The following is a 48,679-nucleotide window of genomic DNA, read 5'->3' on the forward strand; positions in this document are numbered from 1 at the left end:
TGTTGGTTAGTAATTGTCGCCCTTAATCGAGTGCAATATTAGTGGGAAATAGAGTTATTTTCTTCTTAAATGGTAGATGTGACCCAGAGCTAGCGTACGCTTCTCGCCAACAAGATGAGGGTAAGAAGTATAGCGCTATGCGTAAGGCAAGAGGCAAGAGGCAAGAGGCAAAAGTTGACTAAAAAAGCTTTTTAGCTTTTATCAATGTCCTAACTTTAATGGGTAGTGCTATATCCGCTGGAGTTTACGATAAGGTTCGTTGACGATGCTTGTTGGTAAATTTAGTCAACCAGAAGAGGGGGGTGTTAAACCCCTACAACCTCACCTCATCATAGGTTGTGTTTTTTTGTCAAAGGGTAAGTTTTGGTAAAAAGTAAGCTCAAACTACAGATGTTAGAAAAATCAGCTATAAACATAGTTGATGAATGAAACTATTCAACGTCAGTTTCAAATATCGCTAGTCGTAGCCGGTCTGCTGACTCTTCTATTTCCGCCAAAGACTCAAGGCTAACAACTACTTTCCGTTCAATTCCTAAAATTTCCGCTGCTCGATCAACAGCTGCTTTTTCTTTTTCGTGGTACACTCCATCAGCACGGCTCATTTTTATGGCTTGATATAACATAGAATGGCCGACATTTATAGAAAAATCATAATGAATAGCGCTCAATAACTGTTCGATGTCGGCATTTTTCCCATCGAAGTTTATGACATTTTCTTCTAGGAGGTCAGATGGTGTTCCCATCTGCTGCTGTTCTTCCATAAACCAATCTATTTCTTCCTGTGCTAACTCACCATCAGCACTAGCGATCGCCACTACTGCTCTGAGATAGTTTCTGGCCACATCAACATTGATAGGTGCAGTGACGTTGTATTTCCTCTTGGCATATCCCGTCATTTCAAAACTTGTTTCAGTGGTCATTGTTTTTGTTTCTAGAATAAACTTCGCCGCTAATTCTAGCACACCTTCCCCACTTCACAATCTATTACTTAATTATTACGTCTTTTGATTGAGGGCAAACCTATCTAATTTGGCTTGAAAAATTACGCTTTCTATGTATCGATAAGCTAAGAGCGATGTTCCCAAGCAACCGTTTGGCGATCGCGCTGACTCTATAGCACTACTAAAACTAAAATAAATTTCACATAAATTCACCAATAACCTGATAAAATAACGCTTTGATTTAGGACTACTAACAAATTATTTTTAGATTATCTTTAGGATTTACGCATTGACAACTTGACGGAAATATGAAATCATAGCTGCTTAGATGTGATTGCCCTACCGGCAGTGCTCAAAAGCCAATCTTGACCTAGACTCCAGCCCGAATTGCTGCCTTAGAGGGTTAATGAATAAGAACATCACAACACCAAATACTATTTGCTGTTTTATTGCCGGACCTCTCCACTCCCCTTCTTTGTTACGTGCAATCAAACGTCTAGGAATTTCTGTCTATGGGCAACAACCAATAGCTCCCCTACCAAAAACAATCACTGTTCTTAAAGATGCCAAAGCGATATCTTTGATGCAAGATAAAGATACCGCAGTCATGATAAACTGGGAAGCAAGTCTCTCTTTTATTCTTCAGAATCTACCAAAACAACGTTTAAATCAAGTTAATACATTTAAAAATAAAGCAATCTTCCGTCGGCTATTCAAAGACTTGTATCCGGACTTATTTTATCTGGAACTGACAAGGGATGCTCTGGGGGATTTTAAGTTTCCACGAGAAATTGATAAGGTAGTACTTAAGCCCAGCATAGGAACTGCCTCTATAGGCGTTCGCATTGTGCATGGACAAGAGGAATGGGATCAGGCAGTAGATTGGGTTCTTGAAGATATTGATAGAGCTACAAAACAAATGAATTCTACTGTGTTAAGCGATTCCTATTTCCTTGTAGAGGAATTTGTAGAGGGCGAAGAGTTTGCCTGCGATGGTTTCTGGGACAAAAATGGTAAAACCATAATCACTGGTATTTATCAGCATCCTTTCCTCTCAAACTCCGATGTAAGTGACACATTATACTATACATCGAAACAAGTAGTAGCTAAAACAATAGAGCCCACCATGGCAGTGATGAACTATATTGGAGCTAAGCTTGATCTACGCCGTTTTCCGTTTCATTTTGAGTTTAGACTATCTAGTAATGGAACTCTCTTCCCTATTGAATTAAATCCCTTGCGCTTTGGAGAAGTTGCGCTACCTGACACTGTAGAGTATGCTTTTGGTTTCAATCCCTATGAGCTTTTTTTTACCGATGAATCTCCTGATTGGAATTCCCTACTAGCCAATGTAGATACTTCTAAGATTTATGCCTTTATTATTGGTAGTTTGCCACCCCATTATACTCCAAAAAAATATCTTATTGATCAGGAATCATTCCGCAAGATTTTTGGAAATAGACTACTCAACTATTTACCAAGCGATCCGACAATTAGTCCCTTTTTTGGGGTGGCGCATATTGTTGCGGATAAAGTCGAAGATGTGCTTGACTATTTACATCTTGATTTTGAACGGTTTCTGCATCCATGTTTTGAACCTAGTCCAATTAAATTAGCGTTATAGTTCAAGTCAAGATTGACAGGTTTTGTCTAAATACCAAAATTGAGTATTGACTATGCCATTTACAGTGGCGCTTACAAGATTTAAAACACGAGCAAACAAATGACTATTACACCAGAAGATAATTTTCAAGTTCGTCCTATGACCAAAGATGATATTAAAATTGCCTTAAGCTGGGCAGTATCTGAGGGGTGGAATCCAGGTATTGATGATGCTGATAATTATTATATTGCTGATCCTGGGGGATTTTTAATTGGAGAATTAAATGGAAAACCGATTAGTTCTATTTCTGTAGTGCGATATGAACCTCAATTTAATTTTATTGGTCTTTATATTGTTAAACCGGAAGAACGAAAAAAGGGATTTGGTTTAAAAACATGGCAAGAAGCATTGAATTTAATTTCTGGGCAGCCTGCTGCTCTTTATGCTGTCTTAGAACAAGTTAATAATTATCAAAAATTTGGTTTCAAACCTGCTCATTATAATTTCCGTTATCAAGGAATAATTGTCGGCACAATTTCGCCAGATGTCAGGGATTTAAAGTCTATTGATTTTGAGCAACTTTGTCGTTATGGTCGGCGATATTTTCCTAGTCATCGTTCTCATTTTCTTTCGAGATGGATTAACCAACCTCATGGGCAAGGTTACGCTATCCTTAACGATGGTGAGTTGGCAGGCTATGGAGTAATTAGAAAAGCTACAGATGGCTTTAAAATCGGTCCTATATTTGCAGAAAATGAAGACATAGCAGAAAAGTTATTCTTAGCCTTAGCTACTTATGCTGAAGGAAGTCCTATATATGTAGACGTACCTAATCTTAATAAATCGGCTATTATCTTATTTGAAAATTATCAAATGAACCCTATGTTTGAATGTATAGCCATGTACACAGCTGAACCACCTAATATTGATTGGCACAAGGTTTTTGCTGTTACTAGTGTGGAATTAGGTTGAATTTTTTTGAAAAGTATTGCAAACAAATTAAAATTTTCTGGACTCAATTTTTGGTTACTGTAAAGTTTTATAAAAAAATATGTTTTTGTCACAAAATCCAAGCAAAATACTATCCATATAGTACAGGGTAATCGCATTTTAATCGAGCTCTGAAATTGTTGTAACCTGGGTTAATTTTTGAGTGCATAATTGAGACTCGATGGTAAAGAATTGAGTCTGTATGTTCTACTGCCGTGCTGATGATTTTTTCCTAATTGGCTGCAGTCAGAGCATCCCCTCCTTAAACTGGCTTTGGCTCACTTTGGGATTACTGTGGTGGGCAAAGGGGCTGACTCAGGGGCACTGGCTGCCAGGATTTTGATCACAAAATCATTGTCCATTCCAGCCTGATAGCGCTTCATCTTCAGACAAGGCGCGGGAGGGTTCGCGATCCACGTAAATTAATACTCAAGCGACGCAATAAACCCAGATTTTGAGCGGAATACCAGTACCGATGCGACTAGCATCTTCGTATTTTGTGACATCGAGCACCCAATGCAAACTGTTTTCAATACTCCAATGGCAGCGAATCACCTGGTTGTGCCGTTGCGCTTCTGCTCCTTTGAGTACTGATGTAGAATCGAACCTCTGTGGTCGTTTTATTCCATAATTGGCGTTGAGTGCGAACCATCACCACAGTCGTTAAGCCCAGCCACTGGCCTTGCCGATGCAAAGGGAGAAGTTGACTGACCGATACCGCCCAGACTTGGCGAGTTTCGAACCGGTGATGCCCAAAAAGCGAGGGTCTGGTGATAGCTGTAGTTAATTCCCTGCCAGTTCATTGCTTGAGCTTGCGCGGGACCAATCTTCCACCTGCGCCGCTTTGCTTCCCCTGGTTGCCTTTGAGAGCTAAGACATAGTCGTATTGAGCAACTGATTCAACTTGCAGGCTGTCAATTGTTATATTTACCTCCCTATTCTCCAGACCTTAACAAGATTGAGCGATGCTGGTCTTGGATCATATGTCGTATTCGTAAACAACAAAACCCGTATGATTGTCTACGGTAGCTAAGGAGTATGTCTTGCACAAGGCGTCCTAACCGTTGTGGCGGTTGCTATAACTGCTTGCACTTTTGAGAGACAACCTTGACAGCAGAAACACTTTTGAACTTTATAAGCCGCTCTTTGTCAAGTGCAATTTATACCAAACTCAATGGGATTACCCTGGTCTAAACTCTAGGTTGTAATACTCAGGAAGTTTTATTATAATTTCAGTGTTCTTATGGGATATTAAATATGAGAAGATTCAAAACAATTACTTGAAAACCGATGGTTGTGCCGAAGACAGGCTATGCAGAGACATTCCCGGATAATGTCTGTCGTTCAAGCCACTTCGTCTGAAAATTTTTCCAAAAAAATTATTGATGCATCCGATTTTCCTTGTAAAGGGAAGTTGGTACATACCTTACTGCATATTCTAAGGTATCTTGTTGTATTAGCTGGATTTTTATGACAATCACATCTTCAGTTCATAATTCCGAGAACTTTGTCTTTCGCTTTTTACGCCTAAGCTTAATTAGTACTCTAGCTAATATGACTGTTCCGCTAGCGGGTCTTATTGATGCTATCTTTCTAGGACATATTGACAACATCAAAATGTTAGCAGGGGTGACTTTGGCTACGATTATATTTGATTATCTCTACAGGATTTTACAATCTTTGAGAGATAGTACGAGCGCTATAACAGCCCACGCTTTAGGCAGTTCAAGGCAGCAAGAAGAAATACTTTTAGCTATTTTGCAGGGTGGGTTTGTTGCTCTAGTTGTTGGTCTAGTTATTTTGCTACTACAGTATCCCCTACAGATTCTCGGATTTGCTATCCTCAATGGCACGCCAGATATTGAAACTCAAGGCATGATTTATTTTCAGGCTCGGATCTGGGGTGCTCCTGCTGTCTTATTAATCTATGTATTGACGGGTTGGTATCTTGGGCAGAAGCAACAAAGAACAGTTCTGATCATGTCTTTAGTCGGTGTTGCAAGCAACGCCATGCTTGACTATGGGATGATTGTAAGGTTAGGGTGGGGTGCCTTTGGAGCAGGTATAGCAACCGCACTAAGCCAATATATTGCTCTCAGTGTTGCCCTTGTCGGAGTCTGTCTTCAAATTAAATGGTCAAAACTACAGCAAGTCTCAAGTCTAGTTTTGCGATGGAAAGCATTGAAAAAAATTCTCGCATTAAGTGGTAATATTACGGTTCGATTTTTAGTCTTAATTTCGGCTTATGCTATTTTTACAAATTTTAGTGCAACCCAAGGCAATCTAACTCTAAGTAGTAATGGTTTACTGTTGCAATGGATTTTAGTTGGTGCTTTTGCTATCCATGGAATCCGACTGACAAGTCAAACTTTCATAGGGAGTTTTGCCAGTAAAGGAGCAGATGAGTTGGTTTTAAAGAGCTTATATTTATCAATGCTAACAAGTATACCAATCGTTTTTGGGTTTGCAGTATTACCACTCTTCTTCCCAGTTAAGATGTTTAGGTTACTGACTAATCATACAGAACTCTACCCGATTATGCAGGAAACCCTAATCTGGCTGTTTCCTTTTCTTCTCGCCCTTGCCAGCGCATCAATGTTAGAAGGATACTTTATTGGTTTAAAACGGGGTGTAACATTGCGAAATGCAGCTTTAGCTGCATTTATAGTCATGTATCTACCAATATCTATTACGGCAAGATATCTTGAGAATGTTAATCTGCTTTGGGCTTCATTGGTTGTTTACATGGCAGGAACAGCAATCTACCTAGCTAGGTGCGTTCTGGCAGAGCGAGTATTTGAACAAACCGTTGACACTCCCCCGGATGAATCACGGAGTATTCTAACCAAGGTTTAGCCTGCCGTCAGGCATAATTGCTACAACGTAGATTGAAGTTGAAGAAAAAAGGTTCTGCCAACTAAACGGGCAAGGGGTCTCCCGTTAAATCAAAGATTATAACGGGAGACCTTGCTCTCAAGGTGCGGAACTGAATTCCGCACACAGCCCCACCCTACGGCAGGGCCGTTTCATTCTCCACCCAAAAATTTGGGGTTAGGGATCTAAAAGCCTTTCATACTAGGCGATCGGATCATTTTTTTCTAAGATTAGACATTTTCAGAGGAAAAAAGAGATAAAACTGTCTCCAGTTCTGAGTTTAGGCGATCGCAAAAATTTAGAATCTGGAGTTTAGACTAACTGACTCCAAGGACTTGACCCCTAGTTCGTCAGGATGAGAAGATAAAAACTTTATAGAACTTTCCTCAAGTCCTGATGAAACTGAAACGATTACGAGAGTTTAGCCAAAAGGTCTATAATCAGATGGGAACTGCAAAGGATGCTGTTTTTGAATTGATGGATGCTGCGATCTTGACTCTTCGTCCAAGTTGTTTGGCGGAATTGTCTCTATCTTCTGTCTTTCGTAGAGAGTGGCACTCAGCCTATGAAGCACTGTCTGATTGTAGACCTCACTGGTCAAATTTGCTGAAACTTTTTATACTCGAAATACCTCCAATCATTCATCCAATATTAGTAGCTGACCATTCACCTTATTCCCTCCCGGATGCGGTGACTCTTACTGAAAAAACATACGAGTATCAAGCGTCTTCTGTGTCAGTAAATCCTCCAGTGGGCGTGGGGTAAAGGTACTCGACAGTTACTTATCTCCCTGAAAACAAAGGGAGTTGAGCGTTACCATTAAGCCATGAAAGAATCACTTCTGAACAAACTCCCATTGAAAAAGTAGCCACTCAACTGAAATAAATTTGTTATCTTTTAACTCAACGACCCATTGTACTGTTTGACAGTCAATATGGTTGTGCAAAATTACTCTTATAAATCGCAAATATCTGGTGTGACAAATTAATGCGATTGCGTTATAATCTTTGTCTATATGGATTTCCACCAGGTTATTCAGGTATTGATCGTCCCCAAAAACATGGTCATAAATTCAAGCTGAATGACTCAACGACTTGGAATGAACCGGATGACATAGCGGAAGTTAATGACCCTAAATTTGGAAAAATCAAGTTGAAAGTCTGGCACAACTATCACTTCAAAGAATCCGCTTCACATTCAATGTCTATTGTACGAGTTGAACAATTTGACTCGAAAAAGACCAAGCCGTTATGGTTAGCTTGGGTTGGGTTTGAAATGCCATATCTATTGGAAGTTTTTAAGTTATACCAAAGACGTTTTACTATTGAGTATTGGTATCGATTTGCCAAACAGAGACTCCATTGGACATTACCGAAATTGGGAACAAAAGAAGGGTGTGACCGATGGATTCAATTGATGCCTTTAATGACTTGGCAGTTGTGGTTAGCCCACAAAAAAATCACAGATAATCCTTTACTTTGGCAAAAACATCAAACTCAATTATCCCCCCGAAGAACCGCAGCAGCTTGGAGCGAAGTAATGTTTGCGATTGAAGTAATGTTTGCGATTGTTACACCTACTAGTTCACCTAAACTGCGTGGAAAATTCCCAGGCTGGCAAAAATGCAAAAAGAGGAATAAGAAACTAAGGTGTCCTATTGTAAAAAAGGGCAAAGGTACCTTTGAAAGCCAAAATAAAACGAATAAATTTAAAAAATTACCCTGATTTTTATAGAAATTTCGCAACGATTTCAGTTTGAATTTACCCCAGTGATTGACTCATTATTCAAGCTTTAGTCTAAACTCCAGTGGACTGGTGGAAGCAATGGCAGAAAGTGGAGGAGGTCGGGAAGTCATTGACAAAATTGCCAGGACTTTCCAAGCAATTAATCGGCTATCTCCCGAAGAAGTGGCTGCCATGCTAGCTCAGATGAAGGAAAACTCGTAAAAGCCTATGAAGTTTCAAGTTGTTTATAAACCCATAAACTTTATGAAACTTACAACAGAACAAATAGACCAATATAACAACCAGGGATTTCTGTTAATTCCCGATTTATTTTCTCAAGAGGAAGTCTCGCTGATACAAGAACAGCTACCCGGTTTAATGGCTGAAGATGTACCAGGGCGAGTGCTAGAAAAAGATCGTCATACGGTTCGCGCTTTACACGGTTGCCATCTGTTTAACAAGGTTTTCTAGAACTTAATCCGAGAACCGCGCTTGCTCGAACCTGCCCATCAGCTTCTTGGCAGTCAGGTGTATCTTTACCAATTTAAGATTAATTTAAAAGCAGCTTTTGGTGGAGATGTATGGCCTTGGCATCAAGATTTTATCTACTGGCACAAGGAAGATGGAATGCCACTACCCAAGGTGATTAGCCTAGCAATTTTATTGGATGATCTCAATGAATTTAACGGACCGATGATTTTTATTCCAGGTTCCCACAAACCGGGAATACTCGATCTAGAAGCATCGGTAGCCAAAACTGAAGCTAATCCTGAAACAGCAGATTGGAAAGTGAATGTTAGCGCAAATCTTAAGTATTGTATTCCCCCACAAACTGTTACACAATTAGTTAAAAAATTTGGAATTTTAGCCCCGAAAGGTACGGCTGGCTCTATACTGTTGTTCGATAGCAACGTGGTTCATGGCTCGGTTACCAACATTTCTCCTTTTCCCCGCCGACTTATGATTATTACTTACAACAGTGTCGAGAATCTTCCCGTTTATGTCGATCGGCCCAGACCAGAATTTTTGGTTAGTCGCGATTATAAGCCACTGAAACCTCTAGCTGATTCTGAAAGCCTCTTGTCTGCTAAATAAAAACGATAAAAATTAGGAATGGTTTCAAAAAAATGGATAAGTCTTCTTCAGATCGTTTTTTCCCTACAGACAAACAAGAACTCCTCAAACTCCTGCTCCAGAAAAAAGGCTTGCGTCAAGGGTCGGCCAAAACGATAACTCGCCGAACCGATGCTGGACCAATACCGTTTTCCTATTTTCAGGAACAACTGTGGTTGCTCGCACAACTCAATCCCAAGGTTCCTTTCTATAACGAGCCCGTAACAGTTCATATTCGGGGTCAATTAGATGCGATCGCACTAGAGAAAAGCCTGAAGGAAATTATCCGCCGTCACGAAGCTTTACGAACTAAGTTTATGATTGTGAGCGGACAACCCCTTCAAATTATTGCTCCACCACCTGATTTTAAGTTGACAAGGATCGACCTGCGGGAATTTCCGAAAAACAAACGGGAAACTGAAGCGCGACAACAGGCAACTTTAGAAGCCCAAAAACTATTCGATCTGACTGCTTCTGGGCTACTCATGCGAGCCATCTTGATACAGCTAACAGACCAAGAGTATCGGTTATTTCTAACCTTCCATCATATCGCAATCGACGGAGTTTCCCTGTATGGTATTTTTCTGAAAGAATTGGCAACCCTCTACCAAGCCTTTTCCTCAGGTCAGCGATCGCCCCTTCCCGAACTCCCCCTACAATATGCAGACTTTGCCGTGTGGCAGCGACAGTGGATGCAGGGCGAAGTGTTGTCCCAGCAAATTGACTATTGGAAACAAAAACTCAGTGGCGAACTGCCCATACTTCAGTTACCCTGCGATCGTCCCCGACCTCCAGTACAGAGTTTTCGAGGTGCAAAGCAAAAGTTAACCTTGTCTAAAAGTCTGAGTGAGGCACTCAAAGCCTTCAGTCAGCAGGAAGAAGTAACGCTATTTATGACATTGTTAACAGCCTTCAAAACCTTGCTCTATCGATACACACAGCAGGAAGATTTGATGGTTGGCACGGCGAGTTCAGGTCGCCATTCCCCAGAAATTGAAAACCTGATTGGCTACTTTGTGAATATGCTGGTGTTGCGGACAGATTGTTCGGGCAATCCCAGTTTTCGACAGTTGCTCGAGCGGGTGCGAAAAGTCCTGTTAGAAGCCTATGCTCATCAAGATATCCCCTTTCAAAAACTTGTGGAGACACTCCATCCCGTACGCGACCTAAGTAAAAATGCTCTGTTCCAGGTGATTTGTACGATGGAACCACCACCACCAGCCTTTGATTTAGACTGGACTGTTAGCCTGCAAGATGTGGATAACGCTACGTCAAAGTTTGATTTATTTCTAAATCTAGAAGACAGACCGGAAGGAATTATTGGTTACTTTGAGTATAGCACAGATTTGTTTGATGCTGACAGGATACACCGGATGGTGGCTCATTTTCAGACCTTGCTAGAGGGAATCGTTACCAATCCCAACCAAAGCATTTCTGAATTACCTCTGTTAACCGACAAAGAGCGTCATCAACTGTTAGTGGAGTGGAATAATACCCAGCTTGACTATCCCAAAGATAAGTGCATTCATCAGTTGTTTGAGGAACAGGTGGAAAAAACACCCGATGCAGTAGTGGTGGTATTTGAAGGTGAAGAATTAACTTATCGGGAGTTGAATTGTCGGGCGAATCAATTAGCACATTATTTACAATCTATAGGAGTCGGACCAGAAGTTTTGGTGGGGATATGTGTTGAACGTTCTATTGAGATGGTGGTGGGATTGTTGGGCATTATCAAAGCCGGTGGGGCTTATGTTCCCCTAGACCCAGGTTATCCGATTGAGCGCATCTCCTATATGCTGAAAAATTCTCAAGCTTCAGTACTATTAACTCAAAAAAACTTGGGAGCTGGATTACCGGAAAATAAAGTGCAAATCATTTGTTTAGATGCTGAATGGAATCTAGTTAGTCAAGAAACTGACTTAAATCCCAACTGTACTGCTGATCAGGAAAACTTGGCTTATGTAATCTACACTTCCGGTTCTACAGGTAAGCCTAAAGGTGTAGCAATGAAGCACCTTGCCTTGAGCAATTTGATTTTGTGGCAACGGTCAAACACAACAGTTTCACCAAAAGCAAAAACCCTGCAATTTGCACCAATTAGCTTTGATGTCTCCTTTCAGGAAATATTTTCAACCTGGTGTGGGGGTGGAACTTTAGTCTTAATCTCAGAAGAACTGCGACGAGACCCTGTTGCTTTGCTACATTTATTAAGAGCAAAACAAATAGAAAGACTGTTTCTTCCTTTTGTTGCTTTACAGCAGTTAGCAGAGACCGCTCAAACTTTGGGATTGATTCCCACCAGTCTCGTGGAAGTAATAACAGCAGGGGAACAGTTGCAAATTACCCCAGCGATCGCAGGCTTTTTCTCCCAGCTCAAAGATTGTTCCCTTCATAATCAATATGGACCATCAGAAACTCATGTAGTTACAGCATTCACCTTAACGGGTTCTACTGAGAATTGGTCAGCACTACCACCTATTGGTCGTCCCATTGCTAACACTCAGATTTACATCTTAGATCAATTGGCACAACCTGTACCTGTGGGAATTTCTGGAGAGTTGTACATCGGGGGAGTTTGCCTAGCCCGAGGCTATCTCAACCGTCCTGACTTGACCGCAGAACGATTTATTGCCAATCCCTTTAGTCAAGAACAGGGGTCGGGCCTTTACAAAACTGGAGACTTAGCCCGTTATTTACCCGATGGCAATATCGAATATCTCGGTCGCATCGATAATCAGGTCAAGGTGCGGGGTTTCCGGATCGAAGTTGGGGAAATTGAAGCAATACTTGCCCAACACCCCGACCTGCGGCAGACTGCGGTGATTGTCCGAGAAGACCCACCAGGGAATAAGCGCTTAGTCGCCTATGTTTGTCCACATGAGGGGCAAATCCCGACTTCCGGTCAACTGCGCCGCTTTCTTTCCGAAAAGTTACCAGACTACATGGTGCCTGGGACTTTTGTGACGTTAGAAGCTTTACCCTTAACACCCAGTGGCAAAGTCGATCGCAAGGCTCTACCAATTCCCGATGCTTCAAGTTTGATTCGTGAAACCAGTTTTGTTGCCCCCCGGGATTCGGTAGAACTGCAACTAGCTCAAATTTGGTCAGAGATTCTGGGTGTTTCTCCCATCGGAGTTCACGACAACTTTATTGAATTAGGCGGACATTCCCTATTAGCCACCAAAATTATCGGGCTAGTGCGCGATCGATTCGGGGTAGAATTACCCCTGAATTGCTTGTTTGAGTGTCCCACAGTTGCTGAGTTAGCCAAGGAGGTTCTTCAGGAAGAGGGATTAACTATTGTACCACCCCTACAACCCATTTCACGAGAGCAAACCATTCCTTTATCTTTTGGGCAAGAACAACTGTGGTTTATCAACCAGTTAACGCCAGAAGAACCAGTATACAACGAAACCTTGAGCATTCATCTAGGTGGAGATATCAATATTCCTGCCTTGGAAGAAAGTCTGACGGAACTCATCCGCCGTCACGAAATTCTGCGGACCACCTATTCAGTTGTTAACGGTCAACCTTGCCAGGAAATTCATCCACCATCTGCATTTACTTTACCGATTGTCGATTTGCGAGAATGGTCAGAAACAAAACGAGAAACAGAAGCGGTGCGTATTGCCACCAAACAGCTTCGCCAACGATTTGACCTCACCCGAGGCCCCTTGCTGCGAGCTACTCTCATTCAGCTTGCTTCAGACAACTATCGGCTCTACTTCGCTATTCATCACAGTGTTATAGATGCCGAATCATTTGTGCATATTATCCAGGAATTAGAAATTATCTATACAGCATTTTGTCAAGGTTTACCGTCACCTCTGCCAGCATTACCCATACGATATGCCGATTTTGGGGTTTGGCAACGCCAGAGGTTACAGGGAAAAGTTCTGTCCCATCAGCTTGCCTACTGGGAGAAAAAACTAGAAAATTTACCCCAGTTACAACTTCCCACTGACCGTCCTCGCACTCCACAAACCACTTTTACCGGTTCATTTCTTCGTCACCGACTTTCCTTTGAATTAATCGAAAAGCTCAAAACTCTTAGCCGCCAAGAAAGTGTTACCTTATTTGTGACCTTCGCGACAGCAATCAAAGTTTTGCTTTATCGCTATTCGACCCAGGAAGATATTGTTCTGGGTACTATCATTTCCCAACGGAATCGACCGGAGTTAGAAGGAATCGTTGGAAACTTTCTCAATGCTTTAGTCTTGCGTAGTGACCTCAGCGGCAACCCTAGTTTCTGCGAACTGTTAAAACGAGTCCGGAATGTCTGTTTATCAGCTTACTCCCATCAAGATGTGCCGTTCCAGAAGGTGGTAGAAGCCCTTCATCCCGATTACCAAGTCAACCAAAATCCCATCTTTCAGGTGGCTTTTACGATGGATCCACCTCTAGTAACCGAAGACAAGTTAGGATGGAAGGCGTTTTACTTCGAGGTAGACCCTGAGATTTCTAAGTTTGACATCACTTTCTATCTGTTAGAGGAAGAATCTGAGGGAATGGTTATTCTGACTGAATACAACACTGATTTGTTTGATGCCACTACAATTAAGCGGATGAGCGGGCATTTAAATACTTTGCTAGAGGGAATTGTTATCAATCCCAACCAAAGCATTGCTGAATTACCTTTGTTGACTGAAAGTGAGCGTCATCAGTTGTTGTTAGAATGGAATAATACTCAAGCTGAATATCCCAAGGATAAGTGCATTCATCAGTTGTTTGAGGAACAAGTAGAAAGAACACCGGATGCAGTGGCGGTGGTATTTGAAGATCAAAAATTAACTTATCACGAGTTAAATTGTCAAGCCAATCAACTGGCGCATTATTTGGAAAATATGAGGGTAAGACCAGAGGTATTAGTGGGCATCTGTGTCGAACGTTCTCTGGAGATGCTGGTGGGATTATTGGGGATTCTTAAAGCAGGTGGGGCTTATGTGCCATTAGACCCTAATTATCCTACCGAACGCATTGCCTATATGCTGGAAGATTCCTCGGTGCCAGTTTTGTTAACACAATCTAAGTTGCGTGATCGACTTCCAGAAACACAGGCTCAGGTGGTATTGTTGGATGCAGATTGGAATGGGATTAACTCAAAATCCCAACAGAACCCTGTTCATCAAACAATACCTAACAACTTGGCTTATGTGATGTATACATCTGGTTCAACGGGCAAACCGAAAGGAGTTATGGTTGCTCATCAAGGATTGTGCAATTTAGCTTTCGCTCACAATAGACTTTTTGATGTCGAGCAAAACAGTCGCATTCTCCAGTTTGCGTCTTTTAGTTTTGATGTTTCAATCTGGGAAATTGTGATGAGCATTTGTTCTGGGGCGCGACTATTTATGGGAACGACTGAATCATTGCGACCCGGAGCAGAGTTAATAGAGTTATTACAAAAGCAAGCCATTACTCATGTCACTTTATCACCATCAGCGTTCTTCACTTTGACCAATCAAACTCTGCCAACCTTAGAGAATATTATTGTGGGCGGAGAAGCTTGTCCCAAAGAGTTGGTAGAGCAATGGTCAGTGGGTCGGCGCTTTTTCAATGGCTACGGACCGACAGAATCTACTGTTTTTGCAACTGTAGCCGAATGTACCAACATCAATCACAAACCACCGATCGGTCGTCCGATTGCCAACACCGTTATCTATATCCTGGACAAACATCTCCAACCCGTACCCATTGGTGTACCCGGAGAACTCCATATTGGTGGCGTGGGTTTAGCCCGAGGCTATCTCAACCGTCCCGAATTAACAGAGCAAAAGTTTATCCCTAACCCGTTTAGCAATAAACCCGGTTCTCGCCTCTACAAAACTGGGGATTTAGCTCGTTATTTACCCGATGGAAATATAGAGTTTATTGGACGTATTGATCATCAAGTAAAAATTCGAGGTTTCCGGATCGAACTTGGAGAAATTGAAGCAGTACTTGCCCAACATTCCAAGGTGCGAGAAGCTGTAGTCATTGCCCGCGAGGACATTCCAGGAGACAAACGCCTGGTTGCCTATTTAACTACCAATGACGCCAAAACTACAATCAATGATTTGCGTTCCTTCCTCAAAACTAAGCTACCCCACTACATGATTCCTGCTGCTTTTGTCTTTCTCGAAGCAATGCCCCTGACTCCTAACGGTAAAGTCAATCGTCGTGGTTTACCTGTCCCCGATGCTTCAAGTTTGGTTCCAGAAAGCAGTTTTGTTGCCCCCCGGGACTCGGTGGAATTACAACTAGCTCAAATTTGGTCAGATATTCTCGGTGTTTCTCCCATCGGAGTCCGAGATAACTTCTTTGACCTCGGTGGTCATTCTCTGTTAGCAGTGCGTCTGATGGCTGACATTGAGAAAGAATTTGGCAAAAATTTATCTTTAGCCGCCCTTTTCCAAGGCGCTACCCTAGAACAATTAGCCATTCTACTGCGCCAAAAAACTGATACTCACTCTTGGTCTCCCTTAGTTGCCATTCAACCCCTTGGAAACCACCCACCTTTGTTCTGTATGCCTGGTTCCGGTGGCAATGTGGTCTACTTCCACCAACTCGCCCGTCATCTGGGAAATGACCAACCTTTTTACGCCTTGCAACCCCCCAGCTTAGATGGAGTGTCGGAACCCTTTGGTAGTGTTGAAGAGGTAGCCGCTTACTACCTCCAAGCCATCCAATCCCTTCAACCCTCTGGTCCGTACTTCCTCGCAGGTCATTCCTTTGGGGTTATGGTTGCTTTTGAAATGGCACAACAGCTACAACAGTTGGGAGAAACGGTCGCCCTCCTCGCCCTATTTGACCTTCCCGCCCGACTTCCTAGTAGCGCCCCCAAACAGCTAGATTGGGATGATGCCCGATGGTTGACTAATATTGCCCATATCCTCGAAATGTTATCTGGGAAAAATCTAGAGATTTCTTATGAAACCCTCAAACCTCTAACTCCATTAGCCCAATTAAACCATCTCAAACAACAGATGGAAACCGTCAATCTGTTGCCACCTAATTCAGGAATTGAACGAGTGCGTGGGATTGTTCAAACGATTAAAGCTGATGAATTGGCTGTTATGAGTTATCTCCCACAAGCAGGTTATCAAGGTCGGATTACCCTGTTCCGCACCAGCGAAGTTTATCAGGATAAATTGGGAATGCTTGGTGAAGTTCCCACGGATCCAACTTGGGGATGGAATCAGCTTTCTAGGCAACCCGTGGAGGTTAATGTTGTTCCTGGAAACCATACTACTATGTTGAGTGAACCTTATGTTCAGGTGTTAGCTGAACTGTTGAAACTTTAGCCGATACCGTTGGGTGGTGTTGGCAAGAAGCCCGCGTTGTCCCGTTAGGGCAACGTCGGGAGTATGTCACTCAAAACACTTCTTTGTTTGGGACTAGAGTTGACTATTCATGCTGATGCTGCTTGGAGTGCTTACTTTGCTGTCATGATTCGGGAAATGGTTCAAGACTCGAACCAGACAATGTACATCAATTTCACAAGGTTATACCGCTGCGATCGCGAGGCCAGTAGATTATGAATGCTTTACCAATAATGTTCTCTCTGGGAACAACCCCCCAATGGCGGCTATCGTAGCTGTTTTCCCGGTTATCACCTAGTACCAGATAGGAGTTAGGTGGCAGTGTCACCGGTTTACACAAATAGGGTTGCGGTACAGATTTACAAGCATTCATCACTGTTGGTTGACCATCAGCAATATAGTCTTCTGCTAATGGTTGATTATTAATGTAGACCTTTCCATCTTTAAGTTCTACTTTGTCACCTGGTAAACCAACTACACGTTTAATAAATGCCTGCGTTAAGTTTTGCTTTTTGAGAGTATCAGTAGGGTTAAATACTATGATATCTCCTCTCTCTGGATCTTTGAAGCGATAACTTAACTTTTCAATAATCAGGCGGTCATTAATTTGGAGCGTAGGTAACATCCCACCAGCAGGTATGTAGCGAGCTTCTGCAACATATGCTTTCCAACAAAACTGCAAACCAAACTCACAAATACCAAAAATCATTAGGAGTAAAGAAATGGTTACTATAAAATTTTTCGTTCTTTCTCTACGAACTGGTGAAGCCGAGTAAGCATGATAAGCAACAAAACCGGAAAAAATCAGTGGCGCTAAGGGAAAAAATCCTAAAACTATAACAATAATAAAGAATAAAATACCCAGCCCAAATTTCTTAATGTATAAATGCCCCAAACCAGGCCAACCAGGTATTACTCCTGATAAAAATACAGCCAGCCAGGGGTCTTTGTCTCTTTTTCTCAATTCTTCAAAGCTTGCACTATTCGCTTTTATGGCACATTGATGAGCATCAAAGAGATTCCATAACCAGAGCAGCATCATAGCTAACCAGCAGAGGAAGCCGATTACCAATTCAACTTTAGGAGTTAAGATTAGAATTAATCCCAAGTAAAACAGTACATTTATAATAGATATTATCCACAATCCTCTAATAATTTCACCGGAGTATATCTGCCCAAGCCCAGGCAAAAACTTTGATAAAATTACAGCTAACCAAGGTTCTTTTCCAGATAATGACTCGTCATTAATCAGATTTTTTCGACTTTTATTAGCATTATTATACTTATAACTTTTAGCATTGACAGCACTCTTGGGCTGTTGAACTATGCTGTCTTCTATAGGTACATCATTTGAAGTGGTATTATCCGACGACGATATCGGTACCGGGTTGAAAGCAGCAAGGCTCTCTGGTACTCCAACAATTTGATTGTGATCGTCACTTTCGTTCGTTTCGATCTGCTCTTGAGTGCCTCTGCTCAATAGCTCTCCTACTTTGGAGTCATCAAAATTTTTTTGGTGGAGTACTAACTGGATTGTTTCACGCCAATCTGGGGAGTTTTTACCCAACTGACATCCATAAACCTTGACGGTTCTAATCGATTCAACTTCCAAAGCGATGATTTTTTTACGAAGGAAAGCTACTAATTCTTCTTGATTTGGTACTTGAGTTGACTCTAGCAACACAGACAAGCAGTCATCTCTGAGTTTAACTTTAGCTCTAATGCCTTTGGATTTGAGAGAATGGTTGATTAATGCCGCGATCGCTTTTGGATTGCCTTGCTTAGCTAATCCGGTAATGTTCTGATGGCTCATTATTGTAAACTATCGCAGTGATGCTTGTAAAAATCTACTCAATTCAATTAAATTGAAATCAAAGTTTGAGATAAATTAATCTGCTAAAAGTTAGATTTATTAAAAATTTCAATTTTTTGGATACATGAATTTAAGTTAAATTCTGGCTGAAGTTCCCCCGTACACATGTACTAAATAAGTCCAAAAGTACTGCCAATCCTAGCTTTGAGGGTTGTAGAACAACAGTATTACTGGGTACAGACTGACGAGGGAAAACGGCTGAACCTATTGCTATGAATAAATTGTAGCGTACTCGTGCAATGAAGGGTGTACACTGTTGCCATTTATTTTAGCTTAACTTGCGACAGTTCAATGCAACTCCTCCGCCATGTAAAAACTTGTTTTTGGTTAGGGTATGCACTACAATGGGAGCTTAGACTAAAAACCGGTAATCCAGCCGAAACTCCCACTAAACAAGGCTTAGAGAGATTTGTACCCAGTAGTACATTAGTTCTACACTATCAAAATGTAAGCGCAGTAAAGCTTTGAGAGACAGGTAGTACGTTTGTATGGGGGAACTTCAGTTCTGGCATTTTGGTCAGTATAACTGTTAATAACCTTTTAGGTTTTGAGTATTTTTCTGTTGGTTCTATGGAGCGATTTCAGATTTGAGGGTATGGAGATCACGAATTCTAGGATTAAGCCATTGCCTGGTCATTGCCGAGAGTTCGATTTCTGCGATATTGAGCCAGGAGCTATGTTTGGGGCTGTGGTGGATTTTAAGTTTTTTAGTGCGATGCTCCTTGGCCTTGGCCAAAAGGCCACGCTACGCGAATGGGCCACGCTACGCGAATGGAACCGCTTCGCGAACGCATTATCTTGTCGGTTGGATTTCACGAAGCTCAACCCAACATCATCGATCTCGGGCAACAAATAGCATAAAATTAGGTAAGGGGCAACGATCTATGATCGGCGAGTCATAGTCATTACCCCGTTGACCGTAAGTTCGGGGAGAATGCCTAAGCTTGGTAGAATTTCTTCTCCTGAACAGACTATGGGTAGGTCATCTCCCTGCCAGACCCAAATCTGCTGACGAGCGAAATCGATTAACCAGGCTAATTGTGTTCCATTACTGAGGCAATGCAGAATCTTGTTTTGCAAGTTTAAAGTGCTTTGGTCAGGGGAACGAATTTCTATCAGCCAATCGGGTGCTCCATCAAGGGGTCCGTCCTGATCAGGAAGATGATCGCAAGCAACGATAGCAATATCTGGCACTGGCGAGTAGGGAGGTATGATGCAGCGTAGCTCCTGCACCGCTTCAAATCGATTGGTACGATCATTAATGTAATTAACCAGATTGCGTTGTAGGCGCGAGTGAAAGAGGGTTGGCATTGGTTTTTGGACTGCTCGCCCATCAATTAATTCCCATGCCGGAGAAGCCTCAATATTGGCTTGAGTGAGGAATTCTGCGAGGGCAATCCTTGGGATCGACTGGGTCATAGCTACTTACAAAATTTCACTGGTTCAGTTTATACCAACCACAGTACAGGCCAAATCTTGCCCAAGGTTGCCCAAGAGAAGCACGCTTCCCTTGCCCGATTACAGACTAGGGCGTGTTTTCAAAGTTTTACGCAAGATTATGATCCCCCCCAGCCCCCCTTAAAAAAGGGGGGAGCCATACTCAAAGTCCCCCTTTTTTAAGGGGGATAATGGGGGATCTCCGAGGCAAGAAAACACGCCCTAACCCTTCAAAGATTAGCTTGCCTAAATGTCTTTCTCATCCGCTTAAAGTTCCACAGACCAAAGATTAACCAGAAAGCTAGTAATCCTGTGGTTAGCAGTAACACTACCGATGGGCCAAATTGCACAATCAGTGCTGGTGCAGCAGCAGTAAACAAGCCACCACCTACTATCGGTTCAAAGAACAACTGTTTGTAGGCGAAACTCTCAAAAGCACCGGTATGGTTATCTGGGTCTACCATCTGGATCAACAAGATACCGGTTGCTGTCACTCCCATGGATTGTCCCATATCCCCGATGCCACGCTCAAACCAGTATCTGGGGAGTATACGGGGTGCCAGGAAAATAAATCCCCAGATGTTCCAGACGATGCCAGCGATCGCAAGAATTAAAAATGGCAAGAGGTTGTTTCCCAGCACTCTTAGGGAAATCGACGCTAATGCGGTCACAATTACCACATCTAGCGCTACGCCAGAGATACGCTCCTGCAAGGGTCGAATAATTAGTGACCCCAGTCCTAGACGCACGGTTACTACTTGGACAATCAAACCACCAATTAGTGCCATGGGAAAAAGAGGCACATACTGAATGACTTGAAAGCCACCGGCTCCCCAAGTAACTGACTCAATAAACTTGAGCACTGCCAGGATTAGCCAGCCGATTGCGATCGCAACTCCTACAAAAGCAAGGTTCAATGACAGGGGATCGATCAGTAAACCATCCATTAATCTCGCTCTGGTTAACCTGACTTCCGTAGGTTCTCGTTGAATTGTCTGTTGAATTGTATTTTGAATTTTATCCCGAAACTGTTGTAGCTCACTGCTGGGATCAGGGCTCCTGTGGATGTATCCCTTGCGCCTGCCCCAGCTTGCTAGCCAGGTACCTGCGATCACTCCTGAGAGAATACCGACTGTAGCCAAGCCTAGAGCCAAGTCACCACCGTCGTTAAAACCGAGTTTTCTAAAGGTATTGGTCATGCCAGCAGCGGTGCCGTGACCGCCTTCAAAGGCAACTTCGATTAATGCACCTGCGATGGGATCGACACCGAATATCGGACTCAAGACTAACAGAACTAGCAGCAGTCCAATCACATATTGTCCCCAGGCCAGGGTTTGACCGAATGCTACCTGAGGTGCCGCTTTGCGCCAAATTTTTATGGGACTGGGGATAGCTTCACCTAAAAATAAGGCGGCGAAGACAACATTGATAAAGACACCAGGAGACTGAGACCAAAATGTTGCCATGGCTTTCGGAAACAAACCCCCAGCTAGTAAGGAATCTGTACCTGATACGGTAGATGCGATCGCACCCAATACTCCTGGTCCGAGTAACAATGCTACTCCCCCAGCAATAACCGATTCTGGTAGATAAAGGGATTGAAACAGCGGAACTTTCTGTTTGAGAAACCTGCCGATCAGGAGTAAAATCCCGATCATGATCAAAGCAAATAAAGCATTGATGAGCGTAAACATAGCACCTTCCCCTCAGTGGGATAGTTACACCACCGAAGTCAACTGCCTCTGCTAACTAAAAATTTCAAATGTGACGGTAAAGCTTTGATGGTAAAGCTTTAACAGTAAAGCATCGTCGGCGAGTTGAGTCTATCGTGGTGAAGCTGAATAAAAAATTATTGTAACTCAGGCGAGAGATAAAATTCCGTCTAGTCTCTAGTTTTTGGGTCAGGGTAATCGGACATATCGCATTTCTCACAATATTACACAATATTAATTGTCAGAATTTATGATCGGAACTTCCCTACTCCCTACTCCCTACTCCCTACTCCCTACTCCCTACTCCCTACTCCCTATTCACTATTCCCTGTTTCCTTTGCTATATGATAAATACTCAAGCATATGTTATCTAACCCATGACTTCTACTCAATACCGTAATCCTGCTCCCACTGTTGATATCATTATTGAACTAATCGACCGACCCCATCGACCGATTATTTTGATTGAACGGGAGAATCCCCCCCTAGGCTGGGCAATTCCCGGTGGCTTTGTAGATTACGGCGAGTCGGTAGAAACAGCAGCGCTGCGGGAAGCTAAGGAAGAAATCAGCTTACAGGTTGAACTAATTGAGCAATTCCAGGTGTATTCTGACCCTAGTCGTGATGCCCGTAAACATACCATTAGTATTGTGTTTTTAGCTACAGCAACTGGTGAACCAAAAGCGGCTGATGATGCTAAAAATCTCGGCATTTTTCACCCTTGGGAAGTTCCATCTAATCTCTGCTTTGACCACAACAAGATTTTGCGGGATTATTGGAATTATCGCCATTATGGAATTAGACCTAGGCTATCTGCGGAAGTGATACAGTAAGTCATCAACTAGGGATACATTGAAGCAACCTGAATGCAAACATCAGCCTGTAATCCTGATAATTAAGAAAAGTTAAGGATTACACACTCATGAACATCAAGCCCTCTTTAATGGCAGCTGCTACTGTAACCATCGCTGCTTCTACATTGACCGCCATCTCTGCTGAAGCGGCTGCTCTTGACTTCGATATTTCTCCATTTACCGGTTCTCCAGCTACAGTCAACATTACTTTAGAGGAAGTTGGCAATGATGTTAAGTTTAACTTTGAAGTGACTGATACCTTGGCCGACATCACTGGGGTATTCTTCGATATTAACGACACTTTCAATTTGAACTCAAATGATTTGAGTGTTAGTGGCAATGATGTAACCGGGGGTTTGGTAACCAATACTAAGAATCTTGGCAATGGTGTCAATCTCAACGGTGGTGGTCCGAGCAACCCTGGCTCATTCGATTTTGGTTTAAAGATTGGCACCAATGGTATCGGAGGTGATGATATTCAAGCCACTAGCTTTACCCTATCTCACGCTACAGAAGCCTTAACTCTCAATATGTTTAAGGAGCAAAAGTTTGCAGTGCGTCTGCAAAGTGTAGGGTCTAATCGTGAAGGCAGTAGTAAACTAACAGGAATATCCCCTATAAAAGTTGTCTACCCCTCTGATAACAAACCAGTTGGTGTACCGGAACCCTCCACTGTACTGGGATTAGGCTTATTCGCTGTAGGTCTAGCTGGCACACGCCGCATTGTCAAAACCTAAGGAGTTGATATCAATCAAACCGATTTTGTCTTGGCTATTACCATTAGCTGAATGCTTAAACCAATAGGGAAATAATGAAATTGGATTGTGATTCCATCGTCATCACAAACAATGATTGGTCTTCATAAAGGATACTCATGGTTTTGATGCTTCAGTTTCTGTAATGGTAGAATTGGAGAGATTAACTAAATGCAGGGTGTATCTACTTTTACTTCAGACCGGTAAATAAGAATGACTAGGGCAAGCATCCCTGCTGATAATATCACATTAGGATATGACATTTCAGAGTTTACAGATAGCTTTAAGAACCTTTAGCAATTGAATAGAACTCTCAGATTCCATCAGGTTTAGTAATGGCATCAGCTGATAAGTTGGGGAAGTTTCCTGCTGCAGATAAACAAACTGATAACGTAATCCATTGGTCACTAGCCCCCATACGGATTTTTGATGCTCTAAACTTTTAGAGGCATAAGTCAGTAATTGTGGTAAACCTGCTGTTACGTCAGCTAGACTGTTTTTCGTTTCGATCACCAACACCCAAAAATAGTTATTAGCTGGTGTTGGTTGCTGGTTGTTTATTGCTAGAATATCAAGCCGCCCTGTAATTCGTGTCTCCTCGTCTTCACTATCAATTTCCGCAATCCCCTCTTCCACGGAAATTGTAATCGGGTAGTGATAGAAGCCAGCTAATCTTAGCAATGGAGCAATAACCACCAACTTTACCTGGCCTTCAGAGACTTTTCCTGATCTTAGATAGGGACGAAAATCATTCTTTATTTGCACCAGTTCCTGCTTTTCAACCTCTGTTAGCAGTTCTAAGGATAACAAGGGCATGAATGAGCCATCATAATCTTCTTCAAGATTCAAAAGACGATGAACATCCTCAAGAGATAAGTTACTAGGGTTTAAAGTTTTCATGAGACACTTAATTTTTATCCAATGCTAAAACAGTTTTGATATTACAAGTTTTCTGATTCCACATATATGCCCCTAATCCAACAGCTAGGTTATAACTACAGTAGTTGCTAGTGGTGCTTTAGGGGGGGCTTGCCTTCATTTTCCACCTCTTCGCACTTTGTTGGGAAAGCCTGCCCGAAAATTGTAATGGGTAAGATGCCCATTCCACGGCTGATGCCCATTCCACCCACCAGCCCAAACAGCTTTTAGGAGATGCACCCTTTAGCACCTCAAGTACCGTGCCCATAGCCCATAAGCTTAATGCTTACAGTCTTCGAGGTCAGAATTCAGTATTCCCAAGGGAGATCCGGTGACTTGCTGAAAAGCTGGGATTGATGATCGTGATTTTTTTTTGCATCATAGAAGTAACTCCTACTTGGTTGGGAGGAAAGCCGCGCTGGTCATGATTAACGGGCATACTCAGCGCGGTTCTTAGTCTCATTTTTTACCTTCTATAGTATAGATAAATCTTCGAGAAAATGCAAGGATTAATTAAAATATTAACATTTATTTACAAAAATGTTTTTAGCTATATTAATTGACTATTATTTAAACTCTTTTTTTGTACTATTATTGATTAATAATCATCATTTATATCCGGTAAAATTTTATAAAAAATCATTTGTATTGATAGCCATAAGGTTGTGTAATCTGCGGAACACTTTTTTGTTATATAGCGGTTTTTAATTAGGTGAGGTACATGTTTTTAGGGAGCTAAGGCCGTGGGCTCCGCTTTCGGCTTTGCCGAAAGCGAACGGAGCTGGAAGCAGTGAAGTCATAAGGTAAGCATATATGCTACGCCCACGCTACTTGAAGTGCCGTCAGCCGTCAGTAGTCAGTAGTCAGTAGTCAGTAGTCAGTAGTCAGCCGTCAGCCGTCAGCCGTCAGCCGTCAGCCGTCAGCCATTGGCTTTTGGCCACGCTACTGTTCGCGCAGCACCTCAAGTAGCGCAATCGGTGCTTAAAATAAACCTATGCAGGCCTATGGCCACGCTACGCGAACGGGATAATTTAATTCAGATTAAATTTTATTCAAAAGCTAATAGCTAATAGCTGATAGCTGATAGCTGATAGCTGATTGCTGATTGCTGATAGCTTACCTCAAAGCTGACCCATGCCAGCAGAAACTGATTCTTTCTCTAATGCTAAAACAGTTTTGATATCACAAGTTTTCTGATTCCAGATATATGCCCCTAAGCCAACAGCTACATTAGAAATACAGGCAGCGGCAAAGATACCATTAACCCCAAATAGCTGACTGCCTAGATAAGCCAATGGGATGTAAAGCACTACCATCCGAGTCACCATCATCACCACTGATGGTAAGGGTTTACCTAAGGCATTAAACGTCGAACTGGCAACTAGAATCACGCCTGTTCCGGCATAGCTAATCGGGACATTGACACTCCCCGGTCTAAAGACACGGGGATTCTTGCTTCAACGAGCCAACTTGCTCAACCAGACCGGAATCAGGAAGAGTAGAGGTCGATTCTCTGCAAGCGTTTTGGTTTAAAACCAGGGTTCCGATGTGCCCCACCGTACCCAAGGCTCGTTTAAGGATGTTGATCGCGGCATTGTGGTCACGGTCTAACTCGCACCCACATTTACAAACGTGAGTCCTAGTTGATAGCGACTTCTTGAGCACTTCACCACATTCAGAACAATTTTGGCTTGTGTAGGCAGGGTTTACTGCAACAGTTACTCTGCCGAATTTAGTCCCAAAATGCTCGATCCATTTTCTAAATTGATACCAACCAGCATCATTAATAGACTTGGCGAGGCAGTGGTTTTTGACCAGATTTTTTACCCTCAAATCTTCATAGGCGACCAGGTCGTTAGACCGGATTACGCAACGTGCCAGTCTCTTGGCATGTTCTTCACGCTGCCTACTTATTTTAAGGTGCGTCCTGCCTAGTCTATTAATGGCTTTTTTACGGTTGGCTGAGCCTTTCTTTTTTCGATAAACTCGGCGTTGATAAAACTTTAATCTCTTTTCCCCAGTCCTGTAAAAACGGGGATTAGGTTCAGTCTTACCTCTGGAGTCGGTATAGAACTCTTTTAAACCTACATCTAGACCAACAGTCGCATCAGCAGGTTTTAATTGTTCTTTTACATCGACTGAAACACAAAACTGGACATAGTAACCGTCTGCCCTTTTGACAATCCGAACTCGCTTGATTTGTTTCTTGTCAAATCCCCACAAGTCCCATGTACCTTTGAGTTTAAGCTTCCCAATTTCTTTCTTGTCAGTGAATGTAATTGATTTATTGTCAGGGGACAGCTTCCATCCTGACTGCTTATATTCGACTGACCTGCAATGCTTTTGAAACTTAGGGAAACCTTTCTTTCCAGATACTTTTTTCTTACAGTTCTCAAAAAAGCGAGCAATTGATGACCATGCCCTTTCAGCCGCAGCTTGTCTAGCGGTTGAGTTCAGTTCATTGGCAAACGGAAAGTTCTTAGCTAAGGTTTTGCAATACTTATTGAGGTCGTATTTGTTAAACCCTTTATTATCCATCCACAAACGGAGACAGCTATTCCGTACAAACTTCACAGTCCGGATGGCTTCGTCTATGGATTGATACTGTTTCTTTTTCCCGTATGCCTTGAACTCAAGTATGATCATCAGAACTCGACCTTTTCTGTTATATTATTATAATACGTTTAGCACAAATTTACAAGTCATGTTGCTATATTTTTTTTTTTTAGTGGGACAGGACTCCCTATAGCTAAAAAGCTAAAAGGCGCGTCAAGCCGCTATCAACTTTCATCTCCGCTCGCTTTGTGACGGAGTTTTCAGTTGTTAAAATCCTAATAACTGCAAACACTCCCCAAATCATCGGTATCGTTAGTCGGGTTAGCTGGGAGCTCACCTTCCCTTCAATCAGGTTTTGCTTCATGGTAGGGCATACCTTAATTAATCTTAATAAAATTTAACTAAATTTAATTGGTTTTGAGGATTTATCTAGAGAAAGGGCAAGAGGATAAAGAGGATAAATGAGTTAAAACAGGTAAATTAAGTAAATAGTTTCGGCTCATCTATAACTGAAGTTCCCCTGTACTTTTGTACTACTAGAGCACGGAAAGGCTATCCCCATAAGGGATAAGCTTTATTTAGCCTACTCTTTGTGTGCCCATGTAATTTTCCAATTTTCTTAAGATTCAAGGTTGGGTAACTTTGGCGATAATGTAGTCATGTATATAGAACGAGTTCCCAATCGAAACTCACCACCTGCTGTCCTTCTCAGGGAATCATACCGAGAAGGAAATAAAGTTCGTAAACGCACCCTAGCTAATCTGTCTAAATTACCTGATGATGTCATCGAAAATTTACGCATTGTACTCAAAGGAGGAGTGGCCGTTGAAAATTATGGGGAGGCTTTTCAGATAAAAAGAAGCTTACCTCATGGCCATATTTCCGGGGTTCTAGGCACTCTGAACAAATTAGGAGTTCCAGAACTAATAGATGGTAAAGCTTCAAAAAATCGGGCAGTTATCATCGCCATGATAGTTGCCCGAATAATTGACCCCTGTTCAAAATTGGCAACGGCTAGAGGATTAAATCAGGAAACTTGTGGTTCATCTTTGAGCCATCTACTCGGATTAGAATCAACAGATGAAGATGACTTATATGAAGCCCTAGATTGGCTGATAGCTAGACAAACAAGAATTGAAAATGAACTGGCGAAAAAGCATTTAAAAGAGGGTGCATTAGTTCTGTATGATGTCAGTTCCACCTATTTTGTTCGCGTAGCGTCGGCTTCGCCGAAGGGAAAAACCTGTCCTCTAGCAAGCTACGGTTATAGTCGAGACAAAAAAAGCGGTGCGACCCCGGTCGGGTTTCCCGACCTAGGGAACGCGCACCAAGAGAGAGGAAAACAACAAATAGTATTTGGCTTGCTGTGTAATCGAGAAGGATGTCCCATTGCTGTGGAAGTTTTTGAGGGAAATACATCCGACACTACCACAATGGCCTTACAAATCGAGAAAGTCCGTCATCGCTTTGGACTCTCCAGAATCATCTGGGTTGGAGATAGAGGCATGATTACTCAAACCCGTATCAACCAAGAGTTCTCGACAAGGGAGGATCTCGATTGGATTACAGCCTTAACTGCTGCTCAAATCAAACTCTTGGCTGAGCAAGAAGTGATTCAACTGGGACTGTTTGATGAACAAAATTTAGTGGAAGTGGAATCCGTAGATTATCCGGGGGAAAGATTAATCGCTTGTCGCAATCCAATAACTGCTGAGTCAAGGGCTCAAAAACGAGAAAAACTCTTACAGAAAACAGAAGAAGAATTAGAAAAAATTGTTCAAGCTACTCTCCGAGAAAAAAGGGCTTTAAAGGGTGCTGACCAAATTGGCCTTCGAGTCGGAAAGGTGATTAACAAATATCGAGTGGGGAAGTTCTTTGAACTGGAAATCACGAACAACAGCTTTTCCTACACCCGCAAGCCCCAAGGCTTAAAAGCCGCCGCTGCCTTGGATGGATTATATGTCATTCGTACTTCTGTAGACACCGAAGTTTTAGATGCTCCAGCTACAGTGAAAGCTTACAAAAGTCTGTCTCAAGTCGAACAGGCTTTTCGCTCTTATAAGACGATGGATTTAAAAGTCCGTCCGATTTATCACCATCTCGAAAGCCGAGTTAAATCTCACGTTTTTCTTTGTATGCTGGCTTATTATGTGGAATGGCATATGAAGCAGGCTTTAGCACCGATTCTTTTTGATGACGAGGAGGGCACCCCCATTGATTGGGATGGAGTTACTCCTGTTAAACGATCAAAAAAAGCTTTATCCAAGGCTCGTAAGAAGCGGACAGCCCAGAACTTACCCGTACACAGCTTTTCCACTTTGATGGCAGATTTAGGAACAATTACTCTCAACACAATTGCTTCTAAATTAGAGGGGGCTGATCTGACTTTTTTGAAAATTACTCAACCCACACCAGTCCAACAAAAGGCGTTAGATTTACTTGGTGTTTCCCTATTTGTACCCAGTAAATGACCGACAGAAAATCTGCTATTCCTTACCCAGCATAGGTTGCCCTTTTTGTCAAAGGGGGAACTTCAGTCTATAACGTTTCTGAACGCTATGAGGTACAGAAATTTTTTTTCCTTATTACCTATTCCCTATTCCCTATTCCCTGTTCCCAGATCCGCTGTTCCCTTTGCTATAGCTAACTGCTTAAACTAATAGTTCCAGAAACCTTATAAGGTTAAAAAAAAGCTTCTTTGTGCCCAAGTAAGTTTTAACAAACGCTTCTTTGTGCTCTGGTTTTACACCACGAAAGGGACTATAGGTAGATTCCCAACAAAAAAGAGAATAACCATAACCATAGTTTTCGGCTATTGCTATCTGCTTGTTGAGTTCATTGATGGGCTTAGGGCGATAGACTTCTCCACTGTAGATACCTACCGCTACCGGAACGTAATAACTAGCTTCTCGTAAACCAGAAGATTTTAGAGTATTGATTACTTCTTGGCTTGTCTGGCGATAAATTTGGACGATCACTTCATCAATCAAGCCTTGGCGTAACCAATACAACCAATTTTGAGAGTATTTTCTGTAGGAAAAACTTGGGGAGTTGGGAGAAAGAGATATAATTAAGTTAGGGTTAATTTTTTTAACCGCTTGGTAAATTTTACGGGTTAATTCTGTCATCACTCTGGCGTGATTTCCAAACTGAGTTGGAATGCCCCAATGATCGTCTAGTTGAATACCATAGAGATTGGGATAGTTCTTTGCAGCTTCAGTAAATAAATTAATGAAGTACTGTTGAACATCTGGGTGCTTTGGATTTAGCCACAGATGTTGATCGATAGCTTTTTCTCCTGTTGACGTCTTTAGGAGCCAATCGGGATGCTGCTTAGCAAATTTTGAATTCAGATGAAGCATCATGCCATGCTCATACCAAGCATAGATTTTCAATCCTTGACGTTCACCTTCTTTGATGGCGGCTTTTAGGGGGTCGGTGAATGGTAAGGTAATCCGGTTATTTTTGAGGGAATACTTACTAGGATAGGTAGTTCCACCATTATAAACATCAACGTAAATTCGATTAAAATTCAGACCAGATAACTGGTGAAATACATTGTCAGTTTGTCCTGTATAGGATAGAAAGTTGTTACCAATATGAGTTACCCAAATTCCTTGAATTTTATTGGTAGTTTTTGGGGTATGGCGAGGGGCAGGAATGATAATGTTAAAACCTACCAATACCACCACTCCTATTAATGTCCAAATTATAAATTTATTGAATTTTTTTATTAACGGAAATTTCATTAGTTAATTGGTAATTGGTAATTGGTAATTATTATTTTCGGGGATCATATGCGCGAAGCGCACGCTACTTGAGGTGCAATCAGCTTTTGAAGCAAGGAAAACTAGGTACGAAAACTTAGGCATTTGGCTGAGGGAGCCGAGTACATAAGTATTCGTGGAACTTTCCTCAAGAATCACCCACGCCAAAATCACCAATTACCAATAACTAATAACCAATAAGTAATGACTAACAACTAACGAGCTTCCATAGGAATATAGGGAGCATCGTGAGTGCCAGTGTAGACTTGAGTAGGTCTAAAAATTCGATTGACTGCTAGCTGTTCCTTCCAGTGAGCTAGCCAACCCGCAACTCGTGCGATCGCAAACACTGGTGTAAACAAGTCACTCGGAATACCCAGCTTCCGGTAAACTAAGCCAGAATAGAAATCCACATTGGGATAAATCCCCTTGTGGCTCAGTTTTTCTTCCACTGCTTTCTCCAACTCCAAAGCAATGTCGTAGTACTTGTCTGTGCCAGATTCCTTAAACAGTTGTTCCGCTAAGTTCTGAAGTATCGTTGCTCGCGGGTCTTTTACCTTATAGACTCGGTGACCACAACCCATAATTCGTTCTTTGCGCTGCAAGCGCTCCTCCAAGTAAGACTGGACATTGTCCACTGAGCCGATGGTTTCCAACATGGTAATCACTTCTTCATTCGCCCCTCCGTGTAACGGACCAGCTAGAGTTCCCACCGCTGATGCCACTACTGCATAAGGGTCAGTAAGAGTAGAAGCAGTCACCAGAGCCGAAAAAGTAGATGCATTGATAGTATGTTCGGCATGGAGGGTCAGGCAAACATCAAAGACATGAGCCTCTAGGGGAGTAGGCTCTTGCTCATTGAGCATATACAGAAAGTTAGCTGCATAGCTAAGATCATCCCGAGGGCGTACTGGATCGTCCCCTTTGCGCATCTGTTTAAATGCTGCTACCATGGTAGGAATCTTAGCCAACAGCCGAACCACGGCTTCCCTAATGTATTTTGGATTGTCTAGAGCCCGTTTGGAGTAAAACAGACCCAAAGCAGCAGCAGAGGCTTGTAGAGCATCCATGGGATGACCAGTTTCTGGAAAACATTTCATCATGTCCCGGATGCTATACTTGATCCGTCGGTGGAGGCGAACGTCCTCCTGGAATTCATAAAGTTCGTTCTTAGTAGGTAGCTCACCCCAAATCAGTAGATAGGCGGCTTCTAGGAAAGTACTGTTTGATGCGAGTTCTTCGATCCGAATGCCACGATACTCTAGTATTCCCTTCTGCCCATCAACGTAGCTGATACTGGATTGAGCTGCTGGAATGCCTTCTAAACCTGGCTGGTACTCGCAAGCTATCATGTTATTACCTACAGAATCTTCAGTCATCTCAGGGTAACTTACCAGAGATTAGTGCTTAAGTCTTCCGTGCTACAAAGATTATTACTTTTTAGTGTAATGACTATATTATAGCAATCTCCAACAATCTTGATGAATTTGTGCTTGATGAATTTGTGCTCAAAGAACCAATCGTGATATTCTTCCCCCTCTTACCTGTCTTGCCTGTCTTCCCCCTCTTCAGAAGTTTTACAACTCAAATCCCCATTGCTATAGTAACCATTTCGGTGAGGTCAGCAAGAATAGCTCACTGCGACCGAAGGGCTTGCCAGTATTAGGAAGCTTTAACCCAATTACTCCAGCTTTTTTTAGCACTAGTTTTTGATTGGATACTCCCCACACCAACATTTCCGCCCAATTAGCTAAATCCGGTTGATGGCCAACTAGAGCTAAACGTCTTTGAGCATTAGTCTTTCGCCACCTCTGCTGTAGCCAACTGAGCCATTGGTGAATGTCACCCTCAGGAGCGAGACTCTCTGACTCTTCAACCAATGAGCCTAAACCAACATCTTGGAGGATAGCAGCGGTTTCCTTAGCTCTGACCAATGGACTAGTCAATATTAGGTCAAAATGTAGCCCTCGTTTCTGGAGCTCTTTTGCTACTTTACTAGTTTTTTCATGGCCAATTTTGGTCAGTGGCCGCTCTCGATCGTTGTGGTAGGTGCCTCGCTCAGCAGCAATACCGTGGCGAATTAAGTAGAGTTCCATGGGCTGATGTTGAGATTCGCTTAAAATGCGATCGCGCTCACTGAAAACACTCCTGAGTTCATCAGTTGGTATTAGTTAGTCTAGATAACCGTATCCTCGGGATTAACTAACCGCAGTAGTTTTTGCTTGACTTGGGTATCAAACACCTCCCACTTGAGCTTGGCATACTCCGATTTGTCATTAAAACTACTCAAGAATCCCGTCGGAATTTCAAAGCCACCAGCCATCATGCGTCCACCACCAAAGAAACGCCCATGACTGTCTTGACCGAAAGCTTCTTTGATAAATTCATCAGGGTCGAGGGTTAACTTATTGGTTCTCAAGGAACCAATCACCACTTCTAATTCTTGGTCTTCATCGTAAACAATCCCGTAAACCACAGCAGTGTGAACATTTTCTTCAGTAACTAAAAAGTCAGCAGCTTGGGGAATAGCATCCCGGTCTTCATAGCGAAGATAGCCCACACCAGCCATAGAGAAGTTATCTTGGAGAATGCGATATTTAAGCGATCGCTCAATCACATCCATGACTCGGCGAGATCGGGATGTTTTGAGTATAGCGTTAAGCAGTTGACTGTCGTAGAAGCGACTGAGATATCCAGCTGCCAAGAAATCCTCTTCCTGAGCCTGCATCAGCATATTAGTATCAGAGCGCACACCATGCATCAAGGCTGTAGCACATTTGATGTGTTCACTAATGCTACTATCAAGCTGTAGTAACCCAGCCTGAAGGTAATGGGTTAATAGCGTCGCGGTTGCTCTTGCTTGAGGACGAAGGTCAATAAATTCTGCTTTCAACTCCCCTTGACTAGTGTGATGATCAAAGATTGCAATTAGAGGAATATTGGCCTCGGTAACAATCGGTAATAGCTGGGTGGTTGTACCCTGGTTATCAATCAGCACATAGCCCTGATACACCGATAAATCTTGATTTTTTGTGGTCTCGACACTCCAGCGTTTGGCTGGTAAACCAGTCAGCTTAACCAGGGCAATGTTTTCCTGGTGAGAGAGGGTACCAGCATAGACAATATCGCATTGGATATTATACTGCTGGGCAATCAGCTGGTAAGCCCAAGCGCTAGAGAGAGCATCTGGGTCAGGGAAATCTTGTAGGATGATCAGTTGCCGCTCATGTTGGTGACGCTCTAGAGTCTCCTGCAACTGTTGTACTTTTGAATGTACTTTTGAACCTGATGTAGCCGACTGCCGCCTTTTTGTTTGGGAATTTCCCACGAAGGGATTTAGATCTTGAGTAGATGACGGTTGCGCTTTAGCATCAACCTGTTCTGAATCTAAGCTAGATGCACCACTGTTAAGTAAATTGTTAGTCATTAGTTATTTAGTCATCAGTCATTAGCCATTAGTCATTAGTCATTAGCCATTGGTCAACCCCCTTTTGGCTTGATTAGTCGTGGCATGAGTTAGCAGACTAGGCACCAATCACATACTTCCGCCATTCCTGATGCCGTCCAGTTTTTAAGTGTTTAGCAATTTCAAAGTGGAGACTACTATAAGGTCTCCGGGGTTGGGTTTGCAACATCATGTTGGCTTCTTTGGGGGTGCGATTCCCTTTTTTGACGTTGCAGCGCACGCAAGCTGTAACAATATTTTCCCAGGACTCACCTCCATGGCGAGAACGAGGAATCACATGATCTAAGGTTAAGTCATCACCACTGTAGCCGCAGTATTGACAAGAGTGACCATCACGGTGCAGGATGTTACGACGGGTAAGGGGAATCTCTTTGTAGGGTACCCGTACGTAATGGCGCAGTCTAATCACTGTAGGCAGTGGAAAATCTGCGTAAACGTATTTGCCGTTATGTTCGATACGCTCTGCCTTACCCTTGATCAACAAGACAACTGCCCGTCGCCAGTTGGTGATGTTGAGCGGCTCATAGGAGGCGTTTAACACCAGAACCTTACCCATTGGTGATCTCAGCTAGGAGGATTTTCCCAGATAGTAGCACAGGTTGCTCAATCTGGGTCGTTTTTCCATGGGTTAGTTTAATTTACCTTGTTGCTGAACTGCTGAACTAAAGGCTGAACTAAAGAAATCCGTCAAGGGTTCAGTCAAATATAGTTAGGTCAGTTACCCATTACCCATTACCCATTACCCATTGCTTTAGGACCTGTGAGCAGATAAGTAGTCATTTTCCCTTTTCCTTTGACTTCAAACGGTTCCCGTTTATCAAACCGGTACTTATCTTTTAATTTCTCATAGGTCCTAACTGTAACCTGAATGCTACCTGGTATACCCTGAGATTCCATACGGCTAGCCATATTTACGGTATCACCCCACAAATCATAGCTAAATTTTTTGATTCCAATTACCCCAGCCACCACTGGTCCACTGTTGATGCCAATCCTGAGACGGAAATTTTGATTCGTTTGAGCATTGTACTGCGCAATTAATTTTTGCATATCCAATGCCATTTTAGCGATCGCGTCCGCATGATAATTGCAGGGTTTTGGCAGACCGGCAACAGCCATATAAGCATCACCAATCGTCTTGATTTTTTCGACACCATGCTCCTCAGCTAGTTGGTCAAACTCTGAGAAAATTACATTGAGAATTTCGACCAGTTCGGTGGGAGAGGTTTGGGTTGAGAGTTTGGTAAAGTCAACTAAATCAGCAAACAAAACGGTGACATCTTCAAAACTTTCTGCCAGGGTACGTTCTCCTTTTTTTAACTGTTCTGCGACCGGTTGGGGCAAGATATTAAGCAGCAAAAGCTCAGCTTGGGTTCGGGCACGACGAAGTTCATCTTCAGCTTTTTTACGCTCTGTAATGTCGCTAACTGTGCCTTCGTAGTAGAGTAAATCACCAAAATTGTCTCTGACTGCTCGTATATTTTCCGAAATCCAAATTACCATACCATCTTTCCGATAGACTTCGGACTCAACGTCTGATAACGTTTCTTCTTTGTGGATTAGGGCTAATATATCGTCACGACGCATCGGTGCGAGGTAGAGTTGTTTCCCAATATCCGTGACTTGATTAATCAGTTGTTCTGGCGACTGATAGCCCAAAATACTTGCGAGTGCTGGATTAGCGGTGATAAATTGTCCTTCTGGTGTAACTTGACAAATGCCTTCATTGGCATTTTCAAAGATACTGCGATATTTATGCTCAGCTTCTTGTTTCTGCTTGATTTCCTGTTGCAGCTGAAAATTTTGTTCTTGTAGTTGCTTTTGTAAACGCCCGAGTTTCAAGTGAGTGTTGACTCTCGCTCTTACTTCTTCCTGCTGCACTGGTTTGGTGAGATAATCTACTGCACCGAGTTTGAAACCTTTAACTTTGTCGAGAGTATCAGTACGAGCCGTCAGAAAAATAACTGGGATGTCTCTAGTTGACTCTTGAGCTTTCAAGCGACGGCAAGTTTCAAACCCATCAATTCCGGGCATCATAATATCCAGTAAGATTAGATCCGGTTGAGTATAGTTGACTTTCTGGAGGGCACTATAGCCATCTTGAGCGACTAAGACTTTGAAGCCAGAATTGCTCAACAACTCAAACATCACCCCTAAATTAGTCGGACTATCATCAACAATCACAATTACACCTTTATAGCCAATTTTATTATAGCTCTCGGTTAGGGTTATTTGGCTGGAATAGGAATGATTATTAGCTTGAGTTACTGAGTAAATATTCATAATTACATGAACTTATTATTGGTTTTTTTTTCGCTAAGCAATGGCTAATTAATAAGAGCCCAAATAATCTGATATCATCTCACAAAAAATAAATAAGCCCTTAAAACTATAAACCTTAAAACTATAACCTTTAAAACTATAATAACTTATTCATGGCTTAAATCATCATTTAAATGGCTAGTTATTTTAAAGATATATAATTTATTTTTTAATAACTTTATATTTTTTTTAATCCTTTGATTGACCATGAGCTTCGCGGTCTTTTTTATCCATGTAATTCCTAACAAATTCCAGTATTTGTCTTTCTTGAAAGCCTTTTGATAATTGACGCAAGTTTTGAGCAAAGGGGATGAATTTATCATCCAACTGTTCAATCAAATTAGCTTCCTCTTGGATCCCTCTAATATCACCGATGATGGCGAGTTCATACAGAACGGAGATTTTCTCTGGCGATGGAGCTACAGGCATAACGTCTTCAGCTTTCTCTTCCTTAGTGGATTCTACAATTCCTTGTCCTCCTTGTTGTTCCTGGGAAACGTCTGGTAAATCTAAATCTAGCCAAAAAATACTACCTTGACCGACAGTGCTTTTCACCTTTAATTCACTACCCATTAATTCCGCTAAACGTTTACTAATCGATAGTCCTAAGCCTGTACCATTAACCTGACGGTCAGTGTTACCCACTTGATGGAATGGCAAAAATATTTCTGCTAGTTGTTTTGGTGGGATACCAATGCCAGTGTCTGCTATGACAAAGCGCATTTTTTGAGTACCTTGCTTTTCGGTTAAAGACCGATCAACGTTCAACTCTGAACACCCCAAATAACCAACTTTAAAGGTTACCCCGCCAGTATCTGTAAATTTGACAGCATTTCCCAAAAGGTTCATCAGAACTTGTCGCAGTCTTATTTCATCACCCTTGACAAATTCAGGCAGGGGCGAAAGGAATTCGTAACGGAATGAAAGGTTTTTTTGTTTAGCACTGATCACCACAATTTCCACAATACCTTCCAGAAACTTGGGAAACTGAAAATCTCTGACATCCAGTTCCATTTTTATGGCTTCGATTTTTGATAGATCCAGGATGTCATTGAGTAGGGTTAACAGATGCTGACCACTTTGCTGAATAATACTGAGCTGCTCTTTTTGCGTAGCGCTCAGATTAGGTTCCTCTTGGAGGATTTGGGCATAACCTAAAATGCCGTTAAGGGGGGTACGTAATTCATGGCTCATGTTGGCTACAAATTCACTCTTAGCCCGATTGGCTACTTCCGCGTCAACTTTAGCCTGCTTCAACGCCTGTTCTGCCTGTTTGCGATCGCTAATGTCTCGAAAAATTCCCTGCACAACTGTCTTGCCTTGCAGCTCTAAAGTAGTGGCACTAACTTCTACAGGCACCGTTGTACCAACTTGATGCAGTAATTCCAGTTCTTCTTGAAATACACCCCCTGCCTCCACATGTTGCTGGAAACTTTGGGAGTAGGCTTTGAATCGTTCTCGTGGAATAATCTGACTCTGATGCAAGCCAATAATTTCAGCTCTCCGACGGCCCAGCATCTGTTCCGCCATCTGATTGGCTTCCAGGATGATTCCGGTTTCCGCATCTGCCATCAGAATGGCATCACCAGCTGACTCAACTAACTTGCGATACTTCTGTTCCGCCTGCCGTAGTTTTGCCTCTGATAGCTTGCGTTCAGTGATATCTCGGTTGCAGAATATTCTACCATAGTAATCCCCACCACTCGTGAGCACTGGTGCTGAATAAAAGTCAAAAATACGCCCATCCTTGATTAAAAGTTCATCGTAGTTCGTTGTTTTGGGATGAGCTTGGAGATAGTCCACCTGAGCTAGAAATTCTTCGGGATGCTTCAGTTGAGAACTCACCTGCTTGAGCAATTCTTGAATATCATTGGTTTCAAACAATTGTTCTGGAGTCTGCCACAAGTCAGAGAAACGGTGGTTGTAGGAAACCACCCGAAAATTTTCATCAACCACTAAAATTCCATCAATGGCAGCTTCTTGTTGCGCTTTGAGCATGGCATTTGTACGGAGCACATCCTCCTGTGCCACAGAGCGCTCAATGGCAATTCTAGCTAGTTGGGTGGCTTTATCCGCCAGTTCTTGCTCTTCGGGGTTTGGGGTATGAGGTTCAGTGTAATAGGTTGAGAAGGTGCCTAGCACCGTCCCTTGAGTGGACAAAATGGGGATAGACCAACACGCTCTGAGATTGTGGGAGAGTGCCAAATCCCTGATACTTCCACACAGGGGATGAGTGGCAATATCCTTAACCATGACCGATTCTCGCCAATAGGCGGCAGTGCCACAGCAACCCATATATGGAGCAATAACCATACCATCAATCGCCTGAATGTAGGATTCTGGAAGGCTGGGAGCGGCAGTATGACGCAGATTAACCCCATTTTTGTCCACCAGCAAGAAAGCACACCTAATCTTGGGCAATTGCTCCTCAATCAACCGAGCTAGTCGGTCTAGTACATCTGGCAGCTTCTCCCACTGGGTAATCATTTCCAGGATACGATTTTGTCCAGCTAACAAGGCTTTAACTCTCTGGCTATCAGTAATGTCAGTAAAGGTGCCAACTAGACGAACCACTTCACCGTTATCATCTGTGATCACCAGACCAGTGGAGAGAATCCAGGAAATTGAGCCATCTGTGCGCAGCAGACGAAACTTTTGTTTCCACTTCTTGATGCAGTCGCTCATGGGGGAAACCCCCAAGACCGCGCTGCATCGCTGAGAACTTCGTCCAGTACATAGGTTATCTAGGATGGCTTTCACCTGATCTTGATCCTCAAGATGAATCAGTGCCAGTAATTCATTAATGGTCGGTCCATCTTGATCCAATGGGTAGCCAATCAGGCTGAGAAATTGGGGTGAGTAGTAATGATCATAGGTCTTCAGGTTGATTTCAAAGAGTCCGTTGGTGTTGGCTTGAATAGCCAGAGCAAACCGTTCCTCACTCTCCCTAAGCGCATCCTCAATGCGCTTGTGTTCAAGAACCTCCGCGATTAATTGTCGATTGAGCTGCCTCAGGGTAGCTGTTCGCTCTTGAAATTGATATTCCAGCCGTTCATTTTGGTAAAGGAGTGCGTCTTGAGCGTGCTTGCGCTCTGTGATCTCCTCAACTGTAGCTTCGTAGTAGAGTAGAAAGTTACTACTATCGCGGATAGCCCGCACGTTTTTGGAAATCCAGATTATACTACCATCTTTTTGATAAATCTGTGCTTCAAACCCTGAAACAACACCATCTTCCTGTAGCTGTAGAAGCAAATCTGCCCGGCGTTGAGGGTCAACGTAAAGTTGGTGGGCAATATCGGTGACACTTGCTACTAGTTCTTCCGGTGATTGATAGCCATATATTCTCGCTAGTGCCGGGTTAGCACTGATATAGCTTCCGTCAGGTGTGGTCTGACAAATGCCCTCGACAGCATTCTCGAATATGCTGCGGTATTTGGCAACGCTTAAGAGTAACAACTCTGCCGCCGAGTTTCGTTCTGATGTAATCGCTGCCAAGAATAAAGCGATTGTCGCCATCAGTATCATGAAAACCTGTAGCAGGGGAACTGCTTCACTCAAGTCCCCGGTGCTGGCAAGAAACGGTCCGGTACCCAGACTGGTTCCTACAATGGCAATACTCGATACCATCAAGCAGCCTAGGGTGGTGAGGCGTTGACCAAATTGGAGGGTAGCCCAAATCAGCCAGGGAAATGTCAAGCAGGCGAGGGGATAGGTTGCCATTTCTGGCGCAATGTCCGACCCAAACACTGCCCAACTCACTGTCAACAGTGAAATCAGCCAGATAGCTGCCAAAATAATTTGCTTGATCTTTATGCTTGCTTGAGGGGTTAACGGTTGTTGGTTAGACAGTTGGAGGTTAGTTTGGGTTGACTGTTCAACCTTCTCAACCTTGGCCAATTGGCCACGCTTTCGGCAAAGCCGACGCTGCGCGAACGCGAACAACCTGCCAACCTTCAACTCCTTCACTAGGTAGCACCAAACTAAAAACACTGGTACTACGACTAAAACCACCATTAAGTCCCCTAACCACCATTTCCACCACATCCCCCCGAAATTCCTACCATCAAATTCACCACTCAGGTGTAAGTGAGTTAGACTGACAGTCGGAGCGATGAGTGTGGCAACCATCGACACCCCTAGGAAACCCAATACATCTCGTCGCCGTTCTAGGGAAGGACGAAGCTGCCACAACAGTGCCAATCCGATCGAGAGCAATACTGACAAGATATAGCCGAGAGCAGTGATTACAGAAACTGGCCAGAACCTCTGAGCCGACACAGTCCAGAAAAATTGTCCCCAAGAAACCGATGGCAAAACTCCTTGTTGTTCGGTTAACCACCAAAGATGCTCCCTTAGTAGTAATACGGTTGCTTGGGTAACTCCTGCGGGAGACCAAACTGGTGGTACTAATGTATTTCCTCCAATCAATCCATGGACTAAGTTTGCCAGCCCAAGGTAAACCAAAGTCAGTAAACCTAAATTGGTTAAGTGTTGCCAGAATCCTTTTGGGATGAAAATCATTTTGGGAATACGCCCAAAGATGGAGTTAGGCGAAACTAATCTTTACGCACATTGACATAATTTTCAATCCCTAAACCGGTAAATTCCGCAACTTTACAAACTCTTTTATTTTCTAGTTAGATTTTTTTCAGTCTCTTTAAATTAAAGGTTTTTTTGACCTAGAGATTTAGTTAAAGTGAAAAGTGAAAGGTTATGGGTGAAGGCTACCGACTTAAGCTGGCATATAGCGAAGGAGACTGGTAATTGTTCATTGTTGTTCATTGTTGATGGTTTTCCCTTGTCTCCCTTCCCTTTGCTTGATAAGAGGTAGCCTCGGTGAAAGAGACGACACCAATCTCCTCTCTTTCCCCTTTCTCCTTTTCCTTGTTCCTTTTAACTATCATCAAGGAGCCAAGGCAAGTGATATACCATTCAACTTAAACTTTCTATAAAGCTGAGATTTCACAGAATCCCCCTTACGCCATTGCCTAGGAGACATGACGCTGGCATTTTATATTACACCTCAGCTATTGAAGGTTTTTAAATCAGCGCACCCACATATTGTGCTTTGGTTATCTAAAAAACTTGTATGTCAATTTTCTATTCTCGTCGTAGGCGAGTAGGGGGTTTGTGGCAAAACATTAACGTAGTTATTTGAAGAAGAGTAGTAAGCGATGATCAACAAAGGTAATGTTAAGGTCAACAGCGCAATTACCGTACCCAAGACTTCTGCCCATCTATATGGGTGAGGGTCAGAAGAGTTGGCAGATGAGCCACTAATTTCCATAAATTAATTGAAATTTAAACTAGGTCAGTTGAAAACGACGATTAGTTGGGTCTTATCATAAACCCTACATCCTCTATTTTATCGATTTATTCCCAAAGGATTGTTTTCTAGTAAACAATCTCAACCAAATTCCAGCCCGCTTAACGATACTTTGCAAAAAACTAGGCTCAACAAGGTTACAGGTTGTAGGTTACAGGTTGTAGGTTGTTAGTTACAGGTTGTAGGTTACAGGTTATAACCCACATTCCCCATGTCAGTTTGTAGTATGCAAAGTATGATGTAAATCCGACCAACGGGTGATGGGGTGACGAATCAATTGCTCTACACACCGGATCCGACGAGCTGGGTTGTCTCCATAAGTAGAGACTTGAGATTTGAGCACCACCGGATAGGGAATCTCTAATCCCTTGATGTCGGTAGGATGGTCAATGCGTTGAGCAGGCAAAACCGGAATGCCAATCTCACGGAATAATTCTTTAGCCTGGTATTATAACAGATGCATGATTCGCGAACAATCCTAACCACGACGTTTCAAATCTTTTGCCACTTGGTCAATGCTGTAGAAACACTTCGGTGAAAGCGTCTACCAGCTGACGGATCCTTAAATTGGTCATTAAAAACAGCAAAATTATTCCCCCAGTAGCCCCTAGGTAGGATAGGTAGAAGGGAAGCAGGTGTCGATCGCTTTAAACGCCATCACTTAGTTATTCATCTATTAGACATCTCCAAAAATTAACCTCAAACCCTTGCACTGCCTGGGTCAAAACCGAGTTTCTGGAGATGTCTATTATAGAAGTTACTAGTTCATAACTCCAGATTAGGGCAGGTGTTTGTTCATCGTTCTAGATAAGTCCCGATCTAGGAATGTCTAATCGTAAGGTGGGAAGTCTAGACCGAATCAAAGATTATGGTGGTCGAGGATGTCACTCCTTGCTTCTTTGATTCTTCAAAATTCCCCCCTAACCCCTATAATTCCTCACTGTTGCCTTAATATCTCACCAATTCCTGCCTAACCACTGGAAGCATAGGAGTATATTTTGGGTTAAGATTAAGTACCTTTTTTGGTATCCCTGGCTTTCCTCCTGCTACAGGCAATGGATTCTAACCAGTTCACCCCTGAGTCTAACCACAGCAACGATCAATCAATGGATTCTGACGTTGCAGCCCACCCTTGGGACGAACCACTTTCTGATCCCGAGGCTCAAACCGATGAGCCATTCCCTGAAACACTACAACCCGATGAAGGAAATTCTAAAAGTACGTTTCTTTTGTTGGTGGTGGTGGGCATGGGATTGGGTCTAGTATTTTTAACCGGCGGCTTTTATGTTTTTACCCGTCCCTGCGTATTTGGGTCTTGTACTGTACTCAATGAAGCTCAGCTATTGAGTAAAAAGTCAGCAGACACCCTCAAAAAACCTAAATCGGGAAAGGACATTCTCGAAGCTCAGAAGCAATTAAAGACAGCGATTGAAGGACTCAAAGCAATTCCGTTTTGGTCAATGAAGCATGACACAGCACAAGGATTGCTCCAAGCCTATCAAATCAGAGGTAAAGACCTAGATCAGTTAGTGACAGCCATGCAAATGGCGGCTAGGGCAGGTCATAAAGGGAAAAATCCTCCCCATAAGGCATCAAAGTGGATTGCAATTCAAAAACTGTGGCGAGAGGCAATTGCCCGCCTTGAACAAATGCCTAAGGAGAGTAGCCTTAATGCTATAGCGCAACAGAAAATTAAGCTATATAAGGTCAATTTAGACGAAGTTAATCGGCGATTAGTCAAAGAAAGACAGGCGAGTCAGATTATGAAAGCAGCTAAGAAAGCGGCTCAGATTGCCCAAGCTCGTCAGGGTGTAGCCCAGACTTTAGAGGAATGGCAACTAGTCTATAGTACTTGGAAAACCGCATTAGACCGTCTGAACAAAATTCCTCAAGGAACAACCGTTGAAGAGGACAAGCAACGACTGGAGGAATTCTATAAAACTAATCTGGCCAGGGCGCGCGATCGCAAAACCCAGGAAAAAATTGCTACCAACGCCTACAATCAGGGACTACGTCTGGCTCAGTTAGCTCAAAAGGCTCAGGGAAAGCAACAATGGTCGGTGGCTGCGATTCATTGGCGCAACGCTTTAACTTACGTGAAGCAAGTTCCAAACTCCACATACTACCACAAAAATGCACAGTCTTTAATTGAGCCTTATCAAAACGCCCTTAAGGCAGTTCAAAGCAAGTTGCAGTTGCAGGTAAAGTTAAAACAAATTGGTGGTGATCTTGAACAAATCTGTACTGGGGAAACTCGAGTTTGTAATTACACCATTGATGAAAGTCTGATTAAAGTAGAATTAACACCGACTTATATGTATCAGGTCAGACAAACAGCGATTACGGCTCAAGTCAGAGGTGATGTAGAGGCTCAAGCTGGCATCGTGAATCACGTATTGACGTTAGAAGATGCCCTCAAAGGGATTAGCTATAATTCTGAAATCCGTATGGAAATCTATACTGCTGATGGGGCTCTGATTCAGGTACACAGTCCTGGCACTTAGTTAGGAGAACTGTGAAGTAGCAAACATGATCTTTAACACTGGGTTAACCTAAATTAACCTTAAGTAATATCATGTAAGAAGTTACACATTGAGATTAGAAGCATTGTTATCTGAGCCCCTGCCTCAAATAAAGTTTCCTGCTAGTGTTTTCAAACTGACCAATGGCTTGAATGTCATTCATCAATACCTAAGCGCTACACCAGTAGTAGTGGCCGATGTGTGGGTTGGTGCTGGTGCGATCGCAGAACCACAAGAATGGTCTGGCATGGCTCACTTCTTGGAACACATGATTTTTAAGGGCACCGAGACCATTGCTCCTGGTGTGTTTGACTATGTGATTGAAAGCCACGGTGGTGTAACGAATGCCGCTACTAGCCATGACTTTGCTCATTTTTTCGTAACCAGTGCTTCTGAGTACTTAAAACAGACCCTGCCTCCCTTGGCAGAATTACTCTTGCATCCTGCTATTCCTGAAGAAGAATTTGTCCGGGAACGGTGTGTGGTGTTAGAAGAAATTCGTGGCAGCTACGATAATCCTGATTGGGTGGGATTTCAGGCTCTTTCTGAGAGCGTTTACCAACGTCACCCCTATGGCAGACCGATTCTGGGTACGGAAGCGGATTTGATGGCTCACTCTCCCCAACAAATGCGCTGTTTCCACCAATGCCATTACCAGCCGGAAAATATGACTGTGGTGATTGTAGGTGATATTGACCAAGAATCAGCATTAACTATAGTTGACCAGTCATTTCAAGATTTTGCTTCCCCCACTGATTGTCCTAAACCAGAGGTGATAGCTGAACCACCATTTATCGGAATTAGACGTCAGGAACTAAATTTGCCTCGCCTGGAACACGCACGTCTATTGATGGCTTGGCACGGACCAGGGATAGATCAGCTTGGGGATGCCTGTGGTTTGGATTTACTGTCTGTGCTCCTGGCTGATGGACGCTCTTCTCGCTTGGTAAGAGAATTAAGGGAAGAGAAACAATTAGTGCAAGACATTGGTAGTAGTTTCTCTCTACAGCGTGATTCGAGTTTGTTTACTATTACCGCCTACCTAGAACCCGAATACCTGGAACAGGTAGAAGCAATAATTAGGGAACACCTGTGGCAATTGCAACAGACACCAGTGTCAAGCACAGAAATCAAACGCTGTCAACGTCAGCTCTATAACGACTATATTTTTTCCACAGAATCTGCTGGTCAACTTGCTGGTTTGTATGGTTACTACAGCACTATTGCTACAGCAGAAGCAGCCTATAGTTATCCGCTTGAGATTCAAAAGCTAACAGCTAATGACGTAATGCAATTAGCCCAGCGGTATCTTTATCCCCATCGCTATGCTATCACAATCCTCAACAGTATAGCTTAGATCGTAACTCATTTTTAGATTCAAAAGCTGAGATATTTAGATGTAATTAACTTAGGGGATTCGGTATATTTATACCTATTACCTAAGCTATCACAATCCTCAAAAGGATAGCTTAGATCGTAACTCATTAAAGGTAGTAACTCCTCACAAAGGCATGTAGTAAAAGTGGGAATTCGTGCATTTAAAATTTGGAATTTACAATTTTCCTAAGACCTAAGACTATCAAGCCTAAGACCTAAGACCATCATGCCTAATATCACACTAAAGCAACAACAGAATATCCATCGCACAGTGCTAGATAATGGCATCGTGGTGATAGTAGTTGAAAATGCTGCTGCTGATATCATTGCCAGCCGTCTATTTATTCGGGCAGGTAGTCAGTTCGATCCACCAAACCAAGCTGGCCTATCTCACCTCGTCTCAGCAGTTATCACCAAGGGAACCCAAGACTTATCCTCCATAGACATTGCCGAACGGGTGGAGTCTATGGGGGCTCAACTTGGTGCTGATGCAGCTAACGATTATTTTATACTCTCCCTGAAAACCGTTGCAGCTGACTGGTTTGAAATGTTACAGCTAGCAGGACAGATTTTGCGATCGCCTAGTTTCCCAGATGCCGAAGTAGACCTAGAAAGGTACCTAACCATTCAAACTATTCGTGGGCAACAGGAGCAACCCTTTAGCATTGCCTATAAGCAATTGCGACAGGCAATCTATCAAGACCATCCCTACGGCTTTTCGGTGTTGGGAGAAGAAGCTACGGTATCTACACTGGATCGAGCTGACTTAGAACACTATCATCACACTTATTTCCGCCCCGATAACCTCATAATTAGTATTGCAGGTCGTATTAACTCAGAAGATGCGATTAAGCAGGTAGAGCAAGTGTTTGGGGATTGGCAAGTTCCCGATACACCCCTGAGCAAACCCTCCTTACCCTCCCCTATTGCCCAACCCTGCCAAGTGACCACTGCCCAAGACACACAGCAGTCCATTGTGATGCTGGGTTATATTACCTCAGCTGTACAAGAGGCTGACTTTGCTACCCTCAAACTCCTGAATACCTACCTGGGGAATGGTCTTTCTAGCCGCTTGTTTGTAGAACTCAGAGAAAAGCGGGGTTTAGCCTATGATGTCTCAGCATTGTTTCCGACACGCCAGTCAGCTTCTACGTTTATAGCGTACATGGGAACAGCACCGGAAAATACAGAAACTGCCCTGGTTGGTCTGGTTACCGAAGTGGAACGCCTTTGTTCTCAACAACTGAGTCAGGATGAATTGCAAGTTGCCAAAAATAAGCTTCTTGGTCAGTATGCACTAGGTAAACAAACCAATGGTCAGCTCGCTCAAGTCTATGGCTGGTATGAGACGATCGGGCTAGGAGTTGAGTTTGATAACCTATTTCAACAAGATGTGACAAAGGTTACTCCAGAGATGGCTCAAGCAGCAGCTAATCGCTATTTTATTGAACCTTATATTTCTCTAGTCGGACCGGCTGAAGCAATCAACTTCCTGAGTTAACAGAGCAGACCAAAAACTTCAGGTCTCTCCCGTGTTTTACCTTTTAACCGGGGGAGACCTGAATGTATTGTTGTCTATAAATCCGCTTGAATCGATAAAGTTAAATTAAGTCGTGACAAGATTTAATTCACTGTAAAGATATGGATTCTATAGACACCACTAACAGCATTATCGGTATAACTATCTTTGGATCAATAGCCCTTAGCTTAGGGAATTTGCCATCAGTTGCCCTTGAAGCCAATGGCGTTGTCCCAAAACTGGCTCAAGCAATTACCCCAGTCAAAATCAACCGACCAACTCTCGACATTGGTAGTGAGGGGGAAAGAGTATCTGAATTACAAGCAGTTCTTAAATTATTGGGGTATTACACAGGAGAGGTAAATGGGTTTTATGGAGATAATACTGCGATCGCTGTCTCCAAGCTCCAGCGAGAAGCGGGTTTAACTCCCCATGGCATCATGGGAGCTGCTGAATGGAATCTTCTGTTTCCAAGCATCCCACCCAATCCAACATCCTCAACCTCTACTTCCAATCCCTTACCCTCAGCAAGTAGAACACCACCGACCACCTCTGATGGCATCTCAGCTTCATCGTTTCCGACGCCTTCCATCACAGAAGCTATTACCCAAACCACCACAACTCGTCCCAACCCTTCCTCTCCAGCAACCAGCACTAGCTTTGGTAATCGCACTACCACAACAGGCAATTCGGTCACTGTTGAGAGAACTAAGCCTAGCGCTATAACTTTACCAATTCTCCGACAAGGTATGCGTGGTCCAGCCGTCCAGCAATTGCAGAGGCGACTGAAATCTCTTGGTTTTTTAAAAGCCACAGTGGATGGGGTATTTGGAGAGGTTACGAAAGCCGCAGTACAAGCGGCTCAGCGCAAGTTCAAACTAGAACCTGATGGCATTGTTGGTCCTGCTACTTGGAATGCTTTGCTACGTTGATGAAATTTTTGTTGAACGCGATGGACTTCGTCCCGCTTTCAGCGATCGCGTGGCCGAAAGGCCATGGTTGATGATTGAACTGTCAACTGTTCAATCATCAAGCGTCAACAACACACTAGTTATATTTTTGCTGGTTGACTAATGATCATTCTTGATTGATATTACTGCTTTGGTTATTTCTGCTGCTTGAGTTCGTGTTTAAATAGGGAACTAATTCCTAAAGCTCCCAAAGCTAAAATCCCTAGGGTAGAAGCAGGTTCGGGAACTCTTTCACCTGTAGACAATGACAGCTTCGCACCAGATACAATGGCATCATCTCCATAAAATACCGGAATCTTGCCACTATTAGCATTAAAGACGTTCACGATTTCTCCTGAGTCGTAAAACTCCAGTAAATTTAAAGACAGCGATTGCTTAGTTCCTACTGATAAATTGCTGAGCGGAGCAATAAGAATAGTATCCAATCCTATGATCCCAAATACATCGGTAGTAATCAGGACGTTGTTTGGTGTCAGGTCTAAAGTTAGTTCCGCTTGCAATACGTCATTTATTGATGTTGCCAAGTCAGAAAAATCAAAGCTCCAACTTGTCTGTTCATCAATCCCATTACCAAGGATTTTATCCCCATTCTTTTCTATCGTAAAATCGCTGTTTTGTAGGGTTTGACCAATACTGGGATTTAGTATTGTTGAAGGAGTTGAGCTCCCAATCGCTTCAGCTGTTAAATCAAGACGACTAGCCAAGGCTTTTTCAGGGATTAAGCAACTGCTCAAAACCNCGGCAATTGTAGCCACTG

General features: G+C 42.8%; 35 protein-coding genes and 3 pseudogenes (1 of these 38 running past the window's edge). 20 read left to right on the forward strand and 18 right to left on the reverse strand.

The window, feature by feature from the left end; genetic code table 11:
* Both LYNGBM3L_RS28565 and LYNGBM3L_RS44500 read left to right on the forward strand, forming a co-directional pair.
* Positions 1-42: pseudogene (locus tag LYNGBM3L_RS28565) on the forward strand (class I SAM-dependent methyltransferase); it begins 578 nt to the left of the window's first position.
* Positions 42-182 carry a hypothetical protein gene (locus LYNGBM3L_RS44500; RefSeq protein WP_008189613.1) on the forward strand — a complete coding sequence of 47 codons (141 nt, stop codon included), beginning with the start codon at positions 42-44 and terminating at the stop codon, positions 180-182. Before LYNGBM3L_RS28565 ends, LYNGBM3L_RS44500 begins: the two are co-directional and overlap by 1 nt.
* Before the next feature lie 249 nt (positions 183-431).
* On the opposite strand, the gene LYNGBM3L_RS28570 is transcribed toward LYNGBM3L_RS44500, so the two are convergent.
* Entirely contained in the window at positions 432-920 is a 489-nt protein-coding gene (locus LYNGBM3L_RS28570) for a TerB family tellurite resistance protein (RefSeq protein WP_131827209.1), read from the reverse strand.
* A gap of 427 nt (positions 921-1,347) precedes the next feature.
* Here LYNGBM3L_RS28570 and LYNGBM3L_RS28575 point away from each other — a divergent pair, with 427 nt between their 5' ends.
* From LYNGBM3L_RS28575 to LYNGBM3L_RS28600, 10 genes and pseudogenes are all read left to right on the forward strand, one after another.
* Positions 1,348-2,565: an ATP-grasp domain-containing protein gene (locus LYNGBM3L_RS28575; protein ID WP_008189619.1), complete on the forward strand. Its 1,218-nt coding sequence runs from the start codon at positions 1,348-1,350 to the stop codon at positions 2,563-2,565.
* A gap of 99 nt (positions 2,566-2,664) precedes the next feature.
* Entirely contained in the window at positions 2,665-3,516 is an 852-nt protein-coding gene (locus LYNGBM3L_RS28580; protein ID WP_008189621.1) for a GNAT family N-acetyltransferase, read from the forward strand.
* Positions 3,517-4,416: 900 nt separating this feature from the next.
* Positions 4,417-4,563: pseudogene (locus tag LYNGBM3L_RS37300) on the forward strand (transposase); the annotation flags it as partial.
* 441 nt (positions 4,564-5,004) lie between these two features.
* Complete coding sequence (locus LYNGBM3L_RS28585; protein WP_008189625.1) at positions 5,005-6,390, forward strand: MATE family efflux transporter; 1,386 nt, start codon at positions 5,005-5,007, stop codon at positions 6,388-6,390.
* A gap of 414 nt (positions 6,391-6,804) precedes the next feature.
* Complete coding sequence (locus LYNGBM3L_RS46765) at positions 6,805-7,173, forward strand: hypothetical protein (RefSeq protein ID WP_008189626.1); 369 nt, start codon at positions 6,805-6,807, stop codon at positions 7,171-7,173.
* 222 nt (positions 7,174-7,395) lie between these two features.
* Positions 7,396-8,133: a hypothetical protein gene (locus LYNGBM3L_RS46770; RefSeq protein WP_008189629.1), complete on the forward strand. Its 738-nt coding sequence runs from the start codon at positions 7,396-7,398 to the stop codon at positions 8,131-8,133.
* Positions 8,134-8,232: 99 nt separating this feature from the next.
* Complete coding sequence (locus LYNGBM3L_RS49075; RefSeq protein WP_267872110.1) at positions 8,233-8,355, forward strand: hypothetical protein; 123 nt, start codon at positions 8,233-8,235, stop codon at positions 8,353-8,355.
* Between the two features lie 42 nt (positions 8,356-8,397).
* Entirely contained in the window at positions 8,398-8,604 is a 207-nt protein-coding gene (locus tag LYNGBM3L_RS48000) for a phytanoyl-CoA dioxygenase family protein (protein WP_229414751.1), read from the forward strand.
* Between the two features lie 6 nt (positions 8,605-8,610).
* The gene (locus LYNGBM3L_RS28595; protein ID WP_324293518.1) at positions 8,611-9,228 is read left to right on the forward strand and encodes a phytanoyl-CoA dioxygenase family protein; all 618 of its coding nucleotides are present in this window, start codon (positions 8,611-8,613) and stop codon (positions 9,226-9,228) included.
* 32 nt (positions 9,229-9,260) lie between these two features.
* Complete coding sequence (locus LYNGBM3L_RS28600; RefSeq protein WP_008189636.1) at positions 9,261-16,529, forward strand: non-ribosomal peptide synthetase; 7,269 nt, start codon at positions 9,261-9,263, stop codon at positions 16,527-16,529.
* A gap of 193 nt (positions 16,530-16,722) precedes the next feature.
* Here the strand turns inward: LYNGBM3L_RS28600 and lepB are convergent, their stop codons facing one another.
* The 4 genes from lepB to LYNGBM3L_RS28620 all read right to left on the reverse strand — a co-directional run bounded on the left by lepB (position 16,723) and on the right by LYNGBM3L_RS28620 (position 21,551).
* Positions 16,723-18,360 (reverse strand): signal peptidase I, encoded by a 1,638-nt coding sequence (gene lepB, locus LYNGBM3L_RS35555; RefSeq protein WP_008189639.1) that lies wholly within the window; start codon positions 18,358-18,360, stop codon positions 16,723-16,725.
* A gap of 628 nt (positions 18,361-18,988) precedes the next feature.
* On the reverse strand, positions 18,989-19,156 hold the full coding sequence (locus LYNGBM3L_RS50665; protein ID WP_081431930.1) for a transposase: 168 nt from the start codon (positions 19,154-19,156) through the stop codon (positions 18,989-18,991).
* A 146-nt stretch (positions 19,157-19,302) separates the two neighbouring features.
* Positions 19,303-19,839 (reverse strand): Uma2 family endonuclease, encoded by a 537-nt coding sequence (locus LYNGBM3L_RS28615; protein ID WP_008189645.1) that lies wholly within the window; start codon positions 19,837-19,839, stop codon positions 19,303-19,305.
* A 248-nt stretch (positions 19,840-20,087) separates the two neighbouring features.
* On the reverse strand, positions 20,088-21,551 hold the full coding sequence (locus LYNGBM3L_RS28620; protein ID WP_008189647.1) for a sodium/glutamate symporter: 1,464 nt from the start codon (positions 21,549-21,551) through the stop codon (positions 20,088-20,090).
* A 256-nt stretch (positions 21,552-21,807) separates the two neighbouring features.
* On the opposite strand from LYNGBM3L_RS28620, the gene LYNGBM3L_RS44505 reads away from it, so the two are divergent.
* The 3 genes from LYNGBM3L_RS44505 (at position 21,808) to LYNGBM3L_RS28630 (ending at position 23,160) form a co-directional block, all read left to right on the forward strand.
* Positions 21,808-21,969, forward strand: coding sequence for a hypothetical protein (locus tag LYNGBM3L_RS44505; protein WP_165691813.1), 162 nt, complete (start codon positions 21,808-21,810; stop codon positions 21,967-21,969).
* On the forward strand, positions 21,947-22,402 hold the full coding sequence (locus tag LYNGBM3L_RS28625) for an NUDIX domain-containing protein (RefSeq protein WP_008189649.1): 456 nt from the start codon (positions 21,947-21,949) through the stop codon (positions 22,400-22,402). The genes LYNGBM3L_RS44505 and LYNGBM3L_RS28625 overlap by 23 nt, the downstream gene beginning before the upstream one ends.
* Before the next feature lie 89 nt (positions 22,403-22,491).
* A complete protein-coding gene (locus LYNGBM3L_RS28630) occupies positions 22,492-23,160 on the forward strand; it encodes a PEP-CTERM sorting domain-containing protein (RefSeq protein ID WP_044495188.1) in 669 nt (222 codons plus the stop codon).
* Positions 23,161-23,442: 282 nt separating this feature from the next.
* On the opposite strand, the gene LYNGBM3L_RS28635 is transcribed toward LYNGBM3L_RS28630, so the two are convergent.
* From LYNGBM3L_RS28635 to LYNGBM3L_RS28645, 3 genes are all read right to left on the reverse strand, one after another.
* Positions 23,443-24,078: a hypothetical protein gene (locus LYNGBM3L_RS28635; protein ID WP_008189653.1), complete on the reverse strand. Its 636-nt coding sequence runs from the start codon at positions 24,076-24,078 to the stop codon at positions 23,443-23,445.
* A gap of 1,139 nt (positions 24,079-25,217) precedes the next feature.
* Positions 25,218-25,487, reverse strand: a complete 270-nt coding sequence (locus tag LYNGBM3L_RS28640) for a hypothetical protein (RefSeq protein ID WP_008189656.1) — start codon at positions 25,485-25,487, stop codon at positions 25,218-25,220.
* A gap of 43 nt (positions 25,488-25,530) precedes the next feature.
* Positions 25,531-26,742: an RNA-guided endonuclease InsQ/TnpB family protein gene (locus LYNGBM3L_RS28645; RefSeq protein WP_008189658.1), complete on the reverse strand. Its 1,212-nt coding sequence runs from the start codon at positions 26,740-26,742 to the stop codon at positions 25,531-25,533.
* Positions 26,743-27,311: 569 nt separating this feature from the next.
* Here LYNGBM3L_RS28645 and LYNGBM3L_RS28650 point away from each other — a divergent pair.
* The gene (locus tag LYNGBM3L_RS28650) at positions 27,312-29,123 is read left to right on the forward strand and encodes an IS1634 family transposase (RefSeq protein WP_008189662.1); all 1,812 of its coding nucleotides are present in this window, start codon (positions 27,312-27,314) and stop codon (positions 29,121-29,123) included.
* 180 nt (positions 29,124-29,303) lie between these two features.
* Here LYNGBM3L_RS28650 and LYNGBM3L_RS28655 read toward each other — a convergent pair whose 3' ends face one another.
* From LYNGBM3L_RS28655 to LYNGBM3L_RS48010, 9 genes and pseudogenes are all read right to left on the reverse strand, one after another.
* A complete protein-coding gene (locus tag LYNGBM3L_RS28655) occupies positions 29,304-30,344 on the reverse strand; it encodes a glycoside hydrolase family 10-like protein (RefSeq protein WP_202799273.1) in 1,041 nt (346 codons plus the stop codon).
* A gap of 290 nt (positions 30,345-30,634) precedes the next feature.
* On the reverse strand, positions 30,635-31,771 hold the full coding sequence (locus tag LYNGBM3L_RS28660; RefSeq protein ID WP_044495241.1) for a citrate synthase: 1,137 nt from the start codon (positions 31,769-31,771) through the stop codon (positions 30,635-30,637).
* Between the two features lie 246 nt (positions 31,772-32,017).
* A complete protein-coding gene (sixA, locus tag LYNGBM3L_RS28665) occupies positions 32,018-32,515 on the reverse strand; it encodes a phosphohistidine phosphatase SixA (protein WP_008189668.1) in 498 nt (165 codons plus the stop codon).
* 80 nt (positions 32,516-32,595) lie between these two features.
* On the reverse strand, positions 32,596-33,846 hold the full coding sequence (locus tag LYNGBM3L_RS28670) for a DHH family phosphoesterase (protein ID WP_008189671.1): 1,251 nt from the start codon (positions 33,844-33,846) through the stop codon (positions 32,596-32,598).
* A 97-nt stretch (positions 33,847-33,943) separates the two neighbouring features.
* Entirely contained in the window at positions 33,944-34,441 is a 498-nt protein-coding gene (locus tag LYNGBM3L_RS28675; RefSeq protein ID WP_008189673.1) for an HNH endonuclease, read from the reverse strand.
* A gap of 176 nt (positions 34,442-34,617) precedes the next feature.
* Positions 34,618-36,168 carry an adenylate/guanylate cyclase domain-containing protein gene (locus LYNGBM3L_RS28680; RefSeq protein WP_008189675.1) on the reverse strand — a complete coding sequence of 517 codons (1,551 nt, stop codon included), beginning with the start codon at positions 36,166-36,168 and terminating at the stop codon, positions 34,618-34,620.
* A gap of 228 nt (positions 36,169-36,396) precedes the next feature.
* Entirely contained in the window at positions 36,397-40,728 is a 4,332-nt protein-coding gene (locus LYNGBM3L_RS34360) for a PAS domain S-box protein (RefSeq protein ID WP_008189677.1), read from the reverse strand.
* A 571-nt stretch (positions 40,729-41,299) separates the two neighbouring features.
* Positions 41,300-41,494 (reverse strand): TLTLP motif-containing protein, encoded by a 195-nt coding sequence (locus tag LYNGBM3L_RS50865; protein WP_071986960.1) that lies wholly within the window; start codon positions 41,492-41,494, stop codon positions 41,300-41,302.
* 310 nt (positions 41,495-41,804) lie between these two features.
* Positions 41,805-41,954 (reverse strand): annotated as a pseudogene (locus LYNGBM3L_RS48010) (succinate--CoA ligase subunit beta); the annotation flags it as partial.
* Positions 41,955-42,639: 685 nt separating this feature from the next.
* Between LYNGBM3L_RS48010 and LYNGBM3L_RS28695 the strand changes: the two are divergent.
* The 4 genes from LYNGBM3L_RS28695 to LYNGBM3L_RS28710 all read left to right on the forward strand — a co-directional run bounded on the left by LYNGBM3L_RS28695 (position 42,640) and on the right by LYNGBM3L_RS28710 (position 47,883).
* The gene (locus tag LYNGBM3L_RS28695; protein ID WP_131827210.1) at positions 42,640-44,037 is read left to right on the forward strand and encodes a hypothetical protein; all 1,398 of its coding nucleotides are present in this window, start codon (positions 42,640-42,642) and stop codon (positions 44,035-44,037) included.
* Positions 44,038-44,125: 88 nt separating this feature from the next.
* Positions 44,126-45,412, forward strand: coding sequence for a M16 family metallopeptidase (locus LYNGBM3L_RS28700; protein WP_008189686.1), 1,287 nt, complete (start codon positions 44,126-44,128; stop codon positions 45,410-45,412).
* Positions 45,413-45,658: 246 nt separating this feature from the next.
* Positions 45,659-46,933: a M16 family metallopeptidase gene (locus LYNGBM3L_RS28705; RefSeq protein ID WP_008189688.1), complete on the forward strand. Its 1,275-nt coding sequence runs from the start codon at positions 45,659-45,661 to the stop codon at positions 46,931-46,933.
* 140 nt (positions 46,934-47,073) lie between these two features.
* A complete protein-coding gene (locus LYNGBM3L_RS28710; RefSeq protein ID WP_008189690.1) occupies positions 47,074-47,883 on the forward strand; it encodes a peptidoglycan-binding domain-containing protein in 810 nt (269 codons plus the stop codon).
* Between the two features lie 173 nt (positions 47,884-48,056).
* Here LYNGBM3L_RS28710 and LYNGBM3L_RS50870 read toward each other — a convergent pair whose 3' ends face one another.
* Positions 48,057-48,677: a PEP-CTERM sorting domain-containing protein gene (locus LYNGBM3L_RS50870; protein WP_008189692.1), complete on the reverse strand. Its 621-nt coding sequence runs from the start codon at positions 48,675-48,677 to the stop codon at positions 48,057-48,059.
* Between the last annotated feature and the right edge of the window lie 2 nt (positions 48,678-48,679).

The organism is Moorena producens 3L, assembly GCF_000211815.1.
Lineage (GTDB): Bacteria > Cyanobacteriota > Cyanobacteriia > Cyanobacteriales > Coleofasciculaceae > Moorena > Moorena producens.

What these genes read in the sequence shown, in the direction of transcription:
- LYNGBM3L_RS28660 (WP_044495241.1), bottom strand. Translation starts at nt 31,771, where the DNA reads ATGATAGCTTGCGAGTACCAGCCAGGTTTAGAAGGCATTCCAGCAGCT.
- LYNGBM3L_RS28575 (WP_008189619.1), top strand. Translation starts at nt 1,348, where the DNA reads ATGAATAAGAACATCACAACACCAAATACTATTTGCTGTTTTATTGCC.
- LYNGBM3L_RS49075 (WP_267872110.1), top strand. Translation starts at nt 8,233, where the DNA reads ATGGCAGAAAGTGGAGGAGGTCGGGAAGTCATTGACAAAATTGCCAGG.
- LYNGBM3L_RS28635 (WP_008189653.1), bottom strand. Translation starts at nt 24,078, where the DNA reads ATGAAAACTTTAAACCCTAGTAACTTATCTCTTGAGGATGTTCATCGT.
- LYNGBM3L_RS28620 (WP_008189647.1), bottom strand. Translation starts at nt 21,551, where the DNA reads ATGTTTACGCTCATCAATGCTTTATTTGCTTTGATCATGATCGGGATT.
- LYNGBM3L_RS28675 (WP_008189673.1), bottom strand. Translation starts at nt 34,441, where the DNA reads ATGGGTAAGGTTCTGGTGTTAAACGCCTCCTATGAGCCGCTCAACATC.
- LYNGBM3L_RS46765 (WP_008189626.1), top strand. Translation starts at nt 6,805, where the DNA reads ATGAAACTGAAACGATTACGAGAGTTTAGCCAAAAGGTCTATAATCAG.
- LYNGBM3L_RS50865 (WP_071986960.1), bottom strand. Translation starts at nt 41,494, where the DNA reads ATGGAAATTAGTGGCTCATCTGCCAACTCTTCTGACCCTCACCCATAT.
- LYNGBM3L_RS28600 (WP_008189636.1), top strand. Translation starts at nt 9,261, where the DNA reads ATGGATAAGTCTTCTTCAGATCGTTTTTTCCCTACAGACAAACAAGAA.
- lepB (WP_008189639.1), bottom strand. Translation starts at nt 18,360, where the DNA reads ATGAGCCATCAGAACATTACCGGATTAGCTAAGCAAGGCAATCCAAAA.
- LYNGBM3L_RS28625 (WP_008189649.1), top strand. Translation starts at nt 21,947, where the DNA reads ATGACTTCTACTCAATACCGTAATCCTGCTCCCACTGTTGATATCATT.
- LYNGBM3L_RS28680 (WP_008189675.1), bottom strand. Translation starts at nt 36,168, where the DNA reads ATGAATATTTACTCAGTAACTCAAGCTAATAATCATTCCTATTCCAGC.
- LYNGBM3L_RS28585 (WP_008189625.1), top strand. Translation starts at nt 5,005, where the DNA reads ATGACAATCACATCTTCAGTTCATAATTCCGAGAACTTTGTCTTTCGC.
- LYNGBM3L_RS28630 (WP_044495188.1), top strand. Translation starts at nt 22,492, where the DNA reads ATGAACATCAAGCCCTCTTTAATGGCAGCTGCTACTGTAACCATCGCT.
- LYNGBM3L_RS28705 (WP_008189688.1), top strand. Translation starts at nt 45,659, where the DNA reads ATGCCTAATATCACACTAAAGCAACAACAGAATATCCATCGCACAGTG.
- LYNGBM3L_RS46770 (WP_008189629.1), top strand. Translation starts at nt 7,396, where the DNA reads ATGCGATTGCGTTATAATCTTTGTCTATATGGATTTCCACCAGGTTAT.
- LYNGBM3L_RS28580 (WP_008189621.1), top strand. Translation starts at nt 2,665, where the DNA reads ATGACTATTACACCAGAAGATAATTTTCAAGTTCGTCCTATGACCAAA.
- LYNGBM3L_RS28710 (WP_008189690.1), top strand. Translation starts at nt 47,074, where the DNA reads ATGGATTCTATAGACACCACTAACAGCATTATCGGTATAACTATCTTT.
- LYNGBM3L_RS48000 (WP_229414751.1), top strand. Translation starts at nt 8,398, where the DNA reads ATGAAACTTACAACAGAACAAATAGACCAATATAACAACCAGGGATTT.
- LYNGBM3L_RS28570 (WP_131827209.1), bottom strand. Translation starts at nt 920, where the DNA reads ATGACCACTGAAACAAGTTTTGAAATGACGGGATATGCCAAGAGGAAA.
- LYNGBM3L_RS28645 (WP_008189658.1), bottom strand. Translation starts at nt 26,742, where the DNA reads ATGATCATACTTGAGTTCAAGGCATACGGGAAAAAGAAACAGTATCAA.
- sixA (WP_008189668.1), bottom strand. Translation starts at nt 32,515, where the DNA reads ATGGAACTCTACTTAATTCGCCACGGTATTGCTGCTGAGCGAGGCACC.
- LYNGBM3L_RS28670 (WP_008189671.1), bottom strand. Translation starts at nt 33,846, where the DNA reads ATGACTAACAATTTACTTAACAGTGGTGCATCTAGCTTAGATTCAGAA.
- LYNGBM3L_RS28650 (WP_008189662.1), top strand. Translation starts at nt 27,312, where the DNA reads ATGTATATAGAACGAGTTCCCAATCGAAACTCACCACCTGCTGTCCTT.
- LYNGBM3L_RS28615 (WP_008189645.1), bottom strand. Translation starts at nt 19,839, where the DNA reads ATGACCCAGTCGATCCCAAGGATTGCCCTCGCAGAATTCCTCACTCAA.
- LYNGBM3L_RS34360 (WP_008189677.1), bottom strand. Translation starts at nt 40,728, where the DNA reads ATGATTTTCATCCCAAAAGGATTCTGGCAACACTTAACCAATTTAGGT.
- LYNGBM3L_RS28695 (WP_131827210.1), top strand. Translation starts at nt 42,640, where the DNA reads ATGGATTCTGACGTTGCAGCCCACCCTTGGGACGAACCACTTTCTGAT.